This is a genomic window from Xanthomonas sp. WHRI 1810A (genome assembly GCF_040202885.1).
GTDB lineage: Bacteria > Pseudomonadota > Gammaproteobacteria > Pseudomonadales > Pseudomonadaceae > Aquipseudomonas.
This window is the reverse complement of the sequence record NZ_JBEGED010000004.1, coordinates 280,839-322,341: the sequence shown is the minus strand read 5'-3', so window position 1 is coordinate 322,341 and position 41,503 is coordinate 280,839. Positions and strand designations below refer to the sequence as shown.

The window sequence follows — 41,503 nt, the reverse complement described above, 5'->3', positions numbered from 1 at the left end:
GGCTGCGATGCAATGTGTCTGACACACCGCATCGCAGCCTCGCGCTGCTCGTCAGCTCCTACAGGGACCGTGTTAAATCTGCGACAATCCGCGCCCTGCATTCATATGAAGACCCTGCGCCGCTGATGACCGACGAATCGCCCTCCATCGACCAACTGCTCAAAGACATCGATCATGTGATGATCAGTGAGCGTCATCGCCTGCGTCGTCAGTTGCATGACCTGCGCAAGAAGCCCGACGAGGCGAAACTGGCGCAATGGGCCGGGCGGGTTCAGGCCTCCACCGCCCAGGTGCTGGCGCGCAAAAACAGCGTGCCGACGATTCGCTACGACGACAACCTGCCGATTGCCGCCAAGCGCGATGAGATCAAGGAGGCGCTGCTCAAGCATCAGGTGCTGATCATCGCCGGCGAAACCGGCTCGGGCAAAACCACCCAGTTGCCGAAAATCTGCCTGGAAATCGGTCGCGGCCAGCACGGCTTGATCGGCCACACCCAGCCCCGTCGAATCGCCGCACGCAGCGTCGCCAGCCGCGTGGCCGAGGAAATCGGCACGCCCCTCGGCGCGCTGGTCGGTTATCAGGTCCGCTTCGAAGACCAGAGCGACAGCAACACCCTGATCAAGCTGATGACCGACGGCATCCTGCTGGCCGAAACCCAGCACGACCGTTTTCTCGAACGCTACGACACGATCATCGTCGACGAAGCCCACGAACGCAGCCTGAACATCGACTTCCTGCTGGGCTACCTGAAAACCCTGCTGCCGCGTCGCCCGGACCTGAAAGTCATTATCACCTCGGCGACCATCGACCTTGAGCGCTTCTCCGAGCACTTCGACAAGGCGCCGATCATCGAAGTCTCCGGGAGGACCTTCCCGGTGGAGACGATCTACCGCCCGCTGACCTCGCAGCAGGACGAAGACGGCAACAGCGTCGAAGAAGACCTGACCGTCGACCAGGCGATCCTCGCCACGCTGGACGAGCTGGCGGCGATGGAGCGCAGTGAACGCAAATCCCCTGGCGACGTGCTGGTGTTCCTGCCCGGCGAACGGGAGATCCGCGACGCCGCCGAGATGCTGCGCAAGGCGCAACTGCGGCACACCGAAATCCTGCCGCTGTACGCGCGCCTGTCGCCCGCCGAACAACAGCGGATTTTCCAATCGCATCCGGGGCGACGCGTGGTGCTGGCCACCAACGTTGCCGAGACCTCGCTGACCGTGCCGGGCATCCGCTACGTGATCGACACCGGCACCGCCCGCATCAGTCGCTACAGCTACCGCGCCAAAGTGCAGCGCTTGCCCATCGAGGCGATTTCCCAGGCCAGCGCCAACCAGCGCAAAGGCCGCTGTGGCCGCGTGGAGCCGGGCCTGTGCGTGCGCTTGTACAGCGAAGAAGATTTCAACAGCCGGCCGGGGTTCACCGATCCTGAAATCCTGCGCACCAACCTCGCCGCCGTGATCCTACAGATGCTGCACCTGCGTCTGGGCGAGATCACCGCGTTCCCGTTCATCGAGCCGCCGGACGGCAAGGCCATCAGCGACGGGTTCAACCTGTTGCAGGAGCTGTCGGCGGTCAATCGCGAAAACCAGCTGACCCCGCTGGGCCGCCAGTTGGCGCGCTTGCCGGTGGACCCGCGCATGGGCCGCATGCTGCTGGAGGCCGCCAAGCAAGGCAGCCTGCAGGAAGTGCTGATCGTGGCCAGCGCCATGTCGATTCAGGACCCGCGCGAGCGTCCGCCCGAGCGGCAACAGGCCGCCGATCAGGCCCACGCTCAATGGAAGGATCAGGATTCGGACTTCGCCGGGCTGGTCAACCTGTGGCGTGGTTTCGAAGAACAGCGCCAGGCGCTGACCGCCAGCCCGCTGCGCAACTGGTGCCGTCGCAACTTCCTCAACTACCTGCGGCTGCGCGAGTGGCGCGACTCCCACCGCCAGCTCAGCCTGATCTGTCGGGACCTGCAATTGACGGTCAACAAAGAGCCGGCCGACTTCCCGAAATTCCACAAGGCGGTGCTGTCCGGCTTGCTCAGCCAGATTGGTCAGAAAGCCGAAGAGGGTGATTACCTGGGCGCGCGGCAACGGCGCTTCTGGGTGCATCCCTCGTCGGGACTGGGTCGCAAGCGGCCGCAGTGGCTGATGGCGGCCGAGCTGGTAGAAACCACTAAGCTCTACGCGCGCATGGTGGCCAAGATCGAGCCGGACTGGATCGAGCCGCTGGCCGGGCACCTGATCAAGAAAAACCACTTCGAGCCGCACTGGGAGAAGAAGCGCGGCCAGGTCGTGGCCTTCGAGCAGATCACCCTGTTCGGCCTGATTGTGGTCGGTCGCCGCCCGGTGCATTTCGGGCCGATCGATCCGGTGGTGTCTCGGGAGTTCTTCATCCGCGAAGGGCTGGTGCGCGGCGAGATTCAGTCCCGCGCCAAGTGCCTGACCGCCAACGCCAGGCTGCTGGAAGAACTCGACGAACTGGAAGCCAAGGCGCGTCGCCGCGACATCCTGGCGGACGAAGAAACCCTGTTCCGTTTTTACGATGAACGCTTGCCGGCCGAGATTCACCAGACCGCGACCTTCGATAGCTGGTACAAGACCGAAAGCCAGAAGAACCCGCAGCTGCTGATCATGCGCGAAGAGGACGTGCTGGCCCGCGAAGCCAGTGAGGTCACCGCCAACCAATACCCCGACACCCTGCGCCTGGGCGATCTGACCCTGTCGCTGACCTATCACTTCGAGCCCAACCACCCGCGCGATGGCGTGACGGTGCGCGTGCCGGCGCCGCTGCTGTTGTCGCTGCCCGCCGAGCGGCTTGAATGGCTGGTGCCGGGCCTGCTGGAAACCAAATGCATTGCCCTGGTGCGCAACCTGCCCAAGGCCCTGCGCAAGAACTTTGTGCCGGTGCCGGACTTCGTCAAGGCCGCTTTGCAGCGCATGACCTTCGGCGAAGGCTCGCTGACCCAGGCGCTGGGACGTGAATTGCTGCGCATGACCGGCGCGCGGGTCACCGACGAGGCGTGGGACGAGGCGACCCGGCAGCTGGAAAATCATCTGAAGATGAACCTGGAAATCGTCGACGGCGACGGCAAGTTCCTCGGCGAAGGTCGCGAGCTGGACGCGTTGACCGCGCGCTTCGCCCAGGCCAGCCAGGCCGCATTGGCGGTTCCGCAGACCGCGAAAAGTCAGCAGCCGGTGGAGCCCAAGGGCTTTGCCGCCGTGGCGCAACAGACCCAGCAGAACATCGCCGGCCTGTCGATGACCGTGTACCCGGCGCTGGTGGAGGAGGGCGGTGCGGTCAAGGAAGGGCGCTTCTCTACGGCCACCGAAGCCGAATATCAGCACCGTCGCGCGTTGCAGCGCCTGTTGCTGCAACAACTGGCCGAGCCTGCGAAATTTTTGCGCAGCAAGTTGCCGGGGCAAACCGAACTGGCGTTGCTGTATCGCGAGCTGGGCCGCGTCGATGCGCTGATCGAGGACATTCTGCTGGCGAGCCTGGACACCTGCATTCTGGAAGGCGAGGCCACGTTGCCTCGGGATGGCGCCGGGCTGCTGTCGCTGGCTGAACGCAAGCGCGGCGGCTTGACCGAGCACGCCGAGCGGCTGGCGAAACTGACGCTGGAAATCCTCAAGCTGTGGCACGGCCTGCAAAAGCGTTTCAAGGGCAAGATCGATCTGGCCCAGGCGGTCGCGCTCAACGACATCAAGGCGCAACTGAGCAAACTGGTGTACCCCGGCTTCGTGCGCGAGACCCCGGCGCAGTGGCTCAAGGAGCTGCCGCGTTACCTGAAGGCCATCGAGCTGCGCCTGGAAAAATTGCCGTCGCAGGTGCAGAAGGACCGGGTCTGGAGCACCGAGCTGGCCAACCTCTGGGCGCAATACCAGGCCCGTGCCGACAAGCACGCCCAGGAAGGCAAACGCGACCCCGAACTGGTGGCGTACCGCTGGTGGATGGAGGAATACCGCGTCTCGCTGTTCGGCCAGCAACTGGGGACAAAGGTGCCGATCTCGGATAAGCGCTTGAGCAAGCAGTGGACCGCTGTGGAAGGCTGAGTGCCGCGGCCAGCTTCTGCCGAAGGCGTGGGAGCGTGGCTTGTCCCGCGATCTGCCGGGCACCGGCAGCAATACCGGCTGGCCGAGGTGTGTCTGACAGAGCGCGTGATCAGGTTTTACTGCCGGTGCCCGGCAGATCGCTGGCAAGCCAAGCTCCCACGGCCTCCGGCCAGAAGCCAGGGCCCGTGCGCAGCGCGCTAACGCCAAACCCCGGCCAATATGGCAAACTTCGCGCCTGAATCATTAAATCTTCATGAATCTTGTCCCCGTTCATTGGGAACTCATTACTGGCGCATTGGTACTGCCGTCCCACATAACCGGCGCCGGTGCCCGAGCAGGTGATTTGCCTGCTGCCATCCAACAAGAGAGGAACGGCCGTGTACAACGTCGTGATCAGTGGCACAGGGCTCTACACCCCGCCCAACAGCATTTCCAACGATGAACTGGTGCAGTCGTTCAATGCCTATGTCGCGCAGTTCAATGCCGAGAACGCCTCGGCCATCGAGCGCGGTGACGTGCAGGCGCTGACCGAGTCCAGTGCAGCGTTCATCGAAAAAGCCTCAGGCATCAAAAGCCGCTTTGTCATGGACAAGGACGGCATCCTCGACCCGCAACGCATGAAGCCCCGCCTGCCAGAGCGCTCGAACGATGAATGGTCAATCCTCTGCCAGATGAGCGTGGCGGCCGCCGAACAGGCCCTGCAACGCGCTGGCAAGACGGCGGCCGACATCGACGGCGTGATTGTGGCCTGCTCCAACCTGCAACGCGCGTACCCCGCCATTTCCATCGAAGTCCAGGCAGCGCTGGGCATTCAGGGCTTCGGCTTCGACATGAACGTCGCGTGCTCTTCGGCCACCTTCGGCATCCAGGCCGCCAGCAACAGCGTCCAACTGGGCCAGGCCCGGGCGATGCTCGTGGTCAGCCCGGAAATCTGCACCGCGCACCTGAATTTTCGCGATCGCGACAGCCACTTCATCTTCGGTGATGCCGCCACGGCAGTGGTAGTCGAGCGCGCGGATCTGGCGACCTCGCCGTACCAGTTCGAGATTGTCAGCACCAAGCTGCTGACCACGTTCTCCAACAACATCCGCAATAACTTTGGCTTCCTCAACCGCACGGCGGAAGAGGGCGAAGGCCGGCCGGACAAACTGTTCGTGCAGGAAGGGCGCAAGGTGTTCCGCGACGTCTGCCCGATGGTGGCGGAGCTGGTGGGGGCGCACCTTCAGGAAAACAGCCTGAATGTCAGCGACGTGCAGCGCTTCTGGTTGCACCAGGCGAACCTGAGCATGAACCACCTGATCGTCAAGAAACTGCTGGGCCGCGACGCGACCCTCGAAGAAGCGCCGGTGATCCTCGACACCTACGCCAACACCAGTTCGGCGGGTTCGGTGATTGCGTTGCACACCTATCAGGACGATTTGCCCAGCGGCGCGTTGGGTGTGCTCAGTTCGTTCGGGGCGGGGTATTCGATTGGTAGCGTGATACTGCGCAAGAAGTAAACGGTAGATCCCTGTAGGAGCGAATTTATTCGCGAAAGTGTATGTCAGGCGATACATCAATCCAGGCAGCCACCGCTTCGCGAATAAATTCGCTCCTACAGAGAGAGCGCGGCGCTAACAAAAACAACCCGGCGCTGACCTGTCGAACGGATGATGGGGATCCGGCAGGGCAACGGCGGGTTGTAAGGTGTTACCGCCTCAAGCGAGGCAACATCTTCGCTTGAGGCGTCTGGCTTGCAGCTTTCAACTTGAGGCTGCAGCTGCCTTCTTAGAACTTGGCCAGCACGTCCAGTTGCAGTGTGTTGGCATCGGCGTCGCGCTGGCTGGCCACGGCGTAGTCGGCCTTGGTCAGGAAGTAAGTCGCGCCGACCGAGAAGTTCTTGTCGATGTCGTAGGAAACGCCCAGTTTGTGGCCGCGCGAACCGGTGGTGCCGTTGGCGAAGTCGGAGTCGGTGAAGGCGCCAACCACTGCGTTACGCTGAGTGTCGCGGTAGTTGTAGTCCAGACCGAAACCAAACACCTTGGTTTTCACGCCGGTCAACCAGCCGGTGTCTTCGTCGCTGTCCGTGGCGTTGTTGACCACATACTGGCCATACACCGACAGCGGAACGGCCAGGCCGTTGATGTCCACTTGACCGAAGCCTTCGATCAGACGGAAGCGGTTGGTGTTGTTGCCGTTGACCGCCAGCGCAGCGCTGTCCTTGTCGTTCTGGTACTGGTAGATACTGCCGCCGATGGTCACTTTCAGCGCGTCCATCGGGGTGAAGCGTGCGCCCAACTGACCGGCGTTCAAACGCAGGTCGTTCTTGAACTGGGTGCCGTCGCCGTCAATGTTGTCCTTGAGGGTGTAGTTACCGGCGCTACCGAACAGCTCGAAGCTTTTGCTGATTGGCAGGCTGTAGGTGGCTGCCAGGCCTTCCGGGTTGATGTCGTTATCCCAGATGATGTCGCCCATGCTGACCCATGGCTGGGCCATCTTGCCGCCAATGATGTGCAGGTTCTTGATCGCGTCCGGGTGGTAGTCGATGTAACCCTGATCCAGCCACAGGTCTTTCTTGACGAAATAACCGTCCAGGTCCTGGTTGGTGGAGCGGGCGTCGTTGCTACCGCCGGTGGCGATACGGATGCCGGTGCTGACTTGCGGGTTGATCTCGGTGTAGGCGCCCAGACGAGCACGGATACGCTGGCGGTCCTTGTCCTGGCTGTTGTTCTGGCCATCGATCTTGATGGTTTCCTGACGAACGCGAACGTCGCCCTTGAACTGCGTCTTGGCGGCCCAGGCCACTTTCTGGGCAAACGCGTTCATCTCATCGGTCTTGGTTTGCGCAGCGGCGACTTGCGTGGCTTGCTGCTGTTGAACTTGCTGATCCTTGGCCAGTTCGGTCTGCAGTTCGGCGTACTGCGAAGGAGAAATCGATCCGTTTGCCTTGAGCATGTCGAGCAACTTGGCGTCGACTGCGGCGTGGGCCGGGATACTCATGGCCAGAAACAGACCCCCGCACAGGGCCGCCGCAGTTTTGGTGGAAGCAAGACGCATATCATTCTCCGTAGCTGAGAGGGGTGGAGAAAAGCCACCCTGGAAATACCGTCCGGCCTGGACAGGATCGTCCTTTCTTAGAACCGGACGCTCTAAAAACTGGCGCCAGTATCGTGATCGATTGTTACAGGTTGGTGGCAAAGTGATGTCATCTCGATGACATGTGAAAATTTCGTTGAACCCGCGTTCTAGAGCGGTGTCCGGCAAATTCATGTGTGCGGTGCAAGCCAATGGGCGATACTCGCCCGGCATGCGAAACGAAGTGGGGGATGCGATGCCGTTACATCGATTGGAACGTCTGTCGGACTTGCCCGCCCAGGACTGGGATGGACTGGTGCCGGGTGACTCGCCGTTTTTGCGGCACGCTTTCCTCAGTGCAATGGAGGACAGCGGTAGCCTTGGCCCACGCTCCGGCTGGCGTGCCGAGCACTTGCTGCATTACGAAGACGATCAGCTGATTGCCGCGCTGCCGGCCTACCGAAAGTGGCATTCCTACGGCGAGTACGTGTTCGATCACGGCTGGGCGGACGCCTGTCGCCGCGCCGGTATCGCCTATTACCCCAAGCTGTTGATCGCCGTGCCGTTCAGTCCGGTCAGCGGCCCTCGCTTGCTGGCCCGGCGCCCCGAAGACGGCCGCGAACTGCTGGCCGCTTTGCCGGGTTATCTGGAGGTCGAAGAACTGTCCAGCGCCCACGTCAACTTCAGCGATCCGGTCGCGGACGAATTACTGGCCGAGCAACCGGGCTGGCTGCAACGCATTGGCTGTCAGTACCACTGGCAAAATCGCGGCTACCGGGATTTTCAGGATTTCCTCGACGCCTTGAGTTCGCGCAAGCGCAAGCAGATGCGCAAGGAGCGCGAACAGGTCGCCGGGCAGGGCATCGACTTCGAGTGGCTGGAAGGTCATGAACTGAGTCAGGCGCAGTGGGATTTCGTCTACGCCTGCTACTCCAACACCTACGAGATACGGGGGCAGGCGCCGTACCTGACGCGGGAATTCTTCAGCCTTGTGGCCGAGCGCATGCCGGAATCGATTCGCGTGGTGCTCGCCAAGCAGGGCTCACGTCCAGTGGCGATGGCATTCAGCCTCATCGGCGGCGACAGTTTTTACGGGCGCTATTGGGGCTGCCTGGCGGAGTTCGACCGGCTGCATTTCGAGACGTGTTTTTATCAGGGGATGGAGTACGCGATCGAGAAGGGCATCAAGCGCTTCGACGCTGGCGCCCAGGGCGAGCACAAGCTGATTCGCGGCTTCGAGCCGGTGATCACCCATTCCTGGCATTACCTGACCCACCCCGGATTGCGCGAGGCAGTGGCGGATTTTCTCGAGCAGGAAAGGGCGGGGATTCTGGCGTATGCCGAGGATGCGAGGAATGCGTTGCCTTATCGGCAGGCTTAACCGCTGACTTCTATGGAGATCCAATGTGGGAGCGCATCACAGGCCTGTTGGAGCGAGGCTTGCCCGCGAAGGCGATGTGTCAGATTTTGGTGCATTGACTGACAGATAGCTTTCGCGGGCAAGCCTCGCTCCAACAGGTGTAGCTTCAATCCACCCCGACAAACCCACCGGTCTGGTGCGCCCACAGCCGTGCGTACAGACCTTTGTGCGCGAGCAGTTCGGCGTGGGTGCCGGTCTCGGCGATCTGGCCGTTTTCCAGCACCACCAGGCGGTCCATGCGGGCGATGGTGGACAGCCGGTGCGCGATGGCGATCACGGTTTTGCCCTGCATCAGGGTTTCAAGGCTCTCCTGAATGGCGGCCTCGACTTCCGAATCCAGCGCTGAAGTGGCTTCGTCCATGATCAGGATCGGCGCGTCCTTGAGGAGGACACGGGTGATCGCGATCCGCTGACGCTGGCCGCCCGACAATTTCACGCCGCGCTCGCCCACATGGGCGTCCAGCCCGGTGCGACCCTCGGAGTCGGTGAGCAGCGGGATGAACTGATCAGCCCGGGCCTTGCGCATGGCTTCCCACAAATCCGCATCGGTCGCGTCCGGCTTGCCGTACAACAGGTTGTCGCGGATCGAGCGGTGCAGCAGCGACGTGTCCTGCGTGATCATGCCGATGTGCGAGCGCAGGCTTTCCTGAGTGACGTGGGCAATGTCCTGACCATCGATCAGAATCTTCCCGCCTTGCACGTCATACAGCCGCAGCAGCAGGTTCACCAGCGTGGACTTGCCCGCGCCCGACGGCCCGATCAAGCCGATTTTCTCGCCCGGTTTGATGTCCAGGTTCAGGCCCTGAATCACGCCGCTACCTTTGCCGTAATGGAAGTCCAGATTCTCGAACGTGACCCTGCCGCGATCCACTTGCAGCTTCGGAGCCGCAGCGCGGTCAGTGACGCCCACCGGCTGGGAAATGCTCTCCAGACCGTCCTGGACCATGCCGATGTTTTCGAAAATGCCGTTGACCACCCACATGATCCAGCCGGACATGTTGACGATACGGATCGCCAAGCCGGTGGCCAGCGCGATGGCCCCCACCGAAATCAGCGATTGGGTCCACAGCCACAGCGCAAGGCCGGTGGTGGTGACGATCAGAATGCCGTTGAGCGTGGTGATCACCGTGTCCATCGACGTAATGACACGGCCGGCCAACTGGGTTTTTTCGGTCTGCTCGGTGATTGCTTCGCGGGCGTACAGTTGCTCGGAATTGGTGTGAGCGAACAGCTTGAGGGTGGTGATGTTGGTGTAGCCGTCGACGATGCGCCCCATCAGTTTGGAGCGGGCATCGGACGACACCACGGAGCGCTCTTTCACACGCGGCACGAAGTAAAACAAGGCGACGATGTAGGCGGCGATCCAGCTCAGCAATGGAATCATCAGCCGCCAGTCCGCTTCGGCGAACAGCACCAGTGAGCTGATGGCGTAGATCAGCACGTGCCACAGAGCGTCGACGGCCTGCACTGCGGAGTCGCGCAGCGAGTTGCCGGTCTGCATGATGCGCTGGGCGATACGCCCGGCGAAGTCGTTCTGGAAGAAATTGAGGCTCTGTTTGAGCACGTAGCTGTGGTTCTGCCAGCGGATCATGCTGGTCATGCCGGGGCTGATGGTCTGGTGCACCAGCAAGTCGTGCAGGGCGACGAAGATCGGTCGCAACACCAGCGCAACCACCACCATCCAGATCAGCTCGGTGGCGTGTATTTTGAAGAAATCGGGGTTGGGGGTGCCTTGTGCCAGGTCGATGATGCGGCTCAGGTAACTGAACAACGACACCTCGATCAGGGCACCGATCAGGCCGACCACCAGCAACGCTGCAAAACTCGGCCACACCTGGCGCAAGTAGTACACGTAGAACGACATGACGTTGGTGGGCGGTGCGGCGGTGGGGGCTTCGCGGAAGATATCGATCAGTTGTTCAAAACGGCGATAGAACATTGGCTATGACACCCGCGGACTACGCAGGCTCTCCTTACTGAAGTGCAGACCCCTGATCGGACCACACGAAACCGCGATTGGCTCAGGCCGGTTTCATGTGGGGATGCGTCAATTCGGTTTTCAGTTAACGCGTTTTGCGGATTTGATCAGGATTGGGTCGATGGGCACGTTCTGCATACCGCTTTTGGTGGCGGTCTGTGCGTGAACGATGTTGTCCACCACGTCCATGCCTTTGACCACTTTGCCGAACACCGCATAACCGAAGTCACGTACGCCGTGATCGAGCATCGCGTTGTCGTTGGTATTGATGAAGAACTGGCTGGTGGCCGAATTCACATCCGAGGTGCGCGCCATCGAGAGCGTACCGCGTACGTTGTGAAGGCCGTTCTCGGCTTCGTTCTTGATCGGGTCCTTGGTTTGCTTCTGCACCATCTGCGGGGTGAACCCACCCCCCTGGACCATGAAGCCCGGGATCACGCGATGAAAGATGGTGCCGTTGTAGAAATTGCTGTCCACGTAACCGAGGAAGTTCTTGGTGCTGATGGGCGCTTTGTCCTGCTCCAGTTCGATTTCGATCTGGCCGAAACTGGTGTCCAGGATCACGTGAGGGGCGGTGGCAGCCATCAGGTTCGAGGCGAACAGTGCAGCGGCGGCGCAGAGAGCGATTTTTTTCAGCATGGGGCAGGTGTCCTGAAAGTGATTTCAACGGCAAAAAACAGGACACAAGGGAAGCACGTTTGCGCGGATTTGCCCAGAGCGTGATGCCGGGTGGGCGCCGCAGCCTGTGATGCGATGAAGGCCAATCCGTTGGCAGCGCGCTTTGAATCAACCTCAACCCAACTGTGGCGCTATAAAGGGTACGTCCAGCGGCGCGGTGTCGAAATTCTGGATCAGCTCGATCAGAATCTGCGTCGCCGGGCCCAGGGGTTTGTCCTTGCTGGAATAAAGATAGAACAACGGATGGCGACTGCCGCCCTTGTCCAGCGGCAGGATTTTCAGCACGCCTTCCTTGATCTCGCGTTCGATCATGTGGCGTGGCAGCCACGCAAAGCCCAGACCGCTGCTGACGAATGTCGCGGCGGTGGCCAAGCTGCCGACGGTCCAGCGCTGTTCGGCGCCCAGCCAGCCGACGTCCCTTGGCTGACTGCGCCCTGAATCGCGGATCACCACTTGCAGCTGGCTTTCCAGGTCCTGGAAATTCAGCTCCCGGTGCATCTGGTGCAGCGGATGCTCCGGGTGGGCGACGGCGACGAATTCGACCGCGCTCATTTCAGTGCCCAAGTAGCCCGGGATGCTGAAACCGCTGATGGCCAGATCGGCCACGCCTTCGAGCAGCACTTCCTCAACGCCGGACAAGACCTCTTCGCGCAACCGCACCCGGCAACCCCGGCTCTGCGGCATGAACGCGGTCAACGCTCGCACCAACCGCGCGTTGGGGTACGCCGCGTCGACCACCAAACGCACCTCAGCTTCCCAGCCTTGCTCCATGTGATGCGCCAGGTCTTCCAGCTGGCTCGCCTGTTTGACCAGCTGCCGCGACCGCCGCAGCAGCACGCCGCCCGCTTCGGTGAGCACGGCCTTGCGGCCATCGATGCGCAGCAGCGGCACGCCCAGTTGATCCTGCATCCGTGCGACGGTGTAACTCACCGACGACTGTGAACGGTGCAACGCTTCGGCCGCCTGGGCAAAGCCACCATGATCGACCACGGCTTGCAATGTTCGCCATTGATCAAGCGTCACGCGGGGCGCTTTCATCTTTCGCTCCTGTTGTCCTAAGCTGGCGTCCCTGACTGGAGACTGCCGCATGAAAAAACTCTGTTGTGTGCTGCTGGCGATGCTGCCCCTGAGCGCGTTCGCGTACCCCATCGATGTGGACAAAACCCTCAATGGCGTCCAGATCGACTACACCAGTCACGACACGGCGTATGACATCGGCAACATCACCCTTAACAACTACGGCACCGTGCCCGCCAAGTGCAGCGTGGTGTTTCGCAATGGCCCGGAAGCTCCCCGCACGCGCCGGGTACAGGTCGCCGCCAAAAGCAGCGTCGACGTCACCTCCAAGTTCAGTCGGGAAATCATCAAGCTGTACATCACACTCAAATGCGAACCTCAGTGACGCACCTCAATCCGATGGAGCGTACTGCGCCCTTATGGATAAAACAATTTCTTAGATGTAAAGCGCTGGATTTCCCTGTTTTTTAATCGATATCCCGAGCGACTGTCGCGAGAAGCGCGGGCTAGACGGTTGCGTGCCTGATATCAGCGGCGTTGATACTCACGATGCATCAGAGTGGTTTTTCAATAGTGCGCCAAGCCCATAAAGTTGCTTCCAACGAAACACAACAACCCCCAACTTTCTGGAGCAACATCATGAAAACTTCAATCGCTTTCGGCTTCGCACTTTCGGTCCTCGCGTCCACCGCAGTCTTCGCAAGCCCTGAACACGTGCAACAACCCGCTTTGGTCGACGCCACCAGCGCCACCGTCCTGGACACCAAAGTCGCTGACAAAGACAGCATCAAGCCGTTCGACAGCAAGTCGTCCACCACCGTCATCGTTGCCGAAAACCGCAAAGAGTTCGGCTCGCAGTATCAGCGTGATCGATAAAACCGCGTTCAAACAATGCAAAAGCCCGGCAGATGCCGGGCTTTTTGTTGTGTGCAGGAAATGAAAGTATGACGTTCGCTTGAGGCTGAGGCGCAGGTCCTAATGTCGTTCGGATTGATATCGTCGCTGGCCAAGCGTAGTCAAGAGGGGTGGTTGTTGTGGGAGACTCAACGTTAAGTTACATTAACTGAAACCTACTGTTGAGTCACAAGCATGATCAGGCCCTCTGATTCGCTTCAGCCAATGCGCCGTCTGATCCGGCAGCTGTCAAAGCTGGCGACTCCAGAACGGTATCTGTTCACTCCGGACGATATGCGGGCACTGGTCCCGGATTTATCTGACAGCGCCTACAAAACCCTACTGAGCCGTGCCGCTGCCGAAGGGCATCTGGCTCGACTCTGTCGCGGGCTCTACCTCTTCGAGCCGGTAAAGCCTGAGTCCGGACTGGTGTTATTCCACGCCGCAGCCCGTCTGCGTGCCAGCCAACTTAACTACATCAGCCTGGAAACCGCCTTGAGCGATCTCGGGGTCATCTCGCAGATCCCGATCAACTGGATCACGCTGATGTCGTCGGGCCGCAGCAGCATTATTTCCTGCGGGAAGTGGGGCACCATCGAGTTTGTCCACACGCGTCAGCGTCCACTGGCGCTCATTGGCAACCTTCGATATGACGCAGCCTGTCGACTATGGCGAGCCTCTGCCGGCCAGGCATTAAGAGACATGAAAGCAGCGAAACGGAAAATGGATTTGATTGATTGGAGTACGGCCAATGAGCTTGTTTGACGCGCTTGTCAGCGAAGCACTTACAAACAGACAGGACCTGGCACCCCTGCGTGTGGTGGTGGAAAAGGAGCTGTTGCATCACGACGTGATGCTGGCCCTGAGTGCCGCCGGGATGCTCGCCAGATTGACCTTCATTGGCGGCACCTGTCTGCGTGCCTGCTATGGCTCCAATCGTTTGAGCGAGGATCTGGACTTCACCGGAGGGGCTGATTTCGATCGCCAGACGTTTGCCGAGCTGGCTCAGGTATTGATTGACCGCCTGGAATCCAAATATGGACTCCAAGTGCAAATCAGCGAGCCGGTTAGAGAGGAGGGCAACGTCGATACCTGGAAGCTGAAAATTCAGACCCGGCCTGGACGCAAGGATTTGCCCGCGCAACGCATCAACATTGATGTCTGCTCAATCCCCAGCTATCAGCCGCAACCGATGCTGTTGCTCAACCCCTACGGCGTGGACATGGGCACCAGCGGGTTGATCCTGCAGGCCGAGACGCGTGAAGAAATTTATGCCGACAAGATCGTGGCCTTCGCGTTGCGCCCCAATCGCATCAAGAATCGTGACCTGTGGGATATGGTCTGGTTGCGTCAGCAAGGTATAACGCCTGCGCTCGAACTGGTCGGCAGCAAGCTGCGCGACCATCAGTGTGAGGTGCAAGCCTTTATGAAGCTTTTTAAAGAACGCGTGGATCTGTTGCTCAGCGACCCCACCGTGGCGACGGATTTTCGCAAGGAAATGAGCCGTTTTCTCCCTGCTGATCTGGTCTTGCGAACCGTCAATGATCCGGCCTTCTGGACCTTTCTCGTGACGCACGTTCGAAGTCTTTATGCGCCCGTTGAACAGGCGTTGATCGGTTCCATGCCCGGTAACAGCTTCAAGATGTAAACGTGAGGTGCTTACGCTTTCGCCAAGCCCACGCGCATATCCGCTCCACTCGGTTGTTGATACAGACTCAAGCCAAACTCGGGCAGCACCGCCAGCAGGTAATCGAAAATATCGCCCTGCACCCGCTCGTAGTCGCCCCACGCGGTGGTGCGGGTGAAGCAGTAGATTTCCAGCGGAATGCCCTGCGCGGTGGTTTCCATCTGGCGGACCATGCAGGTCATGTCGGGGTGAATGTCCGGGTGGCTGTTGAGGTACGCCAGGGCGTAGGCGCGGAAGGTGCCGATGTTGGTCATCCGCCGCCGGTTGGCCGAGACCTGCGCGACGTTGCCCTGGGCCTCGTTCCAGGCGTGCAGTTCGGCTTGTTTGCGGCCGATGTAATCGGTGAGCAGGTGGACTTGGGTCAGTTGCTGCTCTTCCTCATCGGTCACGAAACGCACTCCGCTGGCGTCGATGAACAGGCTGCGCTTGATCCGTCGGCCACCGGCTTGCTGCATGCCGCGCCAGTTTTTGAAGGATTCGGACATCAGGCGCCACGTAGGGATCGACACGATGGTCTTGTCGAAATTCTGCACTTTGACCGTGTGCAACGTGATGTCCACCACATCGCCATCGGCGCCGACTTGCGGCATCTCGATCCAGTCGCCGACCCGCAGCATGTCGTTGCTGGTCAGCTGCACACTGGCGACGAACGACAGCAGGGTGTCCTTGTAGACCAGCAGTATCACCGCCGACATGGCGCCCAGCCCGGACAGCAGTAACAACGGCGAGCGGTCGATCAGCGTGGCAACGATGATGATGGAGGCAAAGATGTACAGGATCATTTTCGCCAGTTGCACGTAGCCCTTGATCGAGCGGGTGCGGGCGTGGTCGGTGCGGGCGTAGATGTCTAGCAGGGCGTTGAGCAACGCGCCGACGGTGAGCATGAAGAACAGGATGGTGAAGGCCAGGGCGATGTTGCCCAGCACTTGATGGGTGGTGGCGCTCAGGTCCGGCACCAGGGTCAGGCCGAACTGAATGATCACCGACGGCACGGCTTGCGCCAGACGGTGAAAGACCTTGTTGTGCAGGAAGTCCCTGACCCAGAACAGCGCCGGCTGGCGACTGAGCATTTTTACGGCATATAGGATGACATAGCGCGCCAGCCGGCCCAGTGCCCACGCTGCGATGAGCAGCAGGAACAGCCCCAGGCTCGCGCGCAATACGGGCTGCTGTTCAAGAAGTCCCCAGAACGCCTGCGCGCGCAGCCATAGCGATTGAGTGTCCATGCGGTGCCTTTCTCCTGTGGAAAAAACGGGGGCGCGATTACAGCATTGTTCGGCGCCGTTCTGCAGCGCTGGCCAAATTCGGTAACAAAATAAGGGGTCCGAGGTAAAGAAACTCGGCCTCGGCCTCCGAAACCGGTAACCTATGCGACTGTTTTTTTGTATTTCGCCGAGGTAACACCCGTGTTCTCCCAATTCGCCCTGCACGAACGCCTGCTAAAAGCTGTGGCCGAACTCAATTTCGTCGAGCCTACGCCTGTGCAAACAGCGGCTATTCCGCTGGCGCTCGAAGGGCACGATTTGCGGGTGACGGCGCAAACCGGCAGCGGCAAGACTGCCGCATTCGTATTACCGATGCTCAATCGCCTGATGGGCCCGGCCAAGGTTCGCGTCGATATCCGCGCCGTGATCCTGCTGCCCACCCGTGAGCTGGCGCAACAGACGCTCAAGGAAGTCGAGCGTTTTTCCCAGTTCACCTTCATCAAGGCCGGCCTGATTACCGGCGGCGAGGACTTCAAGGTCCAGGCCGCCATGTTGCGCAAGGTGCCCGACATTTTAATCGGCACGCCGGGGCGTCTGCTCGAACAGTTGAACGCCGGCAACCTGGACCTCAAGCACGTTGAGTTGCTGGTCCTCGACGAAGCAGACCGCATGCTGGACATGGGGTTCGCCGAAGACGTCGAGCGTCTGGCCGGCGAATGCGCCAACCGTCAGCAAACCATGTTGTTCTCGGCCACCACTGGTGGTTCGGGCCTGCGGGAAATGATCGGCAAGGTGCTCAAAGATCCACAGCACTTGCAGGTCAACAGCGTCAGCGAGCTGGCCGCCGGTACACGTCAGCAGATCGTGACCGCCGACCACAACGTGCACAAAGATCAAATCCTCAACTGGCTGCTGGCCAATGAGAAGTATCAGAAAGCGATCATCTTCACCAACACCCGAGCCATGGCGGACCGCCTGTATGGCCGTCTGGTGGCGCTTGAGTACAAAGCGTTCGTGCTGCACGGCGACAAGGACCAGAAAGACCGCAAGCTGGCCATCGACCGCCTGAAGCAGGGCGGCGTGAAGATTCTGGTCGCGACCGATGTGGCGGCGCGCGGTCTGGACGTCGACGGCCTGGACATGGTCATCAACTTCGACATGCCACGCAGCGGCGACGACTACGTGCACCGCATTGGTCGCACAGGCCGTGCGGGCGGCGAAGGGCTGGCAATCTCGCTGATCTGCCATGGCGACTGGAACCTGATGTCCAGCGTCGAGCGTTACCTCAAGCAGAGCTTCGAGCGCCGCGTCATCAAGGAAGTCAAAGGCACCTACGGCGGACCGAAGAAGGTCAAGGCGTCGGGCAAGGCGGTCGGCGTAAAGAAGAAAAAGACCGACGCCAAGGGTGACAAAAAGAAGACGGCCTCCAAAGGCCCGACCAAGCGCAAGTCGCAGAACCGGCCCAAGCCTGATTCGCTGGTGAGCAGCGACGGCATGGCACCGCTGAAGAAGCGCAAGACCGAAGCGCCTGCTGCTGAGTAGCACCGCACACCTGTAGGAGCGAATTCATTCGCGAAAAGCCGGTTCACTCGACTCGACAGGTCGGCTGATACCGCTTCGCGAATTCATTCGCTCCTGCAGTGCTAACCCCGTCTCAACCGTTTGCCTTCTTCGCCGCCTCATCCATCTCTCGCAATCGCTGATCAATCAACTGGCACTTGTCCGGCACGTCCTTGCTGGCGGTCTCTAGGTGCATGTCCTTGATCTCTTGATTGAGCTCCCTGGCCTTGGTCGGGTTCTGCTGCGTCAGCTTCTGCACCTCCTGGGCCAGTTGTTCGCGTTTGGCTTGCGCCTCTTCCGGCGTGCACGCCCAGACCGGCACAGCGGTCATCAGCGCCAGCGCGGCGATAATGCTCATCAGGGTTTTCATGGGTGGCTCCGTGTCCTTTGCGGGCTTATAAAATTGAGCGCGCAGGGCGCTTGAAAGTTCTGGACCGTCCGGCTCCCGCGCTGAACGGCAGGCGTGGCGCTCGGTCTCACCTTCAGAGCGTCACCACCCGATGACCGGACGTCACGGGTCATTCATCCCTGCTGGAGGTTAAACATGGCTAATAAATATAACTGGGACCTGATCGAGCGCTTGCTGCATGAGGTGCAAAACAGCGCCGATGACAGTTTCAAACCGCGCAAGTACGCCGAAGACTATGCGGCTGCCAAGGGCGCGGACGGGGAGGAGGTCGGCAACCTCGACACCCTGAAGATGGAAGCGGCCAACTACGAGGCGGTGCTGTTCAGAAACGGCTTCATCGAATCGCGGCCGGAAGAGCAGGGCGGCAACGGCGAAAACTTTGTGCTGACGGCAAGGGGCGCGAGCCTGCTGGCGATGATCGACAGCAGCATCCCCGGCGACAACCACCCGCGTCAGGTGCTGGACGATCAGGACGATGCGCTGGCGCCGGAGACCTTTGATGAGGTCGCGTCAAAAGCGCAGATTGCGGGCGGCTCTATCTAAGCGGCCACCCTCTGTAGGCACGAACTTGTTCGCTCCTACATTTCAACGAGCCAGGCTGGCAGCCTTCAAACAGCCCAGCTCGGTGAAGTCCTTGCGGGTATCGGCGATTTTCTGCAACAGCTTTTGTTGCTGCTCCGGGGTGTTCTCAGCGACGAGGTCCACCAGCAGCGAAATCGCCGCCTGCTCGGTTTTGTCATACGCCTGTCGGTACTCAGGCGTCCAGAACGTCTCCCGGTCCTGCAGCAGCCTGGCGATCTTGCCGTCGAAGTCGGGTGCCTGACGCTGCTTCACCGTACTGATCAATTGCCCCTGCCAATGGGCGCGGTTCTCGATCCATAGCCGATTCTGCTCCCCAAGCGACGCCGACCACTGCTGCACCCGCGCCTGCTGTGCCGGGTTCAGCTTTCCAATCCAGGGGTTCAGGCGCTTTTCCATCCGTTCGGTACGGTCGCTGATCTGCTCATTCAGCGGCTGGTCTACGAATTCGGCTTCGTGTTTGCGCAAGTCCTTGGCGAACGCTTCCTGCATTTCAGCCACCTGCTTGTCGTCCAGTTGCTTGAGCAGCTCGACAGCCGACGGCGTGATTTCGCGGGAAATCGTGGCGATCGCCTGCTTGGCCTCGGCCGTGCGCGCGGTGAGTTGAGCCTGGTTGACCTGCTGGGTCTGGACCATGTGCTCAAGGCGATCAAGCCATGCGAGATAATCGGGAATCTGCGTGGTGCAGTGCCAGCTGAGATGCTCCTTGAGGCGCTCGTTCAGCCAGTCTTTTTGCGTGGTGTTCATGTCCAGGTAGTCGTTGAGCGACCACGGAATGATGACGTCCAGATGACGATAAGCCAGACCGACACGGCTGCATCCGGTCATGAGCATCAGGGTTAACAACAAACAGATAAAAGTTCTGACCCGGTGGTGCATGACGGCTCCCTGGCGCATTGGACTTCTCGTATAGAGCCGAGGATACCCTGCCAGTTCAGCCTACTGTGTCAGCCAGTCAGAAAAACGAGCGAACCACTTTCAGCGTCACGGTGCTTTCGCAATAGGTGTTGTGCCCGCTGTACGCACCGCAGTCCGCGCCGGTGAGGCTTGAACCGCTGTACATCAGGTTCATGTCCATGCCCATCAACGGACGCGAGACGTTGAACGACCAGTCGTTATACGCGCCGATCATGCCGCCGCCGTCGATGGCGGTGGGGGTGTCCAACTGGTGATTGCCGTACTGCATGCGCAGGTCCAGGCCCAGCGGAACGATGCCGCCCAGGTCCAGGAACAACGTGCTGTCCTGGCGTCCGGCGTCGTTGGCGAAGGCCGTGCCGATGCGGCTGTCGAAAATCCGGAAGCCGGCATACAGCTCGTGACTGTCGAGCTGATCGGTATTGGGGTAGCTGTAACGAATAACGCCCAGTTCATAACCGAGCGTTTTGTCGAAGGGCTTTTTGAAGCCCATATAGGAATCGACTTCCAGCGTGCTGTCAGGCGCGATGCCCGCGTTGGGCGACCACTGGCCGAAGTAGAAACCGCTGTTGTGCGTCAGGTCCAGCCCGCCGTGGAAGGCCGAGTCGCCGCCGGTGGGCGTGACCAGCCCTTGGGCCATGGTCCGGCTGGGCGTGGTCCCGAGCTTGAGGCTGAAATCACCGAGCTCTCGTTCGATGAGCTGGGCCGAGGCTGTCTGGCAAACCAGCAACGTACTGGCGATCAGTGCGAGATAGCGAGCATTGGGCATGCTTCACTCCTTGGGTTTTACAGAGGAGTGGATGTAAAGGTGTCGAATCGATAATACCGGGGGGGCTCGATAGGAACCGCGAGCTAGAGCCTCGCCAGCATACCGGCTGACGAAGGCATCAACCGACCGCTGGTCGATTCACTACAAGAAACTGGAACTTCGCGTTCAGTTCTTCGCAGAGATCAGGGCGTTAACTACCACCAGCGCCTGCGGATAAGACGGGTATCCGCTCTTGGCGACATCCAGCTGATCGTACTGTGCGCGGTAGGCGCGCGCCTTTTCCTGATCCAGCATCCCGCTCAGCTGGGCCAGCAGTGCAATGGCCAGCGGGTAATGGTGAGCGGCCGATTCCTGCAGCAGCGCCGTGCTGTTTGATGCATCGCCGTGCTGCCGAATCAACAGGACCGCCTGGTAAAACCCGGCCTCGCCGGACGTGTCGTCCCTGGCCGCGCGTTGCAACAACGCTTGCGCCAGTTCGTAGTCTTCCTCGCGTCGCTCGCTGATGATGACCTTGGCTTGAATCATGTCGTTCTGGTAAAGAAGGTGCTCGGTTCGGCAAGGGCTGCCAGGAACCGTGGTGTCACAGCCATGCGTCGCGCAACCGCCCAGACAAAGTAATGCACTGAAAATGATCCATGTTTTCATGTTGGATTCCGCAGGGGGTGTCTGGTCTCGGAACAGGCGGGTCAATCGACGGGCCCGTTGTCATGGTCGCCAGGCAGTGGCGTATGACGAGACAGTAAAGCAGAGCTTTTTTGAAGCGAGGATCGATTGCCCTGGCGCCTTGTGGTCAAAGCGCCTAGAGATCGACAGCTGGAGCGGGGGAAAATTACTTTTTGCCGAGGGAGATTTGCTTGGACGGGCCGAAGGTCTGGCCGCTGACGCCTTTTGCAATCTGTTGGATCTCGCCGCCGGATTTCAGGAAAGCTGCAATTTGCGCATTGATCGAGTCGCTGGTTTCAACGGCTGGAGCTGGCTTGGCTTTCGAGTTGGATGCTTTTACACGCATGGCTGCTATTAACCTATATAAAATTAATACGGCCGGCCATTCTATCCGAAGCGCCCGACAATTGCTTGGCTAATATCCCCGCGCGCCAAGTGCCTGGCAGAAGCCCAAGCGCCGTTCATCTGCCGCTGCACCCCGCTAACGCACTGTTTTAATTGCCAAGTTCAATCCGGCAACAGCGCCGTTTATTCCGCGGGGGTGACGAATCACGCGGCACACCACCTGACGAATGGCCTCCAATTTTTGACGTCGCCGTCGACCATGCGCAGCAACGCCTTGATTTTCCTGAGCCGGTTACCCTGGTCTGCGATTCGCAACGGGCGGCGGTCATCGGTTCGGCAAAACTCGGGTAGAATGCCGCCCACGTAACGAGGGTATTTGAACATGGCTCTAATCGGGCGCTACAACAGTTTGCAAGTGGTTAAACATACCAACTTTGGTTTATATCTGGATGGCGCACAGGACGGCGAAATATTGCTGCCCAATCGCTATATCCCCAAAGATATTCCCAGCGAAGATGAAGACTGGCTCAACGTTTTTATTTATCTGGACAGTGACGACAAACTGATCGCCACCACTGAAAAGCCGAAAGTGCAGGTCGGTGATTTCGCCAGTCTTAAAGTCGTCGAGGTCAACAGCATCGGCATCTTCCTGGACTGGGGTTTGCCCAAGGATCTGTTGCTGCCTTACTCCGAAGAAAGACAGCCACTCAAGGCGGGCGACTACTGCGTGGTGCATGTCTATCTGGACAAACACACCCGCCGTATCACCGCCACCAGCCGGCTTGATCGCTACCTGGACAAAGTGCCCGCCAACTACAAGATCGGCCAGGAAGTTGACCTGCTAGTGGCCGAAGCCACGGACATGGGCTTCAAGGCCATCATCAACAACAAGCACTGGGGCCTGATCCACAAGAACGAAGTGTTCAAGTTTCTGCGGCCGGGCAAGGAAGAGAAGGGTTACATCAAGGAAATCCGCTCAGACGGCAATATCAGCCTGAGCCTGCAACCGGTGGGTGAACAGGCCGCCAGCAGCCTGAACTCCAAGATTCTGGCCAAGTTGCGCGAGAACAACGGCACCTTGCCGGTCAGCGACAAGAGCGATCCGCAAGTGATCAGCAATCTGTTCGGCGTCAGCAAAGGCAACTTCAAAAAGGCCATTGGCGCGTTGTACAAGCAAGGCGAAATCGTGATTCACGCCGACCGCATCGAGCTGGTTTAAACCCCTTCGCCCGACTGAGCGCGTTCGCAACAGCGGCGGGTCATGTAAATGGCCCGCCACGTGCTGATCTGCACCTACTTCTGCACAAACCCTGCAAAACTCACGTTCGCGCCAGTCGGGCGCGCATCTCGCAAGTAAGCATCCTTGTCAGCGCTCAGTTCCAGGCTGACGGTGGATTTGCGCTTGCCCTCGTTACGCACCACCAGACCTTCCAGGTGCTCGCGCATGAACGCGGTGGTGACTTTCAAGTGCAGCAACTCATCGCTGGCCGGGTTGTGCATCAGCAAGTGCAGCCATTCGTATTGCCCGACTTGCAGGCGGGTCACCGGGATGTCGAACCACCAGATGTTGCGGTTGGTATTCAGCACCGCGAAATGGGTGTTGTTGGTGCCGAGCACGGCGCTGCCCAAATCCTTGTTCCGGCGTGCGATGGCCTGGGTTTTGTCGAGTTTCATGTTGTTCCCGTGGATATGCGTTTCAGTCGCGCATTCTCGGGGGTTGCACGGCAAACATAAAGCCGAAATTGTCGGGCCCGTTGAAATGCGTCGGGTTTTGCCGAATGCACGACCTGACGAACTGTCGACAAAATAATTGAAACCTTCGCTGAAAAGGGCAGGTCAATCATTACGTCGAGGTTATGACACCTGATTCTTACCCAGGAGACATCCCATGAGCAGCACTGGCGATAAAGTAAAAGGCATGGCTAATGAAGCCGTTGGTAACGTCAAGCAAGGCGTTGGCAAGGCGACTGACAACGATAAACTGCGCGCTGAAGGTAAAGCCCAGGAAATCAAAGGCGAAACCCAGCAGAAAGTTGGCGAAGCCAAAGATGCCGTGAAAAAAGGCATCGACAAGGTCTGATGACCTGCGCCATCACGCCAGGCGTGCGGGCGCGAACAATCAGCAAACGCGATAACGGCTGTCTTCGGATGGCCGTTATGCTGTCTGGCTATCGCGTGCTGCACATATTTCCAGGGTCGCCACACTGGCCGACTTAGGGTAAAAAGCCCGCCCACGCGGCTGGCAATTGGAATTTCACAGCGTTTGCCCGCTCGTATAGGTAAATGTGCTTAGCGACGTTGCGAAAGGAGACGCCATGATTTTCCCGGATTTGCGCCAACTGCCTGTCATGAAGGTATTGGTCAGGACGGTCAAAGAATTTCTCGATGACGAAATGCCGACTTATGCGTCGGCACTTGCGTATCAGATGCTGTTTTCGTTGTTCCCGTTTCTGTTGTTTCTCATCGCGTTGATTGGCTTCCTGCACCTGCCGGACTTTTTTTCCTGGCTGCGTCTGCAATCTGAATTCGTGCTCCCGCCTCAGGCGCTGGAGCAGGTCAACCCGGTTATTGACCAACTCCAGCAGTCCAAGGGTGGGCTGTTGTCGATTGGTATCTTCATTGCCCTGTGGACCGCATCGGCCGGTGTTCGCTTGCTGATGAGCGCAATGAACGCCGCCTACGATGTGGTGGAAGCGCGTCCGGTCTGGAAGCGTATTCCGCTGTCGGTGCTCTACACCGTGGGTATCGCCGGCATGATGCTGGTGGCTGCTGCCCTGATGGTGACCGGCCCGCAGGTCATGAGCTGGCTGGCCGCGCAGATCGGCCTTGAAGATTTCATCGTCACCTTATGGACGATCCTTCGCTGGCCGCTGATCATCCTGCTGCTCATGGTGTCGGTCGCGTTGATGTATTACGTGATGCCGGATGTGGAGCAGAAATTCCGCTTCATCACACCCGGCTCGGTGCTGGCGGTGGTGGTGTGGATCGTTGCATCGCTGGGCTTCGCCTACTACGTCAAGACGTTCGCCGACTACAACGCCATGTACGGCAGCATCGGCGCGATCATCGTGCTGCTGTTGTACTTCTACATCTCAGCGGCCGTGTTGCTGCTCGGTGCTGAAATGAATGCCGTGATCGAACACATGTCCGACGAAGGCAAGGACAAGGGCGAGAAGGTCGAAGGCGACGGCGGCGTTGATTCGACACACACCCAGCCGGTGTCGGGCCTGGGCCGCGACCACAGCCATGATCATGACCCGGAACTGCAGCCCGTGCTCAAGGCGGACAAGTCTTAACGACGTTTATGGCAGGATGTGTCTGCGCGCGTTGCCTTCGGGCGGTGCCGTGCATTCCGATAACAGGCAAGGGCCATTATGATTCATGAAATTCTGAAGATGGGTGATGAGCGGCTGCTGCGTATTGCGCCGCCGGTGCCCGAATCGATGTTCGGCTCGCCCGAGCTGAAAACCCTGATCGCCGACATGTTTGAAACCATGGAAAGTGTCGGTGGCGTCGGCCTCGCCGCGCCGCAGATTGGCGTGGACCTGCAACTGGTGATCTTCGGCTTCGAGAGCAGCGAACGCTACCCCGATGCTGAAGCCGTGCCGCAGACCATCCTGCTCAATCCGCTGATCACGCCGCTGGAACAGACCCTCGAACAAGGCTGGGAAGGCTGCCTGTCAGTCCCCGGCCTGCGTGGCGTCGTGGATCGCTTCGAACACATCCGCTACGAAGGTTTCGACCCGGACGGCAACCGCATTCAGCGCATCGCCCATGGTTTTCATGCACGGGTGGTGCAGCACGAATGCGACCACTTGATCGGTCGCCTTTACCCCTCGCGCATTACCGATTTCAGCCGTTTCGGTTACATCGACGTGCTGTTTCCGGGCATGGACCCCAACGCCGACGAGTGAGTCGGCGTTTCAGTGTGCGGCCGGTTTGACGAAGCGAAGCGTCATCCGGTCCGACTCACCAATGGCCTGGTATTTCGTCCGATCCTTTTCCCCCAGCACCAGTGCCGGCGGCAGCGTCCAGACGCCGTCGGGGTAATCCTTGGTGTCCTTGGGGTTGGCGTTGATTTCGCTTTCTCCTACCGGTTTGAACCCCGCGTCCGTCGCCAGTTTGATCACATAATCGGTCGGCAAATAGCCATTGCTCAGGTTCTGCGCGGCCGTTGTTCCGGCCTTGGCGCGGTGGTCGACGATGCCCAGCGTGCCACCCGGCTTAAGCACCTCGTAGAAGCTTTTGAAGGTCGCGACTTCAGTCTTGGCATCGGTCCAGTTGTGCACGTTACGGAAGGTCAGCACCGCGTCGGCTGACGCGGGTTTGCCGAGCACGGGCTGCTGCGGGTTGTAATCAATGATCTGCGCCTTGCCGTAACGCGCGGGGTCGGCGGCGAATTTCCGCGAGAGCGTGTCGAAGCCGCGCTTCGCGTCATCGCTGGTGCCAGGGGCAACCACGGCGGCGATGTAGTGGCCTTTGTCCTTGAGCAATGGCGCAAGAATCTCGCTGTACCAGCCGTTGCCGGGCGTGATCTCGATCAGGGTCTGGTCATCGCGAACGCCAAAGAATTGCAGCGTCTGTTCAGGGTGGCGGTATTGATCCCGGGCACTGTTCTGCGGCAATCGCCAATCGCCAATCGCCGGCCAGGACCTTGGCGAATTGCTCATGGCTGATGTTGGAGGCCGGCGGGGCGTCGGCGGCGCAGACCAGCGTTGACCCGAGCAGCGCGGCCAGCGAGCAAGCGATAAGCGTCTTCTTCATGGTCGTCCCGTAAGCGTGGAGAGTGATGCCCGAGGCTAGCACGCGGGTTTGCGTTTGGGGCGGCCGCTTTTTGCAGCCCACCCTTAGCGTGGCGGCCTGCACATCGCGATCAGCGGTTTGGTCCTGGTGTAAGTGGTGAAGCGCACGGCCAGGGCTTCGGGCAGACGTTGCGTTAACAGCGACATCCTTTCGAAGCGCACCCGACGGTAGAAGTCCTCCATTTCGGGGTCGCAGAACAACCAGACCTTGCCCTCGACCTCATCGGTCGCCGCCTCAATCAGCCGCGCCGCTAGGCCTTGACCTCGCCGTTCCGGCGCCACGAACAGGCCTGTCAGCCAGTGCCCGCCGTACACCGGCGTCAGGCACAACGCTGCAATAATCACCGGATCCTTGATCACCCACGCCTGTGCCAGACCCTTGCAGCGCATGGCCGAACGGTGAGCACGGTAAAAGCGGGCCAGCATAGGGCGGGCGATGTTGGGCAGTGCGTGAGGGTTCATGGAGGAGGTCGCAGGCGTGGGTGGCATTTGGGGTTTCGTTCTACCGCCATAACCAATCGGTCTACAAGATTTTCCTGCGCCGAGGCACAACCCGGTATCCGCCCCGATGCAGGAACTGCCCATGCCCAACTACCTCGATGACCGCCAGCGCCAGGACATTCACCGTCTGCGCGCAAGCTTTACCGGCCGCACGGAATGGCCGACCTGGTTGTTGCTCGCGGGGGTGTATGGCGCCTGGTTCGGCGTGTTGCTGCTGAGCCCGCGCCTGGGCGTCTGGCCGACCACGCTGGTGATGATTCCGTTGCTGGTGCTGTGGATGTCGCTGCAACACGAACTGCTGCATGGCCACCCGACGCGCTTTTTGTGGCTGAACAAAGCCTTGGGTTATGCGCCGTTTGCCGTCTGGTACCCCTACACGCTGTATCGCGACACCCATCTTGAACACCATCGCGACGAAGACTTGACCGTGCCCGGTCTGGACCCGGAAAGCCGATACCTGAGCCAGTCCCGCTGGGCGAGCATGCGTGGGGTGTCGCGGCTGCTGCGCTGGGCGGATAAAACCCTGCCGGGCCGTGTGCTGTTGGGTGCACCGCTGGCGTTGGCGGGCCTGGTTGTCAGCGAAAGCAAACGCTTGCTGGGCGGCGAGCGTAAGGCGTGGCTGATGTGGTCCACCCACGGCGGGTTTGCGGCGCTCATGTTCTGGTTTATCGCGCACTTCAGCGCGCTGTCGCCCCTGCATTACGTGGCGTTGATTGCGCTGCCGGCACTGGCGGTGTCGATGGTCCGCTCCTATTACGAACATCGGCCGAGCGAGCATCCGGAGCAGCGCACGGTGATCAACGAAGCCTCGTGGCCCTGGAGCTGGCTGTTCCTGCATTTGAACCTGCATCTGGTGCATCACGACCTGCCGGGTCTGGCGTGGTATTACATGCCAGCGGTGTACCGCGACCGGCGGGAACAGTGGCTGGCGCGCAGCGGATTTTTTCTGGTGCAGGGATACGGTGAACTGTTTCGCCTTCACAGCCTCAATCCTATCGACAGCCCGCAACATCCCTACGTCTGATCTGGAAGATGCCCACATGCCCCAAGGTTTCGCCGAACTGCAGATGTACGTCGCCCCTGCGCGGGTGCGTGAGGCGCAGGCGCGCTGGCTGGCGCGTATTCTTGAGCATCTGAGGGCCACGCGGTCCACGGCTGATGCGCCGGACCTCAAGGCTTTGTGGCTGTCCGACGATCTGCTGCTGACGCAAACCTGCGGCTATCCGCTGATGACGCAACTGCGTGGCCGGGTTCAGGTGGTGGGGCGCCCGGTCTTCAACTTGCCGCACAGCAGTGAAGGCGCCCATTGCAGTCTGTTGCTGGCGCGTGACGACGATGCGCGGCGCGAGCTGATCGATTTTCGTGGCAGCCACGGGCTGATCAACAGCGAGGACTCCAACTCCGGGATGAACCTGTTCCGGCACACCCTGGCGCCGTTGCAGGTGGACGGGCGCTTTTTCGGTCAGGTCTCTCTCACCGGCGGCCACCGCGACAGCCTCCGTTGGCTCAGAGAAGGGCGCGGCGATCTGGCTGCCATCGACAGCGTGACCTACGACTACCTGGCGCGGGACAGCAGCGATGAGTTGGCGGGTTTGCGTATCGTCACCCAGACCGCGCTCAGCCCGTGTTTGCCGTACATCACGCGGCTGGGCGCTGACCCCGAGGTGATTCGCGCGGCCATGAACACGGCGCTGCGGGAGTTGCCGGAGGTGGCTTGCGCTCTGGCCATCCGCGAGGTTATGCCAGCGAGCGAAGCCGATTACCAGATGCTGCTCGATTACCAGCAGCACGCCGTAGATTTTGGATTGCCAAACCTCCTGTAGGAGCTGACGACCAGCGGGAGGCTCCGGGGTCGCGCTCGACCGATGCGGTGTGTCAGGTGTACCGCAATCGCAGCCTCGCACGGGCTCGTCAGCTCCTACAAAAGCGGTGTTCCATATATTCGATATGGGAATATACATTGCACATTTAACTATTTTTAATGCATAAACAGCCTTGCTACGATGACGCCACCGGTACCCCGGCGAGAACAAGAAACCATCGTTCAAGGACGCCTTATGCCTGCCGTCGACCCCACTCACCGCGAACTCGTCAGCCGTCTGTTCGCCAGCCATTACACCTGGCTGTGTGAGCGCTTGCGTCGGCATCTGGATTCTGCGGCCTGCGCCGAAGACATCGCCGCCGAGACCTTCACCCAATTGCTCGTCTCGCCCAACGTAGTGCCCATCCGCGAGCCCCGCGCGTTGCTCACCACCATCGCGCAGCGTTTGCTGTATCAGCGCTGGCGTCGCCGTGACCTGGAACGCAGTTATTTCGATGAACTGAGCGTCATCGACGACAGTCACAACCCGTCGCCTGAGTATTTGGCCCAGGCGATTGAAACCCTGAGCCGCATCGACCGCCGGCTGAACCGCTTGCCGGCCAAGGTCAAGGCGACGTTTCTGCTGTCCCGTGACAACGGCCTGACCTACCCGCAAATCGCCCGCGAACTGGGTATTTCCCAGCGCTCGGTCAGCGTTTACATGGGGCAGGCGCAGACCTGCTGTCAGCGCGCGTGCCTGGAATGACGCGATGGCTGTGCTACAAACAAGTGAGCCTTCTCACCTCATGAACCCACGAGAGACGACCATGACATCGATCAAAAAACTGCTGGGTGGTTCGCTGCTGGCGTTGGCAGTCCTAGCGCATTCGGCGCACGGCGCGGACAAGACCACGCCCATCCTGTTCGGCGACATCACGTGGGAAAGCGGCAGCCTGATCACTGAGATCCTGCGCACCATCGTCGAGAAGGGCTACGGCTACCCCACCGACACATTGCCCGGCAGTACCGTCAGCCTAGAGGCGGCGCTGGCGAAAAACGACATTCAAGTCATTGGCGAAGAATGGGCCGGCCGCAGCCCGGCGTGGGTCAAGGCGGAATCGGAAGGCAAAGTGTTTGGCCTGGGCAACATCGTCAAAGGCGCGACCGAGGGCTGGTACGTGCCGGAGTTCGTGATCAAGGGCGACGCGGCGCGCAATATCAAACCGTTGGCGCCTGATCTGAAATCGGTGGCCGACCTGCCCAAATACAAGGACGTGTTCAAGGACCCGGAATCGCCGGGCCAGGGACGCTTCCTCAACAGCCCGTCCGGCTGGACCTCGGAGATCGTCAACACCCAGAAGCTCAAGGCGTACAAGCTGACCGACAGCTATGTGAACTTCCGCACCGGTTCCGGCGCGGCACTGGATGCCGAGGTGAGTTCGTCCATTCGTCGCGGGCAGCCGGTGTTGTTCTACTACTGGTCACCGACGCCGCTGCTGGGGCGCTTCAAGCTGATCAAGCTGGAAGAGCCGCCGTTCAGTGAAACCGCCTGGAAAACCCTGTCCGACGCCAGCAACCCGAACCCCATCGGCAGCGCCTCGCTGGCCGCGCACCTGGCCATCGGGGTGTCCGAACCGTTCCACAAGCAGTATCCGGAACTGGTGACGTTCTTCGAGAAGGTCGATCTGCCGATTGATCAGTTGAACAAGACCCTGGGCGACATGAGCGAGAAACGCCAGGAGCCGGATGCAGTGGCCAAGAGCTTCCTGAAAGACCACCCGGAAATCTGGAGCGCCTGGGTGCCGGCCGACGTAGCGAAGAAAGTGTCGGCGGGTTTGTAAATCAGGTTTGGACGAACACCACTCTGTAGGAGCGAACTGGTGCGCGAAGCGGTGTAGCTGACCCACCGCGCCGGGCTTTTCGCCAACCAGTTGGCTCCTACAGGGGGATGCGTCATTCCCTCCCTTCCATTCCCCGCTGGCAACCCCGCGCCCTGTACGCCATCATCACGGCTGTCAATTCGACTGACGCCGAGGCGACCCTTATGAGCATTCACCATTCCGCGCTGCGCACCGAGCGCCTGATCCTGCGCGAACTCACCGGCGACGACACCCCTGACCTGGCTCGCATTCTCGGGGACGCCGAAGTCATGCGCCATTCGGTACGCGGGGTCATGTCCGCGCAGTCCACCGGCGAATTTATCGAATGGTGCCGACAGTCCTACCGCGAGCACGGCTAAGGCCCGATGGCCGTCGTGGACAAATCCACATCAACCTTGGCCGGCTTCTGCGGTCTGAATGCTGAGCGCGTGGACGGCGCCGACGAGGTCGAGATCGGCTATCGACTGGGCACGGCGTGGTGGGGCCGGGGGATGGGCACCGAAGCGGCACGCGCCACACTGAACCACGCGTTCGGCCGACTGGGCATCGACTCGCTGATCGCCATCGTCGAGCCCACCAACGGGGCGTCGGTCAAAGTCATTCAGAAACTCGGGTTCAAGGGCTTCATTCACAGCCAGTACCATCGACGGGGCGTCAGGATCTACCGGATGACCGAGCAGCAGTGGTCCGCCGCACGCAGTCAGCCGAACTGATTTCGTCACGCACACCGTTCGATCACATGGCAAAACAGGTGTCGCCTGCTAGTTTCAGCGAACAGCCAGTGAATTAACCCACGATAAAAAATGGCCGGGGAGAGGACATGGGGTATTGCAGAACCGCTGCATCGAAGGTGCTGAGCGCGACGTTGAGCGCGTTGTTCTGCCTGATGCTGAACGCGCCGCTTCACGCGCAGGCCGAAGAGACAGCGCCTGATCCTGCCCTGATCTTCGTGCAGGACCACCACTTGGGGGAAAGCCTGGGCTGGCTCGGTTATCAGGTCGCTTCGCGCACGGTGACCTTCGCCACCATCGTCGAAACCGTGGGCCGCACCGAGGCGCAGACGCTGGTGCAGGACGAATTGAAGAGCCTGCAGCCGCAGTATCAAGTGGAATGGGACCGCAACCTTGCGGCAGCTTACGCTCAATCGTTCACGCCCGATGAACTGCAGCAGCTCAACGTCGGCGAGCCTGCCGAGCCGTTGGCCAATAAATTCCGCAACAAGCAACGCGACGTCGGGATGGACATGAAGGGCCGGTCAAGCGAGCTGCTCAAGGTCTACGTGTCGACGGCGCTGGACAGTGCACTGAAAAAAGCCAAGCCTTGACGGCGCCACACCACCCAGCGGCGGCGACACTCAATTTGTGAAGACGAGGGAAAGACCATGGATCCATTCATGCAAGCGGCCATCGACGAGGCGCAAAAGGGATTGGCCGAGGGCGGCATTCCGATTGGCTCGGTGATCGTCCACGATGGCAGGATCATCGGCCGTGGCCACAACCGCCGGGTCCAGGAAGGCAGTGCGATCAAGCACGGCGAAATGGACGCGCTGGAAAATGCCGGACGCCAGCCGGCCAGGGTCTACAAGGACGCGACGCTCTACACCACCCTGTCGCCGTGTGCGATGTGCAGCGGCGCGATCCTGCTGTACGGCATTCGCAAAATCATCGTCGGCGAAAACCAGACCTTCATGGGCGAAGAAGATCATTTGCGCTCACGGGGCGTGCAAGTGGACGTGCTGCACGACGCCACCTGCGTCGCGCTGATGACCCGGTTCATTGCCGACAAGCCTGAATTGTGGAATGAGGATATTGGTGAGTGACACCTGAATTCTGTAGGAGCGAATTTATTCGCGAAGGCTGTTCAGTGGATAGAGATGCATGGGCACACCGACGTCTCGCGAATAAATGCGCTCCTACAGGGTGTTTCGCACTTCTTGCCCCTTGCATGCTGTCCACAATCACTTCACCGGCCGTCACACAACCAACGTCAACCACGCCGACGCCAGCAACAGCAACGCCATGACCTGATTGAAGCGCTGCATGCCCTGCGCCGAGCGCACGAATCGAGCGGCGTAGGTCCCCAGGCACGCCCAGAGGGTCAGGCAGGGGATGGCGATCAGGAAGAACGCCAGCGACAGCCACATCACCCGCACCATCCGATCCCCGTCGGTGCCGGCAAACACGCTGACCACCGCCACGGCCATCATCCACGTCTTGGGGTTGACCACCTGCAAGGCAGCGGCGCCCCACATGCCCAGGCGTCGCTGCGCAGCGTTCGTGTCGAGCGCCTGGGCGGGCGCGCTGAATATCTGCCACGCCATCCACGTCAGCCAGGCGATGCCGATCCACGACATCGCCTTCTGAACCTGCGCGTGACGGGCCAGCACGTCACCCAACCCGGTGCCCACCAGCAACACCAGCAACGCAGCGGCAGCACAGGCGCCCAGGACGATGGGCAGCGTGGTGAGCAGGCCATGCCGCGAACTGTTGGTCAGCACCAGAATGTTGGTGGGGCCGGGGGTGATGGACGCGACGAACGCAAACAGCATGAAGGGCAGTAACTGATCCATGGGACGACTCGGCAAATGATTGATCGGGTATCGATCTTCGCCGCCGTACGGGTCTCAGTCTGGAAGGTTTGAGCAGCGTCTGCGGTAGTCGGCCGGGGTCATGCGGTACGCGCGTTGAAACCAGCGGCCCAGGTGGCTCTGATCGGCAAAACCCAGCGCGGCCGCCACCGCCACCGGCCGCTCGCCCCGGGCCAGCAACCGCCGGGCATTGGCCAGCCGCAGCTGGATCAGGTACGCGTGGGGCGCCAGGCCGAAGGCTGCCTTGAACGCCCGGGTCAGGCGGAAGCGATCCACCCCGGCTTCCCGGGCCAGATCGTCCAGGCCGATGTCTTGGGTCATGTGGCTGTGCAGGTAGTCCCGCGCCCGTTGCGCAACCAACGGCAGGCGCGGGTCGGGGGTGAACTGCGTGCGCCAGTGCAAATGGCGGGTCAGGCTGGACAACAGCGTGTCCAGCGCGGTCTGTCGGACGATGCGGATCTCATCGTTGTGCAGCGCTTCGAATGCATGGACGGTAGCGCTGACCAGGCGGGGGTCGTTGGTCAGGGTGGTGGCAATGCTCAGCTGGCTGGCGCTGGGCATGTGTTCAAACAGGCCGCGCAGTTCGAGGTCCAGCCATTTAGGGTCCAGGTAGAGCGTGCGGTACGTGAAGCCGTCCGCCTGCGGTGCATCGCCATCGTGAATCTCCCCCGGTTCCAGCAAGAACACATGGCCGGGCGTGCTCAGGTGCTTGTGCCGACGGCAGTTGAATTGCTGCACGCCTTGTTCGGTCACCCCCACCAGATAGCTGTCGTGCCAGTGCGGGTCATAGGCATGGCCCTCAAAATGCGCGCGCATGGTCTCGATGCCGGAGAGGGCATCCTGCTTGAGATCGATCCAGTTGCGGTGCGGCATGGCTCCTCACTTGCGCGTGCGCTCTACACAAAGTTGTACCAAACAGCGCATAACCTGTTCGTTTGAATGCCAGCCTGACCCTCGCGAGCCGTTCAAGTCTGGAAGATTCGTGCAACGGCCGATAATCGCGTGGATAGGCCTATTTTATGCACACCCTCGGGGGCATCGCCGCTAGAATGCGCGCTGTTTATTTGCGTGCCCACTCCGTTTCAATGAGGTCGACCATGAGGCAATCCAAGGCCGCCGATCTGGCCACTGTCAGCCGCATCAGTGCCGTTCCGGCGATCCTGCAGGTCGTCAGCGAATTCACCGGCATGGGTTTCGCGGCCGTGGCTCGGGTGACCGACGACACCTGGACGGCCTGCGCCGTGCTCGACAAGCTCGGTTTCGGCCTCAAAGCGGGCGGCGAGCTGGACCTCAAAACGACGCTCTGCAATGAAATCCAAGGCTCGCATCAGCCGATCGTGATCGATCACGTCGCCGAGGACCCGTTGTATTGCCTGCATCACACACCTTTGCTTTATCAATTCCAGAGCTACATTTCCTACCCGGTGTTCCGCGCCGACGGCAGCTTCTTCGGCACCCTGTGCGCCCTGGACCCCAAACCCGCCAAACTCAAAGGCACGGCCATCGAAGCCATGATGGTCTCGTTCGCGCGCCTGTTATCGATTCAGATCGAATACGAAGAAAGCCAGCAGCGAATCGTGGCTGACCTTGCCGCCGAGCGCGAAGTGTCGGAGCTGCGCGAGCAATTCATCGCGGTGCTGGGCCACGATTTGCGCAACCCGCTGTTCGCGATCAACGCCGGTGCTGAAATTCTGCTGCGTCAGCCGCTGGATAACCGCAGCCAGACCGTGGCCCGGCACATCCTGACGTCGGGGCAGCGGGCGGCGCGGCTGGTGGACGACGTGCTGGACTTTGCCCGTGGCCGGCTGGGCAACGGCATCGCGCTGAGCCTGGATCGCTGTTCCCATCTTGATACGTCGTTGCGGCACGTGGTGGCGGAGATTCAGAGCGTTCACCCCGAGCGCGTCATCGAATCCGACATCGCGCCGTTGCCGGACTTCCACTGCGATCCCGGTCGCATGGGGCAGCTGCTCTCCAACCTGGTGGCCAACGCCATTACCCACGGCAGCCACGACACGCCGGTACACGTCCGCGGCGCTGTCGAGCACGACACCTTCGTTCTGCAGGTGATCAATCAGGGCGCCCCCATCCCGCCGGACGTGCAGGCGCAGTTGTTTCAGCCGTACGCGCGTCGCGCCACCGATGCGCCCCAGGCCGGGCTCGGGCTGGGGCTGTACATCGCCAGTCAGATCGCCATTGCCCATGGCGGTCGACTGGACGTGACCTCGACCCGGGAAACCGGCACGGTGTTCACGTTCTGCATGCCGCTGCAAACGGCGTAAACCGCTGACCGGGGCTCACTCGGCCAGATCAAACCCGCAGCGTCCCAGGCATTGCCCGTTAATCAACACGTCTACTTCATGCCGTCCCGCGTAATGCACGCGGGTGGTGAAGTTGCGGATCTGCTGCTCACGGGCGAGGGTCACCGATGCGCCAGGGCCCAGGTCCAGCGTCTTGAGCTTGAACACCTTGGCCGACGTGCCACCCGACTTCTTCACGTAGTGAATGGCGTAGTCAATGATCAGCCGTTGCGCGGTGCTGGCGGTCGAGGTCAGGGTGAATGACAGGCTGATCCGATCGCCGAGGCGGATCGCGTCGGGCGTGACCCCCAATCCGTCGATGTGCACCTGGGCCTGCGCCCCGGCGCCCATGATCGTCAACGCCCGGGCGTCGCCCTTTTTGATCAGCGAACGCAGCGCATGTCGGGCGATCCACGCGGTGTGCGGGTTGTCCAGCGGCCACGCCTCGATCTGATCCAGCACCCAGTCAAGGTTGTCCTTGGTGATGTCGTTCAGGTGATTGGCCACGGATTTGCGCACGTACAGGCTGGCGTCGGCCTTGAGGTTGTCGAGGATGTCCAGCACCGGCGAGGGATCGGCCACCAGTTTTTCCAGGCGAAACGACCACGGCAGGCGAGGGCGAGAGCCTTCGCTGGCCAGCCGCCGAACGTGGGGGTCATCGTCCAGCGACCATTCGTGCATCAACGCCAGCGCCTGATCCAGGTCGTTGCGCAGGTAGTGGCGCACGGCAAATTCCGAGGAGCCGAACGGGGTGAAAAACTTCAGCGCCTGCATCGAGCGCTGGAAATCATGCTGCCCGTAAAGCGCCACGTACTCGGGCAGGATCAGGGTGACGAAGCCGCTGTTCAGGCGCGGGGCCAGTTGAAAAAGGATGTCCAGCGCGGCGGGGTAGTCCTCCGGCAAACCGGCGTGCAGGCATTGACTGACGCGGTTCAGGCGCTGCATCAACGACAGTCCGTCCAGATCTTTCGACGCGCAAGCCGTAAAAGCGTCACGGTCGAACGCCGGGTACACCTGCCCCGTTTGCTCAGCGATGTGGCGCAAACGCTCGCGGTTGAAGATTTCCTTCAGGGCGGGGGACTGCGAAGCGTCGGACATGGGGAGGGGGTTCCGGGGAAGTTGGGCAGGCGGCAGGGTACACCTTCAAAGATCAAAAGCGCCGGACCAGCCTTGTTACAAAGTGAAAGATCCTACAGTTGCTCATCCGCTAGCCCTACGCGAACCTAGCTGCCATATCGCTATCAAACAGCCGAATCGTTTACCGAATCACCTGAGGTAATACATGAATCGTGTTTTGCGAAGCCTTGCCACCCTTGCCCTCGGCAGTCTGCTGAGCCTCGGCACCGCGTATGCCGCCGACCAACCTGCTCACCCCATTCCCGGACAGGCGCCTGTGCTGCTCGCAGGTGCTACCTATCCCAATGGCACCACCCGCAACACCGTGCCTGACAACGGCGCGATCCGCCGCGCCAACCCCAACAGCCGCCAAGGCACCCAGTCCATCAGCCCGCCCGTTCGAGGCCCGGCCACCGGCGCCACGCCGCGGACCCCGACCCTGGAAAACGGCGGCATCCGCAACGGTTACCCGACCCGACAGCAAGTCCCGGCGCCCACTACCATCAACCCACGCGGCAGGCAACCCAACACCGTTCGTTGATCGCCTTGCGTCACAACAGTCTTTCACCCGATAAGGAATCGCCTATGTTGCGCCAAACGACGTTCAGCAAAACCCTGATCGCCACTTTCTGCGCCGGCCTGCTGCTGGGCCTGCCGCTGGGGGCTTCGGCCGCCACCACCACGTACAAATCCGAAGAAGGCACGCTGACCGTCGACGAAATCGCCACGGGCCTGCAACACCCGTGGGCGTTGGCGTTTCTGCCGGACCACAAGGGCATGTTGGTGACCGAGCGGCCGGGCAACCTGCGCATCGTGTCGCCGGACGGCAAATTGTCGCCGCCGCTGAGCGGTGTGCCAAAGGTCTGGGCCCAGGGCCAGGGCGGACTGCTGGACGTGGTGCTGTCCCCCGACTTCAAGAAAGACCGGATGGTCTACCTGACCTACGCCGAAGACAGCGGCGACGGCAAGACCGGCGGGACGGCGGCGGGGCGTGGGCGGCTGTCCGACGACATGACCCGGCTGGAAGGCTTCACGCGGATTTTCCAGCAACAGCCCAAGCTGTCCGTGGGCAATCACTTTGGCTCGCGCATGGTGTTCGACCGGGACGGCTACCTGTTCATCGCCCTGGGTGAGAACAACAATCGCCCGACCGCCCAGGACCTGGACAAGCTGCAGGGCAAGGTTGTGCGCCTCTATCCGGACGGCACCATCCCCAAGGACAACCCCTTCGTGGGGCAGAAAAACGTCCGCCCGGAAATCTGGAGCTTCGGCCATCGCAATCAGCAGGGTGCGGCGCTCAACCCCTGGACCGGTACGCTGTGGACCAACGAACACGGGCCCTTGGGCGGTGACGAGATCAACATCATCGAGCGCGCCGGCAACTACGGCTGGCCGATTGCGACCTTTGGCCTGAACTACTCCGGTCAGCCTATTCCCGAAGCCAAGGGCAAAGTGGTCGAGGGCATGAAGACGCCTTTCCACGTATGGGAAAAGTCACCGGCCATCAGCGGCATGGCGTTCTACGATTCCAGCACCTTCAAGCAGTGGGATCACAACCTGTTCATTGGCGCGCTGTCGTCCCAGGACCTGATTCGTCTTGAACTCAAGGACGACAAAGTGGTGCACGAAGAACGCCTGCTCGGCGACCTCAAATCCCGCATCCGCGACGTGCGCCAGGGGCCGGACGGCTACCTGTACGTGCTGACCGACGAGGACGACGGCAAGGTCTTGAAAGTCGGGTTGGCGCAGTAATCCCATTTCTGTAGGAGCCAACTTGTTGGCGAATGATTGACGCGGTGTATCAGGTCTGCCGCTTCGCGAACACGTTCGCTCCTACAGGAATGTTGCCGGGGATCAGGGTCGACGCGGCAACAAACCCGGCACCGCGTGCACCAGCGCATTGATCGCGAAACCAATGAACATCACCCCACAGATGCGGGTGATGGTCAGTTCGTGACGTTGATACAGGGTGCGCACGTGGCGGGCGCCGACCACGCTGACGATGATCGCGTAAGCGCAGATGCCGCCCGCGGTGCTGACCAGAATCAACAGCGGCAGCATTGACCAGTTGAGCAATTCGGCGCGGCTGGACAGCAGCGCGGTGAACGTCGCGACCGCCACCGGATAGGCTTTCGGGTTGGTCAGGCCGAACATGATGCCGTGCCAGAACGGGTTGCGCGCCGAGACGTTCTCATCGTCGCCGTTGCTGCGTTTGGCGGTGATGGCGCGAAAGCCCAGCCAGAATAGAAACAACCCGCTCATCACTCCCAGAATATTGAACGTGGTGCTGCCGAAGACTTTGGCGCCGATGATCGCGGCCAGCGCCACGCTGCACCAGATCACGTCGCCCAGCAGGTGCCCGCAGAGAAACAACGCCCCGGCCCGACGCCCGCGTGAGGCGCCGATCCCGAACACCGCCAGCACCCCCGGCCCCGGTGAAATCCCGTAGATAAAGCCCGAAGCGAGCACGGCCATGAACAGCGAAAGGGTCATCGGGACTTCCTTGTGAGGGTCAGCGGGGGCCAACGAGTGGGCCAAACGTGGAAGGCAGTGTGCCGAGGTTGTAAAAAACCGGCAACAAACGTAAAAGATCCGCCGCGCCCGTTGGCTGTTGGCCCCCATTGAATTCGGCCAAATGCACATCCCGTGGGAGCGGACCTGTCCGCGAATGCAGTGGATCGGGCGCTGAAGGTGTGTCGGGTGTACCGGCCTCTTCGCGGACAGGTCCGCTCCCACGAAATCATGGATATCCCCGGTTTTCGAGCACCTCAGGAGTTTTTTTAATGCCCACGCCTTGCCCTGCCACCGGCTTCACCCGCCGCCTGTTGCCGTTGAGCATCGCGCTCGCCTCGCCGTGGCTGGCCGCGCAGGAATCGGAGCCGTTGACGCTGGACGCGGTCAGGGTCACGGGCGAGCAGACCTCGGCCTATCAGGTGAACAGCGCGTCAGTAGGCGGTTTTGGTGAGGCGCCCTTGCTCGACACCCCGGCCTCGATCAGCGTGTTCAGCAGCGAAATGCTCAAGAACCAGCAATCGAAACTGCTCAGCGATGTGCTGAAAAACGACGCCTCGGTGAGCGACAGCTACGCGCCGGTGGGTTACTACGAAAACTTCGTGGTGCGCGGCTTCTCGCTCAACGCCGCCAGCAGCTACCGCATCAACGGCCGGACCATCACCGGCGAGCAGAACGTCGCCCTGGAAAACAAAGAGCAGGTCGAGTTGCTCAAGGGCTTGTCCGGCCTGCAAAGCGGCGTCTCCGAGCCTGGCGGCCTGATCAACTACAAGACCAAACGCCCGGAAGACGTGCGTTCGGTCACGGTCTCGACCAACGAGCACGGCGAGCGCTACCTGGCCACCGACGTCGGCGGCTGGTTCGGCAGCGAGAAGCAGTTCGGCGTGCGGGTCAACCTGGCCCACGAGGACATCCGCTCCTACGTCGAGCACGCCGACGGCCAGCGGGATTTTGCCTCCGTCGCGTTCGACTGGAACATCAACGATCAATCCACGCTGCAATTGGACGTGGAGTACCAGAACAAAGAACAGCGCTCGGTCCCCGGCTATCAATTGCTCGACGGCACCGAGCTGCCCCACGACGCTTCGCCGCGCAAGCTGTTGGGCTACCAGCCCTGGTCGAACCCGGTGGGTATCGAGTCGCTGAACCTGAACGGCCGCTACGAATACCGCCTCAACGATGACTGGAAAGCCAGCCTCAGCGCCTCCCGCAGCCGGGTGGTGATCGATGACTACAGCGCCTTCGCCTACGGTTGCTATTACCAGGCCGCCAACTGCTCGGCGGAACCGGTCACCGGGCATTTCGGCTCGGACGGCAATTACGACATCTACGACTTCCGCAGCCCGGACGACACCAAGCGCAACGATGAAGTCGAAGCGGCCATGAGCGGCACGTTCAACACCGGCTGGCTCACGCATGAGCTGACGTACGGCACCAGCGCGTTCCGGCGCACGGTGGACACGCGGCCGTATTTCAGCGAGTACGTCGGCTCCGGCAACATTGACCAGCCGACCGAAACCTTCGCGCCGTCCGACCTGCCGGTGGGCCACACCGAACGTCGACTCGACAGCCGCCAGTACGGGCTGTTCGCCACCGATCGCATCAGCCTTAACGAGCACTGGCAGACGGTCATCGGCGGGCGTCAGGTGCGGCTCGATGAAAAGGCCTACAACGAAGACGGCAGCGACAACCGCCACACCCAGCGCTCGATCTTCCTGCCGCAAGCGGCGTTGATCTACAAGCCGGTGGACAATGTCTCGCTGTACACCAGTTACAGCAAAGGCCTGTCCCTGGGCGGCACGGCGTCGGTGTTCGACACCAACATCGGTGAAATCCTGGCGCCGACGATCTCCCGACAACTGGAGGCCGGGGTCAAGTACGACTGGCAGCGCATGAGTTTCGCCGCCGCGCTGTTCCAGACCCGGCAGGCGTATCAGTATTCCAGACCCAACGACGACGGCACGCTGACGTATGTTCAGCAGGGCCAGCAGAAGAACACCGGGATCGAACTGAGCGCCAACGGTTGGCTGACTTCGCAGTTGCAGATATCCGCCAGCGCTGCCGCTATTCGCGCGCGGGTCGAGGACAGCGGCACGGACGCTTACGAAGGTCATCAACCGATCAACGTGCCAAAGTTTCGCGCCAGCCTGTACGCCGACTACAGCCTGCCGATCCCGGGCCTGGCGTTGCTGGGCGGCATGCAATACAGCGCCAGCAAATACGCCAACCGCGAAGGCACGGTGAAAGTGGACGACTACGCCGTGTTCAACGCCGGCAGCCGTTACAGCACGCGGTTTGACGGGTACGACACGGTGTTCCGCTTCACCGTCGACAACCTGTTCGACAAACGTTACTGGCGCGATGCCGGTGAATACCTGGGCGACGACTACCTGTTCCTCGGCGCACCCCGCACCGCGCGGCTGACTGCGACGGTGAGTTTCTAGCCGCCGACGCGGCCCGGCTTCTGCCCTGAAACATGGGTGTATGACCGCGCATGCCCGGCAGGCTGGTGTGACCCTGCTTCTGCCCGGAGGGCGTGGGAGTCCGGCTTGCCGACGATGGGGTGCGCAGCAGCCCTAAAACCTGCCACCGCGGTTCGCCAGATACACCTCAGCCGCAAGGTTTGATGACTGCTGCGCAGCCAATCGCGAGCAAGCTGCGCTCCCACGGCCTCCGGCCAGAATCAAAGGCAACGCGCGCGTACGATCTCCGGCCAGCATCAAAGGCCAACTTGCGCAACTGTCTGCTTCTGCCCGGAGGGCGTGGGAGTCCGGCTTGCCGACGATGGGGTGCGC

At 60.9% G+C, this 41,503-nt stretch carries 41 protein-coding genes and 1 pseudogene; 24 read left to right on the top strand and 18 right to left on the bottom strand.

The window, feature by feature from the left end:
* Window positions 1-125 precede the first annotated feature (125 nt).
* Window positions 126-4,037 (top strand): ATP-dependent RNA helicase HrpA, encoded by a 3,912-nt coding sequence (gene hrpA / locus ABQX22_RS09315; RefSeq protein WP_349798715.1) that lies wholly within the window; start codon window positions 126-128, stop codon window positions 4,035-4,037.
* A gap of 377 nt (window positions 4,038-4,414) precedes the next feature.
* Window positions 4,415-5,536, top strand: a complete 1,122-nt coding sequence (locus ABQX22_RS09310; protein ID WP_349798713.1) for a beta-ketoacyl-ACP synthase III — start codon at window positions 4,415-4,417, stop codon at window positions 5,534-5,536.
* 268 nt (window positions 5,537-5,804) lie between these two features.
* Here ABQX22_RS09310 and ABQX22_RS09305 read toward each other — a convergent pair whose 3' ends face one another.
* Window positions 5,805-7,073 (bottom strand): putative porin, encoded by a 1,269-nt coding sequence (locus ABQX22_RS09305; RefSeq protein WP_349798711.1) that lies wholly within the window; start codon window positions 7,071-7,073, stop codon window positions 5,805-5,807.
* 274 nt (window positions 7,074-7,347) lie between these two features.
* Between ABQX22_RS09305 and ABQX22_RS09300 the strand changes: the two genes are divergently transcribed.
* Entirely contained in the window at window positions 7,348-8,472 is a 1,125-nt protein-coding gene (locus ABQX22_RS09300) for a GNAT family N-acetyltransferase (RefSeq protein WP_349798709.1), read from the top strand.
* 145 nt (window positions 8,473-8,617) lie between these two features.
* On the opposite strand, the gene ABQX22_RS09295 is transcribed toward ABQX22_RS09300, so the two are convergent.
* The 3 genes from ABQX22_RS09295 to ABQX22_RS09285 all read right to left on the bottom strand — a co-directional run bounded on the left by ABQX22_RS09295 (window position 8,618) and on the right by ABQX22_RS09285 (window position 12,205).
* Window positions 8,618-10,450, bottom strand: a complete 1,833-nt coding sequence (locus ABQX22_RS09295) for an ABC transporter ATP-binding protein (RefSeq protein WP_349798707.1) — start codon at window positions 10,448-10,450, stop codon at window positions 8,618-8,620.
* Between the two features lie 120 nt (window positions 10,451-10,570).
* A complete protein-coding gene (locus ABQX22_RS09290; RefSeq protein WP_349798705.1) occupies window positions 10,571-11,128 on the bottom strand; it encodes a peptidylprolyl isomerase in 558 nt (185 codons plus the stop codon).
* A 153-nt stretch (window positions 11,129-11,281) separates the two neighbouring features.
* Entirely contained in the window at window positions 11,282-12,205 is a 924-nt protein-coding gene (locus ABQX22_RS09285) for a LysR family transcriptional regulator (protein ID WP_349798703.1), read from the bottom strand.
* 49 nt (window positions 12,206-12,254) lie between these two features.
* On the opposite strand from ABQX22_RS09285, the gene ABQX22_RS09280 reads away from it, so the two are divergent.
* From ABQX22_RS09280 to ABQX22_RS09265, 4 genes are all read left to right on the top strand, one after another.
* The gene (locus ABQX22_RS09280) at window positions 12,255-12,569 is read left to right on the top strand and encodes a hypothetical protein (RefSeq protein ID WP_349798701.1); all 315 of its coding nucleotides are present in this window, start codon (window positions 12,255-12,257) and stop codon (window positions 12,567-12,569) included.
* Window positions 12,570-12,823: 254 nt separating this feature from the next.
* A complete protein-coding gene (locus ABQX22_RS09275; RefSeq protein WP_349798699.1) occupies window positions 12,824-13,060 on the top strand; it encodes a hypothetical protein in 237 nt (78 codons plus the stop codon).
* Between the two features lie 213 nt (window positions 13,061-13,273).
* Window positions 13,274-13,843: a type IV toxin-antitoxin system AbiEi family antitoxin gene (gene abiEi, locus ABQX22_RS09270; protein ID WP_349798697.1), complete on the top strand. Its 570-nt coding sequence runs from the start codon at window positions 13,274-13,276 to the stop codon at window positions 13,841-13,843.
* On the top strand, window positions 13,830-14,726 hold the full coding sequence (locus tag ABQX22_RS09265) for a nucleotidyl transferase AbiEii/AbiGii toxin family protein (RefSeq protein ID WP_349798695.1): 897 nt from the start codon (window positions 13,830-13,832) through the stop codon (window positions 14,724-14,726). The genes abiEi and ABQX22_RS09265 overlap by 14 nt, the downstream gene beginning before the upstream one ends.
* Window positions 14,727-14,737: 11 nt before the next feature.
* Here ABQX22_RS09265 and ABQX22_RS09260 read toward each other — a convergent pair whose 3' ends face one another.
* Entirely contained in the window at window positions 14,738-15,991 is a 1,254-nt protein-coding gene (locus tag ABQX22_RS09260) for a mechanosensitive ion channel family protein (protein WP_349798694.1), read from the bottom strand.
* 180 nt (window positions 15,992-16,171) lie between these two features.
* On the opposite strand from ABQX22_RS09260, the gene ABQX22_RS09255 reads away from it, so the two are divergent.
* Entirely contained in the window at window positions 16,172-17,512 is a 1,341-nt protein-coding gene (locus tag ABQX22_RS09255) for a DEAD/DEAH box helicase (RefSeq protein WP_349798692.1), read from the top strand.
* A gap of 112 nt (window positions 17,513-17,624) precedes the next feature.
* On the opposite strand, the gene ABQX22_RS09250 is transcribed toward ABQX22_RS09255, so the two are convergent.
* Window positions 17,625-17,900: a hypothetical protein gene (locus ABQX22_RS09250; RefSeq protein WP_349798690.1), complete on the bottom strand. Its 276-nt coding sequence runs from the start codon at window positions 17,898-17,900 to the stop codon at window positions 17,625-17,627.
* Window positions 17,901-18,074: 174 nt separating this feature from the next.
* Between ABQX22_RS09250 and ABQX22_RS09245 the strand changes: the two genes are divergently transcribed.
* Complete coding sequence (locus tag ABQX22_RS09245; RefSeq protein WP_349798688.1) at window positions 18,075-18,482, top strand: hypothetical protein; 408 nt, start codon at window positions 18,075-18,077, stop codon at window positions 18,480-18,482.
* A 42-nt stretch (window positions 18,483-18,524) separates the two neighbouring features.
* On the opposite strand, the gene ABQX22_RS09240 is transcribed toward ABQX22_RS09245, so the two are convergent.
* The 4 genes from ABQX22_RS09240 to ABQX22_RS09225 form a co-directional block, all read right to left on the bottom strand.
* Window positions 18,525-19,415, bottom strand: a complete 891-nt coding sequence (locus ABQX22_RS09240) for a DUF6279 family lipoprotein (RefSeq protein WP_349798686.1) — start codon at window positions 19,413-19,415, stop codon at window positions 18,525-18,527.
* Between the two features lie 58 nt (window positions 19,416-19,473).
* Window positions 19,474-20,202 (bottom strand): TorF family putative porin, encoded by a 729-nt coding sequence (locus ABQX22_RS09235; protein ID WP_349798684.1) that lies wholly within the window; start codon window positions 20,200-20,202, stop codon window positions 19,474-19,476.
* Between the two features lie 165 nt (window positions 20,203-20,367).
* Window positions 20,368-20,847 (bottom strand): hypothetical protein, encoded by a 480-nt coding sequence (locus ABQX22_RS09230; protein WP_349798682.1) that lies wholly within the window; start codon window positions 20,845-20,847, stop codon window positions 20,368-20,370.
* 184 nt (window positions 20,848-21,031) lie between these two features.
* Complete coding sequence (locus tag ABQX22_RS09225; protein WP_037012170.1) at window positions 21,032-21,211, bottom strand: hypothetical protein; 180 nt, start codon at window positions 21,209-21,211, stop codon at window positions 21,032-21,034.
* Between the two features lie 381 nt (window positions 21,212-21,592).
* Here ABQX22_RS09225 and ABQX22_RS09220 point away from each other — a divergent pair, with 381 nt between their 5' ends.
* Window positions 21,593-22,429 (top strand): CvfB family protein, encoded by an 837-nt coding sequence (locus ABQX22_RS09220; protein WP_349798680.1) that lies wholly within the window; start codon window positions 21,593-21,595, stop codon window positions 22,427-22,429.
* Between the two features lie 74 nt (window positions 22,430-22,503).
* Here the strand turns inward: ABQX22_RS09220 and ABQX22_RS09215 are convergent, their stop codons facing one another.
* The gene (locus ABQX22_RS09215; protein ID WP_349798678.1) at window positions 22,504-22,884 is read right to left on the bottom strand and encodes a hypothetical protein; all 381 of its coding nucleotides are present in this window, start codon (window positions 22,882-22,884) and stop codon (window positions 22,504-22,506) included.
* Window positions 22,885-23,098: 214 nt separating this feature from the next.
* Between ABQX22_RS09215 and ABQX22_RS09210 the strand changes: the two genes are divergently transcribed.
* The 3 genes from ABQX22_RS09210 (at window position 23,099) to def (ending at window position 25,124) form a co-directional block, all read left to right on the top strand.
* Window positions 23,099-23,290 (top strand): CsbD family protein, encoded by a 192-nt coding sequence (locus tag ABQX22_RS09210; RefSeq protein WP_349798676.1) that lies wholly within the window; start codon window positions 23,099-23,101, stop codon window positions 23,288-23,290.
* Between the two features lie 235 nt (window positions 23,291-23,525).
* Complete coding sequence (locus ABQX22_RS09205; protein ID WP_349798674.1) at window positions 23,526-24,506, top strand: YihY/virulence factor BrkB family protein; 981 nt, start codon at window positions 23,526-23,528, stop codon at window positions 24,504-24,506.
* Between the two features lie 78 nt (window positions 24,507-24,584).
* Window positions 24,585-25,124 carry a peptide deformylase gene (gene def, locus ABQX22_RS09200; protein WP_349798672.1) on the top strand — a complete coding sequence of 180 codons (540 nt, stop codon included), beginning with the start codon at window positions 24,585-24,587 and terminating at the stop codon, window positions 25,122-25,124.
* A 9-nt stretch (window positions 25,125-25,133) separates the two neighbouring features.
* On the opposite strand, the gene ABQX22_RS09195 is transcribed toward def, so the two are convergent.
* The 3 genes from ABQX22_RS09195 to ABQX22_RS09185 all read right to left on the bottom strand — a co-directional run bounded on the left by ABQX22_RS09195 (window position 25,134) and on the right by ABQX22_RS09185 (window position 26,501).
* Window positions 25,134-25,835, bottom strand: coding sequence for a class I SAM-dependent methyltransferase (locus ABQX22_RS09195; RefSeq protein ID WP_349798670.1), 702 nt, complete (start codon window positions 25,833-25,835; stop codon window positions 25,134-25,136).
* Window positions 25,795-25,974, bottom strand: coding sequence for a hypothetical protein (locus ABQX22_RS09190; RefSeq protein ID WP_349798669.1), 180 nt, complete (start codon window positions 25,972-25,974; stop codon window positions 25,795-25,797). Before ABQX22_RS09190 ends, ABQX22_RS09195 begins: the two co-directional genes overlap by 41 nt.
* A gap of 83 nt (window positions 25,975-26,057) precedes the next feature.
* Window positions 26,058-26,501, bottom strand: a complete 444-nt coding sequence (locus ABQX22_RS09185) for a GNAT family N-acetyltransferase (RefSeq protein WP_349798667.1) — start codon at window positions 26,499-26,501, stop codon at window positions 26,058-26,060.
* Window positions 26,502-26,595: 94 nt separating this feature from the next.
* Here ABQX22_RS09185 and ABQX22_RS09180 point away from each other — a divergent pair, with 94 nt between their 5' ends.
* From ABQX22_RS09180 to ABQX22_RS09150, 7 genes and pseudogenes are all read left to right on the top strand, one after another.
* Window positions 26,596-27,537 carry a fatty acid desaturase gene (locus ABQX22_RS09180; protein WP_349798665.1) on the top strand — a complete coding sequence of 314 codons (942 nt, stop codon included), beginning with the start codon at window positions 26,596-26,598 and terminating at the stop codon, window positions 27,535-27,537.
* Window positions 27,538-27,553: 16 nt separating this feature from the next.
* Window positions 27,554-28,336, top strand: coding sequence for a phosphate/phosphite/phosphonate ABC transporter substrate-binding protein (locus tag ABQX22_RS09175; protein ID WP_349798663.1), 783 nt, complete (start codon window positions 27,554-27,556; stop codon window positions 28,334-28,336).
* Window positions 28,337-28,570: 234 nt separating this feature from the next.
* Window positions 28,571-29,080 carry a sigma-70 family RNA polymerase sigma factor gene (locus tag ABQX22_RS09170; protein WP_349798661.1) on the top strand — a complete coding sequence of 170 codons (510 nt, stop codon included), beginning with the start codon at window positions 28,571-28,573 and terminating at the stop codon, window positions 29,078-29,080.
* A gap of 61 nt (window positions 29,081-29,141) precedes the next feature.
* Window positions 29,142-30,155 (top strand): ABC transporter substrate-binding protein, encoded by a 1,014-nt coding sequence (locus ABQX22_RS09165; protein ID WP_349798659.1) that lies wholly within the window; start codon window positions 29,142-29,144, stop codon window positions 30,153-30,155.
* 107 nt (window positions 30,156-30,262) lie between these two features.
* A pseudogene (locus ABQX22_RS09160) lies at window positions 30,263-30,907 on the top strand (GNAT family N-acetyltransferase).
* A 107-nt stretch (window positions 30,908-31,014) separates the two neighbouring features.
* Window positions 31,015-31,518 carry a hypothetical protein gene (locus tag ABQX22_RS09155; protein WP_349798658.1) on the top strand — a complete coding sequence of 168 codons (504 nt, stop codon included), beginning with the start codon at window positions 31,015-31,017 and terminating at the stop codon, window positions 31,516-31,518.
* 57 nt (window positions 31,519-31,575) lie between these two features.
* The gene (locus ABQX22_RS09150) at window positions 31,576-32,013 is read left to right on the top strand and encodes a nucleoside deaminase (RefSeq protein ID WP_349798656.1); all 438 of its coding nucleotides are present in this window, start codon (window positions 31,576-31,578) and stop codon (window positions 32,011-32,013) included.
* Between the two features lie 153 nt (window positions 32,014-32,166).
* Here ABQX22_RS09150 and ABQX22_RS09145 read toward each other — a convergent pair whose 3' ends face one another.
* Complete coding sequence (locus ABQX22_RS09145; protein ID WP_349798654.1) at window positions 32,167-32,763, bottom strand: LysE family translocator; 597 nt, start codon at window positions 32,761-32,763, stop codon at window positions 32,167-32,169.
* 54 nt (window positions 32,764-32,817) lie between these two features.
* Window positions 32,818-33,654, bottom strand: coding sequence for an AraC family transcriptional regulator (locus tag ABQX22_RS09140; RefSeq protein WP_349798652.1), 837 nt, complete (start codon window positions 33,652-33,654; stop codon window positions 32,818-32,820).
* 224 nt (window positions 33,655-33,878) lie between these two features.
* Here ABQX22_RS09140 and ABQX22_RS09135 point away from each other — a divergent pair, with 224 nt between their 5' ends.
* Window positions 33,879-35,063, top strand: a complete 1,185-nt coding sequence (locus ABQX22_RS09135) for a GAF domain-containing sensor histidine kinase (RefSeq protein WP_349798650.1) — start codon at window positions 33,879-33,881, stop codon at window positions 35,061-35,063.
* Window positions 35,064-35,078: 15 nt separating this feature from the next.
* On the opposite strand, the gene ABQX22_RS09130 is transcribed toward ABQX22_RS09135, so the two are convergent.
* Window positions 35,079-36,179: a DNA alkylation repair protein gene (locus ABQX22_RS09130; protein ID WP_349798648.1), complete on the bottom strand. Its 1,101-nt coding sequence runs from the start codon at window positions 36,177-36,179 to the stop codon at window positions 35,079-35,081.
* A gap of 184 nt (window positions 36,180-36,363) precedes the next feature.
* On the opposite strand from ABQX22_RS09130, the gene ABQX22_RS09125 reads away from it, so the two are divergent.
* Together ABQX22_RS09125 and ABQX22_RS09120 are read left to right on the top strand one after the other, a co-directional pair.
* Window positions 36,364-36,738: a hypothetical protein gene (locus tag ABQX22_RS09125; RefSeq protein ID WP_349798646.1), complete on the top strand. Its 375-nt coding sequence runs from the start codon at window positions 36,364-36,366 to the stop codon at window positions 36,736-36,738.
* Window positions 36,739-36,782: 44 nt separating this feature from the next.
* Entirely contained in the window at window positions 36,783-37,949 is a 1,167-nt protein-coding gene (locus tag ABQX22_RS09120; RefSeq protein ID WP_349798644.1) for a PQQ-dependent sugar dehydrogenase, read from the top strand.
* Between the two features lie 102 nt (window positions 37,950-38,051).
* Here ABQX22_RS09120 and ABQX22_RS09115 read toward each other — a convergent pair whose 3' ends face one another.
* A complete protein-coding gene (locus ABQX22_RS09115) occupies window positions 38,052-38,690 on the bottom strand; it encodes a LysE family translocator (RefSeq protein ID WP_349798642.1) in 639 nt (212 codons plus the stop codon).
* 290 nt (window positions 38,691-38,980) lie between these two features.
* Here ABQX22_RS09115 and ABQX22_RS09110 point away from each other — a divergent pair, with 290 nt between their 5' ends.
* Window positions 38,981-41,152, top strand: a complete 2,172-nt coding sequence (locus tag ABQX22_RS09110; protein ID WP_349798640.1) for a TonB-dependent siderophore receptor — start codon at window positions 38,981-38,983, stop codon at window positions 41,150-41,152.
* Window positions 41,153-41,503: the final 351 nt, after the last annotated feature.

What these genes read in the sequence shown, in the direction of transcription:
- ABQX22_RS09295 (WP_349798707.1), bottom strand. Translation starts at nt 10,450, where the DNA reads ATGTTCTATCGCCGTTTTGAACAACTGATCGATATCTTCCGCGAAGCC.
- ABQX22_RS09145 (WP_349798654.1), bottom strand. Translation starts at nt 32,763, where the DNA reads ATGGATCAGTTACTGCCCTTCATGCTGTTTGCGTTCGTCGCGTCCATC.
- hrpA (WP_349798715.1), top strand. Translation starts at nt 126, where the DNA reads ATGACCGACGAATCGCCCTCCATCGACCAACTGCTCAAAGACATCGAT.
- ABQX22_RS09205 (WP_349798674.1), top strand. Translation starts at nt 23,526, where the DNA reads ATGATTTTCCCGGATTTGCGCCAACTGCCTGTCATGAAGGTATTGGTC.
- ABQX22_RS09125 (WP_349798646.1), top strand. Translation starts at nt 36,364, where the DNA reads ATGAATCGTGTTTTGCGAAGCCTTGCCACCCTTGCCCTCGGCAGTCTG.
- ABQX22_RS09275 (WP_349798699.1), top strand. Translation starts at nt 12,824, where the DNA reads ATGAAAACTTCAATCGCTTTCGGCTTCGCACTTTCGGTCCTCGCGTCC.
- ABQX22_RS09155 (WP_349798658.1), top strand. Translation starts at nt 31,015, where the DNA reads ATGGGGTATTGCAGAACCGCTGCATCGAAGGTGCTGAGCGCGACGTTG.
- ABQX22_RS09110 (WP_349798640.1), top strand. Translation starts at nt 38,981, where the DNA reads ATGCCCACGCCTTGCCCTGCCACCGGCTTCACCCGCCGCCTGTTGCCG.
- ABQX22_RS09285 (WP_349798703.1), bottom strand. Translation starts at nt 12,205, where the DNA reads ATGAAAGCGCCCCGCGTGACGCTTGATCAATGGCGAACATTGCAAGCC.
- ABQX22_RS09220 (WP_349798680.1), top strand. Translation starts at nt 21,593, where the DNA reads ATGGCTCTAATCGGGCGCTACAACAGTTTGCAAGTGGTTAAACATACC.
- ABQX22_RS09240 (WP_349798686.1), bottom strand. Translation starts at nt 19,415, where the DNA reads ATGCGCCAGGGAGCCGTCATGCACCACCGGGTCAGAACTTTTATCTGT.
- ABQX22_RS09235 (WP_349798684.1), bottom strand. Translation starts at nt 20,202, where the DNA reads ATGCCCAATGCTCGCTATCTCGCACTGATCGCCAGTACGTTGCTGGTT.
- ABQX22_RS09185 (WP_349798667.1), bottom strand. Translation starts at nt 26,501, where the DNA reads ATGCCACCCACGCCTGCGACCTCCTCCATGAACCCTCACGCACTGCCC.
- ABQX22_RS09250 (WP_349798690.1), bottom strand. Translation starts at nt 17,900, where the DNA reads ATGAAAACCCTGATGAGCATTATCGCCGCGCTGGCGCTGATGACCGCT.
- ABQX22_RS09225 (WP_037012170.1), bottom strand. Translation starts at nt 21,211, where the DNA reads ATGCGTGTAAAAGCATCCAACTCGAAAGCCAAGCCAGCTCCAGCCGTT.
- ABQX22_RS09280 (WP_349798701.1), top strand. Translation starts at nt 12,255, where the DNA reads ATGAAAAAACTCTGTTGTGTGCTGCTGGCGATGCTGCCCCTGAGCGCG.
- ABQX22_RS09245 (WP_349798688.1), top strand. Translation starts at nt 18,075, where the DNA reads ATGGCTAATAAATATAACTGGGACCTGATCGAGCGCTTGCTGCATGAG.
- ABQX22_RS09150 (WP_349798656.1), top strand. Translation starts at nt 31,576, where the DNA reads ATGGATCCATTCATGCAAGCGGCCATCGACGAGGCGCAAAAGGGATTG.
- abiEi (WP_349798697.1), top strand. Translation starts at nt 13,274, where the DNA reads ATGATCAGGCCCTCTGATTCGCTTCAGCCAATGCGCCGTCTGATCCGG.
- ABQX22_RS09300 (WP_349798709.1), top strand. Translation starts at nt 7,348, where the DNA reads ATGCCGTTACATCGATTGGAACGTCTGTCGGACTTGCCCGCCCAGGAC.
- ABQX22_RS09260 (WP_349798694.1), bottom strand. Translation starts at nt 15,991, where the DNA reads ATGGACACTCAATCGCTATGGCTGCGCGCGCAGGCGTTCTGGGGACTT.
- ABQX22_RS09180 (WP_349798665.1), top strand. Translation starts at nt 26,596, where the DNA reads ATGCCCAACTACCTCGATGACCGCCAGCGCCAGGACATTCACCGTCTG.
- ABQX22_RS09140 (WP_349798652.1), bottom strand. Translation starts at nt 33,654, where the DNA reads ATGCCGCACCGCAACTGGATCGATCTCAAGCAGGATGCCCTCTCCGGC.
- ABQX22_RS09290 (WP_349798705.1), bottom strand. Translation starts at nt 11,128, where the DNA reads ATGCTGAAAAAAATCGCTCTCTGCGCCGCCGCTGCACTGTTCGCCTCG.
- ABQX22_RS09130 (WP_349798648.1), bottom strand. Translation starts at nt 36,179, where the DNA reads ATGTCCGACGCTTCGCAGTCCCCCGCCCTGAAGGAAATCTTCAACCGC.
- ABQX22_RS09230 (WP_349798682.1), bottom strand. Translation starts at nt 20,847, where the DNA reads ATGAAAACATGGATCATTTTCAGTGCATTACTTTGTCTGGGCGGTTGC.
- ABQX22_RS09170 (WP_349798661.1), top strand. Translation starts at nt 28,571, where the DNA reads ATGCCTGCCGTCGACCCCACTCACCGCGAACTCGTCAGCCGTCTGTTC.
- ABQX22_RS09215 (WP_349798678.1), bottom strand. Translation starts at nt 22,884, where the DNA reads ATGAAACTCGACAAAACCCAGGCCATCGCACGCCGGAACAAGGATTTG.
- ABQX22_RS09165 (WP_349798659.1), top strand. Translation starts at nt 29,142, where the DNA reads ATGACATCGATCAAAAAACTGCTGGGTGGTTCGCTGCTGGCGTTGGCA.
- ABQX22_RS09210 (WP_349798676.1), top strand. Translation starts at nt 23,099, where the DNA reads ATGAGCAGCACTGGCGATAAAGTAAAAGGCATGGCTAATGAAGCCGTT.
- ABQX22_RS09135 (WP_349798650.1), top strand. Translation starts at nt 33,879, where the DNA reads ATGAGGCAATCCAAGGCCGCCGATCTGGCCACTGTCAGCCGCATCAGT.
- ABQX22_RS09305 (WP_349798711.1), bottom strand. Translation starts at nt 7,073, where the DNA reads ATGCGTCTTGCTTCCACCAAAACTGCGGCGGCCCTGTGCGGGGGTCTG.
- ABQX22_RS09175 (WP_349798663.1), top strand. Translation starts at nt 27,554, where the DNA reads ATGCCCCAAGGTTTCGCCGAACTGCAGATGTACGTCGCCCCTGCGCGG.
- def (WP_349798672.1), top strand. Translation starts at nt 24,585, where the DNA reads ATGATTCATGAAATTCTGAAGATGGGTGATGAGCGGCTGCTGCGTATT.
- ABQX22_RS09265 (WP_349798695.1), top strand. Translation starts at nt 13,830, where the DNA reads ATGAGCTTGTTTGACGCGCTTGTCAGCGAAGCACTTACAAACAGACAG.
- ABQX22_RS09120 (WP_349798644.1), top strand. Translation starts at nt 36,783, where the DNA reads ATGTTGCGCCAAACGACGTTCAGCAAAACCCTGATCGCCACTTTCTGC.
- ABQX22_RS09190 (WP_349798669.1), bottom strand. Translation starts at nt 25,974, where the DNA reads ATGAAGAAGACGCTTATCGCTTGCTCGCTGGCCGCGCTGCTCGGGTCA.
- ABQX22_RS09115 (WP_349798642.1), bottom strand. Translation starts at nt 38,690, where the DNA reads ATGACCCTTTCGCTGTTCATGGCCGTGCTCGCTTCGGGCTTTATCTAC.